The 56,455-nt window shown below is 45.2% G+C and carries 65 protein-coding genes and 5 pseudogenes; 56 read left to right on the top strand and 14 right to left on the bottom strand.

Annotated features, from left to right (window positions below; translation table 11 throughout):
• Positions 1–192: 192 nt before the first annotated feature.
• A complete protein-coding gene (locus tag R7070_RS13650) occupies positions 193–1,521 on the top strand; it encodes a hypothetical protein (protein ID WP_138221979.1) in 1,329 nt (442 codons plus the stop codon).
• A 100-nt stretch (positions 1,522–1,621) separates the two neighbouring features.
• Here R7070_RS13650 and R7070_RS13645 read toward each other — a convergent pair whose 3' ends face one another.
• Positions 1,622–2,296 carry a DUF1845 domain-containing protein gene (locus R7070_RS13645; RefSeq protein WP_014386731.1) on the bottom strand — a complete coding sequence of 225 codons (675 nt, stop codon included), beginning with the start codon at positions 2,294–2,296 and terminating at the stop codon, positions 1,622–1,624.
• Between the two features lie 296 nt (positions 2,297–2,592).
• On the opposite strand from R7070_RS13645, the gene R7070_RS13640 reads away from it, so the two are divergent.
• From R7070_RS13640 to R7070_RS13420, 45 genes are all read left to right on the top strand, one after another.
• Positions 2,593–2,916 carry a hypothetical protein gene (locus tag R7070_RS13640; RefSeq protein ID WP_014386732.1) on the top strand — a complete coding sequence of 108 codons (324 nt, stop codon included), beginning with the start codon at positions 2,593–2,595 and terminating at the stop codon, positions 2,914–2,916.
• A 165-nt stretch (positions 2,917–3,081) separates the two neighbouring features.
• Positions 3,082–3,303 (top strand): hypothetical protein, encoded by a 222-nt coding sequence (locus R7070_RS13635; protein ID WP_014386733.1) that lies wholly within the window; start codon positions 3,082–3,084, stop codon positions 3,301–3,303.
• 262 nt (positions 3,304–3,565) lie between these two features.
• Entirely contained in the window at positions 3,566–3,871 is a 306-nt protein-coding gene (locus tag R7070_RS13630) for a hypothetical protein (RefSeq protein ID WP_052481498.1), read from the top strand.
• A gap of 386 nt (positions 3,872–4,257) precedes the next feature.
• The gene (locus R7070_RS13625) at positions 4,258–4,434 is read left to right on the top strand and encodes a hypothetical protein (RefSeq protein ID WP_014386735.1); all 177 of its coding nucleotides are present in this window, start codon (positions 4,258–4,260) and stop codon (positions 4,432–4,434) included.
• Between the two features lie 213 nt (positions 4,435–4,647).
• Positions 4,648–5,619 (top strand): AAA family ATPase, encoded by a 972-nt coding sequence (locus R7070_RS13620; RefSeq protein WP_014386736.1) that lies wholly within the window; start codon positions 4,648–4,650, stop codon positions 5,617–5,619.
• A gap of 9 nt (positions 5,620–5,628) precedes the next feature.
• The gene (locus R7070_RS13615) at positions 5,629–6,510 is read left to right on the top strand and encodes a hypothetical protein (protein ID WP_014386737.1); all 882 of its coding nucleotides are present in this window, start codon (positions 5,629–5,631) and stop codon (positions 6,508–6,510) included.
• A gap of 65 nt (positions 6,511–6,575) precedes the next feature.
• Entirely contained in the window at positions 6,576–7,580 is a 1,005-nt protein-coding gene (gene bet / locus R7070_RS13610; RefSeq protein ID WP_014386738.1) for a phage recombination protein Bet, read from the top strand.
• A 60-nt stretch (positions 7,581–7,640) separates the two neighbouring features.
• On the top strand, positions 7,641–8,651 hold the full coding sequence (locus R7070_RS13605; RefSeq protein ID WP_053309197.1) for a YqaJ viral recombinase family protein: 1,011 nt from the start codon (positions 7,641–7,643) through the stop codon (positions 8,649–8,651).
• 85 nt (positions 8,652–8,736) lie between these two features.
• On the top strand, positions 8,737–8,880 hold the full coding sequence (locus R7070_RS13600; protein WP_164496844.1) for a hypothetical protein: 144 nt from the start codon (positions 8,737–8,739) through the stop codon (positions 8,878–8,880).
• A gap of 446 nt (positions 8,881–9,326) precedes the next feature.
• Positions 9,327–10,631, top strand: coding sequence for a DUF3150 domain-containing protein (locus R7070_RS13595; protein ID WP_014386741.1), 1,305 nt, complete (start codon positions 9,327–9,329; stop codon positions 10,629–10,631).
• 68 nt (positions 10,632–10,699) lie between these two features.
• On the top strand, positions 10,700–12,460 hold the full coding sequence (locus tag R7070_RS13590; RefSeq protein WP_014386742.1) for a VWA domain-containing protein: 1,761 nt from the start codon (positions 10,700–10,702) through the stop codon (positions 12,458–12,460).
• Between the two features lie 108 nt (positions 12,461–12,568).
• The gene (locus R7070_RS13585; RefSeq protein WP_014386743.1) at positions 12,569–13,063 is read left to right on the top strand and encodes a hypothetical protein; all 495 of its coding nucleotides are present in this window, start codon (positions 12,569–12,571) and stop codon (positions 13,061–13,063) included.
• A 280-nt stretch (positions 13,064–13,343) separates the two neighbouring features.
• Positions 13,344–14,504, top strand: a complete 1,161-nt coding sequence (locus R7070_RS13580) for a hypothetical protein (protein ID WP_159408530.1) — start codon at positions 13,344–13,346, stop codon at positions 14,502–14,504.
• Between the two features lie 71 nt (positions 14,505–14,575).
• Complete coding sequence (locus R7070_RS13575) at positions 14,576–14,758, top strand: hypothetical protein (protein ID WP_014386745.1); 183 nt, start codon at positions 14,576–14,578, stop codon at positions 14,756–14,758.
• A 253-nt stretch (positions 14,759–15,011) separates the two neighbouring features.
• Positions 15,012–15,491 (top strand): DUF3085 domain-containing protein, encoded by a 480-nt coding sequence (locus R7070_RS13570; protein WP_014386746.1) that lies wholly within the window; start codon positions 15,012–15,014, stop codon positions 15,489–15,491.
• Between the two features lie 58 nt (positions 15,492–15,549).
• Positions 15,550–16,047 (top strand): hypothetical protein, encoded by a 498-nt coding sequence (locus tag R7070_RS13565; protein ID WP_014386747.1) that lies wholly within the window; start codon positions 15,550–15,552, stop codon positions 16,045–16,047.
• Positions 16,048–16,111: 64 nt separating this feature from the next.
• A complete protein-coding gene (locus R7070_RS13560; protein ID WP_014386748.1) occupies positions 16,112–17,002 on the top strand; it encodes a restriction endonuclease subunit M in 891 nt (296 codons plus the stop codon).
• Positions 17,003–17,308: 306 nt separating this feature from the next.
• Complete coding sequence (yfaE, locus tag R7070_RS13555; protein WP_014386749.1) at positions 17,309–17,533, top strand: class I ribonucleotide reductase maintenance protein YfaE; 225 nt, start codon at positions 17,309–17,311, stop codon at positions 17,531–17,533.
• A gap of 61 nt (positions 17,534–17,594) precedes the next feature.
• Complete coding sequence (locus R7070_RS13550) at positions 17,595–18,212, top strand: hypothetical protein (RefSeq protein ID WP_014386750.1); 618 nt, start codon at positions 17,595–17,597, stop codon at positions 18,210–18,212.
• Complete coding sequence (locus tag R7070_RS13545) at positions 18,199–18,483, top strand: hypothetical protein (protein ID WP_014386751.1); 285 nt, start codon at positions 18,199–18,201, stop codon at positions 18,481–18,483. The genes R7070_RS13550 and R7070_RS13545 overlap by 14 nt, the downstream gene beginning before the upstream one ends.
• 31 nt (positions 18,484–18,514) lie before the next feature.
• Positions 18,515–18,706: a hypothetical protein gene (locus tag R7070_RS13540; protein ID WP_014386752.1), complete on the top strand. Its 192-nt coding sequence runs from the start codon at positions 18,515–18,517 to the stop codon at positions 18,704–18,706.
• An 83-nt stretch (positions 18,707–18,789) separates the two neighbouring features.
• On the top strand, positions 18,790–19,200 hold the full coding sequence (locus R7070_RS13535; RefSeq protein ID WP_014386753.1) for a hypothetical protein: 411 nt from the start codon (positions 18,790–18,792) through the stop codon (positions 19,198–19,200).
• Positions 19,201–19,255: 55 nt separating this feature from the next.
• The gene (locus R7070_RS13530; RefSeq protein WP_014386754.1) at positions 19,256–19,891 is read left to right on the top strand and encodes a hypothetical protein; all 636 of its coding nucleotides are present in this window, start codon (positions 19,256–19,258) and stop codon (positions 19,889–19,891) included.
• Between the two features lie 213 nt (positions 19,892–20,104).
• Entirely contained in the window at positions 20,105–20,491 is a 387-nt protein-coding gene (locus R7070_RS13525) for a hypothetical protein (protein ID WP_014386755.1), read from the top strand.
• A 30-nt stretch (positions 20,492–20,521) separates the two neighbouring features.
• On the top strand, positions 20,522–20,752 hold the full coding sequence (gene tusA, locus R7070_RS13520; RefSeq protein WP_014386756.1) for a sulfurtransferase TusA: 231 nt from the start codon (positions 20,522–20,524) through the stop codon (positions 20,750–20,752).
• A 465-nt stretch (positions 20,753–21,217) separates the two neighbouring features.
• Positions 21,218–21,397 (top strand): hypothetical protein, encoded by a 180-nt coding sequence (locus R7070_RS13515; RefSeq protein ID WP_014386758.1) that lies wholly within the window; start codon positions 21,218–21,220, stop codon positions 21,395–21,397.
• A gap of 122 nt (positions 21,398–21,519) precedes the next feature.
• Positions 21,520–21,690, top strand: a complete 171-nt coding sequence (locus R7070_RS13510; RefSeq protein WP_159408529.1) for a hypothetical protein — start codon at positions 21,520–21,522, stop codon at positions 21,688–21,690.
• Positions 21,691–21,750: 60 nt separating this feature from the next.
• Positions 21,751–22,668, top strand: a complete 918-nt coding sequence (locus R7070_RS13505) for a hypothetical protein (protein WP_014386760.1) — start codon at positions 21,751–21,753, stop codon at positions 22,666–22,668.
• Positions 22,669–22,894: 226 nt separating this feature from the next.
• On the top strand, positions 22,895–23,188 hold the full coding sequence (locus R7070_RS13500; protein ID WP_014386761.1) for a hypothetical protein: 294 nt from the start codon (positions 22,895–22,897) through the stop codon (positions 23,186–23,188).
• A gap of 76 nt (positions 23,189–23,264) precedes the next feature.
• A complete protein-coding gene (locus tag R7070_RS13495) occupies positions 23,265–23,465 on the top strand; it encodes a hypothetical protein (RefSeq protein WP_014386762.1) in 201 nt (66 codons plus the stop codon).
• An 11-nt stretch (positions 23,466–23,476) separates the two neighbouring features.
• Positions 23,477–23,890, top strand: a complete 414-nt coding sequence (locus R7070_RS13490) for a hypothetical protein (protein ID WP_014386763.1) — start codon at positions 23,477–23,479, stop codon at positions 23,888–23,890.
• Positions 23,891–23,968: 78 nt separating this feature from the next.
• Positions 23,969–24,430, top strand: coding sequence for a hypothetical protein (locus tag R7070_RS13485; protein ID WP_014386764.1), 462 nt, complete (start codon positions 23,969–23,971; stop codon positions 24,428–24,430).
• 189 nt (positions 24,431–24,619) lie between these two features.
• On the top strand, positions 24,620–25,051 hold the full coding sequence (locus R7070_RS13480; RefSeq protein ID WP_014386765.1) for a hypothetical protein: 432 nt from the start codon (positions 24,620–24,622) through the stop codon (positions 25,049–25,051).
• Between the two features lie 67 nt (positions 25,052–25,118).
• Entirely contained in the window at positions 25,119–25,367 is a 249-nt protein-coding gene (locus R7070_RS13475; RefSeq protein ID WP_014386766.1) for a hypothetical protein, read from the top strand.
• A 116-nt stretch (positions 25,368–25,483) separates the two neighbouring features.
• Positions 25,484–25,666, top strand: coding sequence for a hypothetical protein (locus tag R7070_RS13470; RefSeq protein ID WP_138221989.1), 183 nt, complete (start codon positions 25,484–25,486; stop codon positions 25,664–25,666).
• A gap of 285 nt (positions 25,667–25,951) precedes the next feature.
• On the top strand, positions 25,952–26,791 hold the full coding sequence (gene yfbR, locus R7070_RS13465) for a 5'-deoxynucleotidase (protein ID WP_014386768.1): 840 nt from the start codon (positions 25,952–25,954) through the stop codon (positions 26,789–26,791).
• Complete coding sequence (locus R7070_RS13460) at positions 26,788–27,021, top strand: hypothetical protein (protein WP_014386769.1); 234 nt, start codon at positions 26,788–26,790, stop codon at positions 27,019–27,021. Before yfbR ends, R7070_RS13460 begins: the two co-directional genes overlap by 4 nt.
• Positions 27,022–27,104: 83 nt before the next feature.
• The gene (locus R7070_RS13455; RefSeq protein ID WP_014386770.1) at positions 27,105–27,491 is read left to right on the top strand and encodes a hypothetical protein; all 387 of its coding nucleotides are present in this window, start codon (positions 27,105–27,107) and stop codon (positions 27,489–27,491) included.
• An 85-nt stretch (positions 27,492–27,576) separates the two neighbouring features.
• A complete protein-coding gene (locus R7070_RS13450) occupies positions 27,577–28,482 on the top strand; it encodes an NgrC (protein ID WP_138221991.1) in 906 nt (301 codons plus the stop codon).
• An 82-nt stretch (positions 28,483–28,564) separates the two neighbouring features.
• Positions 28,565–29,122 carry a hypothetical protein gene (locus R7070_RS13445; protein ID WP_014386772.1) on the top strand — a complete coding sequence of 186 codons (558 nt, stop codon included), beginning with the start codon at positions 28,565–28,567 and terminating at the stop codon, positions 29,120–29,122.
• Between the two features lie 219 nt (positions 29,123–29,341).
• Entirely contained in the window at positions 29,342–29,902 is a 561-nt protein-coding gene (locus R7070_RS13440; protein WP_014386773.1) for a hypothetical protein, read from the top strand.
• A 149-nt stretch (positions 29,903–30,051) separates the two neighbouring features.
• On the top strand, positions 30,052–31,830 hold the full coding sequence (locus R7070_RS13435; RefSeq protein ID WP_041154738.1) for a toprim domain-containing protein: 1,779 nt from the start codon (positions 30,052–30,054) through the stop codon (positions 31,828–31,830).
• A gap of 312 nt (positions 31,831–32,142) precedes the next feature.
• Positions 32,143–32,694, top strand: a complete 552-nt coding sequence (locus tag R7070_RS13430; protein WP_032073025.1) for a hypothetical protein — start codon at positions 32,143–32,145, stop codon at positions 32,692–32,694.
• Positions 32,695–32,771: 77 nt separating this feature from the next.
• On the top strand, positions 32,772–33,212 hold the full coding sequence (locus R7070_RS13425; RefSeq protein ID WP_014386777.1) for a hypothetical protein: 441 nt from the start codon (positions 32,772–32,774) through the stop codon (positions 33,210–33,212).
• A 372-nt stretch (positions 33,213–33,584) separates the two neighbouring features.
• Positions 33,585–35,039: an LPD1 domain-containing protein gene (locus R7070_RS13420; protein ID WP_014386778.1), complete on the top strand. Its 1,455-nt coding sequence runs from the start codon at positions 33,585–33,587 to the stop codon at positions 35,037–35,039.
• A 2-nt stretch (positions 35,040–35,041) separates the two neighbouring features.
• Here R7070_RS13420 and R7070_RS13415 read toward each other — a convergent pair whose 3' ends face one another.
• Positions 35,042–35,335: a helix-turn-helix domain-containing protein gene (locus tag R7070_RS13415; RefSeq protein ID WP_014386779.1), complete on the bottom strand. Its 294-nt coding sequence runs from the start codon at positions 35,333–35,335 to the stop codon at positions 35,042–35,044.
• Between the two features lie 1,630 nt (positions 35,336–36,965).
• Between R7070_RS13415 and R7070_RS13410 the strand changes: the two genes are divergently transcribed.
• From R7070_RS13410 to R7070_RS13400, 3 genes are read left to right on the top strand one after another with little or no spacing between them, the layout of a single operon-like run.
• The gene (locus R7070_RS13410; protein WP_014386789.1) at positions 36,966–37,514 is read left to right on the top strand and encodes a dual specificity protein phosphatase family protein; all 549 of its coding nucleotides are present in this window, start codon (positions 36,966–36,968) and stop codon (positions 37,512–37,514) included.
• A 57-nt stretch (positions 37,515–37,571) separates the two neighbouring features.
• A complete protein-coding gene (locus R7070_RS13405; protein WP_014386790.1) occupies positions 37,572–38,540 on the top strand; it encodes a tyrosine-type recombinase/integrase in 969 nt (322 codons plus the stop codon).
• Between the two features lies 1 nt (position 38,541).
• Positions 38,542–39,330, top strand: coding sequence for a hypothetical protein (locus R7070_RS13400; protein WP_014386791.1), 789 nt, complete (start codon positions 38,542–38,544; stop codon positions 39,328–39,330).
• On the opposite strand, the gene R7070_RS13395 is transcribed toward R7070_RS13400, so the two are convergent.
• The gene (locus R7070_RS13395) at positions 39,327–39,815 is read right to left on the bottom strand and encodes a hypothetical protein (RefSeq protein ID WP_032073030.1); all 489 of its coding nucleotides are present in this window, start codon (positions 39,813–39,815) and stop codon (positions 39,327–39,329) included. The genes R7070_RS13400 and R7070_RS13395 overlap by 4 nt on opposite strands.
• Before the next feature lie 2 nt (positions 39,816–39,817).
• Complete coding sequence (locus R7070_RS13390) at positions 39,818–40,762, bottom strand: DNA-binding protein (protein ID WP_014386794.1); 945 nt, start codon at positions 40,760–40,762, stop codon at positions 39,818–39,820.
• Between the two features lie 265 nt (positions 40,763–41,027).
• Between R7070_RS13390 and R7070_RS13385 the strand changes: the two genes are divergently transcribed.
• A complete protein-coding gene (locus R7070_RS13385) occupies positions 41,028–41,639 on the top strand; it encodes a DUF2913 family protein (protein ID WP_014386795.1) in 612 nt (203 codons plus the stop codon).
• Between the two features lie 48 nt (positions 41,640–41,687).
• Here the strand turns inward: R7070_RS13385 and R7070_RS13380 are convergent, their stop codons facing one another.
• Positions 41,688–42,473: a nuclease-related domain-containing protein gene (locus R7070_RS13380; RefSeq protein WP_101905929.1), complete on the bottom strand. Its 786-nt coding sequence runs from the start codon at positions 42,471–42,473 to the stop codon at positions 41,688–41,690.
• Between the two features lie 709 nt (positions 42,474–43,182).
• Here R7070_RS13380 and mobV point away from each other — a divergent pair.
• Positions 43,183–44,169 carry a MobV family relaxase gene (gene mobV / locus R7070_RS13375; RefSeq protein ID WP_000852935.1) on the top strand — a complete coding sequence of 329 codons (987 nt, stop codon included), beginning with the start codon at positions 43,183–43,185 and terminating at the stop codon, positions 44,167–44,169.
• 234 nt (positions 44,170–44,403) lie between these two features.
• On the opposite strand, the gene R7070_RS13370 is transcribed toward mobV, so the two are convergent.
• Positions 44,404–44,625, bottom strand: a complete 222-nt coding sequence (locus tag R7070_RS13370; protein WP_001251694.1) for a hypothetical protein — start codon at positions 44,623–44,625, stop codon at positions 44,404–44,406.
• On the bottom strand, positions 44,616–44,819 hold the full coding sequence (locus R7070_RS13365; RefSeq protein ID WP_000131876.1) for a hypothetical protein: 204 nt from the start codon (positions 44,817–44,819) through the stop codon (positions 44,616–44,618). The genes R7070_RS13370 and R7070_RS13365 overlap by 10 nt, the downstream gene beginning before the upstream one ends.
• Positions 44,820–45,155: 336 nt before the next feature.
• On the opposite strand from R7070_RS13365, the gene sul2 reads away from it, so the two are divergent.
• Together sul2 and R7070_RS13355 are read left to right on the top strand one after the other, a co-directional pair.
• A complete protein-coding gene (gene sul2 / locus R7070_RS13360) occupies positions 45,156–45,971 on the top strand; it encodes a sulfonamide-resistant dihydropteroate synthase Sul2 (protein ID WP_001043260.1) in 816 nt (271 codons plus the stop codon).
• A gap of 86 nt (positions 45,972–46,057) precedes the next feature.
• Positions 46,058–46,360, top strand: a complete 303-nt coding sequence (locus R7070_RS13355) for a phosphoglucosamine mutase (protein WP_000251875.1) — start codon at positions 46,058–46,060, stop codon at positions 46,358–46,360.
• 175 nt (positions 46,361–46,535) lie between these two features.
• Here the strand turns inward: R7070_RS13355 and R7070_RS13350 are convergent.
• The 4 genes and pseudogenes from R7070_RS13350 to R7070_RS13340 all read right to left on the bottom strand — a co-directional run.
• Positions 46,536–47,564: pseudogene (locus R7070_RS13350) on the bottom strand (IS91-like element ISVsa3 family transposase); the annotation flags it as partial.
• 13 nt (positions 47,565–47,577) lie between these two features.
• Positions 47,578–47,913: pseudogene (locus R7070_RS26800) on the bottom strand (toprim domain-containing protein); the annotation flags it as partial.
• An 82-nt stretch (positions 47,914–47,995) separates the two neighbouring features.
• Positions 47,996–48,508, bottom strand: coding sequence for a dihydrofolate reductase (locus tag R7070_RS13345; RefSeq protein ID WP_086371372.1), 513 nt, complete (start codon positions 48,506–48,508; stop codon positions 47,996–47,998).
• Positions 48,509–48,853: 345 nt separating this feature from the next.
• Positions 48,854–49,651: pseudogene (locus tag R7070_RS13340) on the bottom strand (IS91-like element ISVsa3 family transposase); the annotation flags it as partial.
• Between the two features lie 132 nt (positions 49,652–49,783).
• Here R7070_RS13340 and R7070_RS13335 point away from each other — a divergent pair.
• From R7070_RS13335 to R7070_RS13325, 3 genes and pseudogenes are all read left to right on the top strand, one after another.
• Positions 49,784–50,527, top strand: a pseudogene (locus R7070_RS13335) (DUF4158 domain-containing protein); the annotation flags it as partial.
• Positions 50,528–50,631: 104 nt separating this feature from the next.
• The gene (locus R7070_RS13330) at positions 50,632–51,840 is read left to right on the top strand and encodes an IS4 family transposase (protein ID WP_072666889.1); all 1,209 of its coding nucleotides are present in this window, start codon (positions 50,632–50,634) and stop codon (positions 51,838–51,840) included.
• Positions 51,841–51,850: 10 nt separating this feature from the next.
• Positions 51,851–53,614, top strand: a pseudogene (locus R7070_RS13325) (Tn3-like element ISKox2 family transposase); the annotation flags it as partial.
• Positions 53,615–53,666: 52 nt separating this feature from the next.
• Here R7070_RS13325 and R7070_RS13320 read toward each other — a convergent pair.
• The 3 genes from R7070_RS13320 to R7070_RS13300 all read right to left on the bottom strand — a co-directional run bounded on the left by R7070_RS13320 (position 53,667) and on the right by R7070_RS13300 (position 56,275).
• Positions 53,667–54,212, bottom strand: a complete 546-nt coding sequence (locus R7070_RS13320) for a recombinase family protein (RefSeq protein WP_109376060.1) — start codon at positions 54,210–54,212, stop codon at positions 53,667–53,669.
• Positions 54,213–54,503: 291 nt separating this feature from the next.
• The gene (locus R7070_RS13310) at positions 54,504–55,268 is read right to left on the bottom strand and encodes an IS6-like element IS6100 family transposase (protein ID WP_001389365.1); all 765 of its coding nucleotides are present in this window, start codon (positions 55,266–55,268) and stop codon (positions 54,504–54,506) included.
• 506 nt (positions 55,269–55,774) lie between these two features.
• A complete protein-coding gene (locus R7070_RS13300) occupies positions 55,775–56,275 on the bottom strand; it encodes a GNAT family N-acetyltransferase (protein WP_000376623.1) in 501 nt (166 codons plus the stop codon).
• Positions 56,276–56,455: the final 180 nt, after the last annotated feature.

Raw genomic sequence — 56,455 nt, 5'->3', positions numbered from 1 at the left:
TTTTGAGCGCCTTTTTTCTTGTTTGAAATATTCGCTGAACCTGTTAGATTAAATCCATGAGGTTTGAGCGTTTCCCTCGGCATCCACCAGTGCCAAAACGTGATACCGCAAACCAGTTAACCTGAAACTAATGGCTGTGTTTGCGCGAGGTGGACGTAGCAAAAATTTTAAGCCAAGTGAAGGGATTAACTTATGGATACTCCATACCCAATTTATCCGTCTCAAACGGATGCATTCAAAAATATCGCCAAGTCATTTGCATCTCTTATAGCAAAAGAGTCCAAAACCAAAGTTCTGAGCGCATTCAAACGTAATGACTGGCTGGCTCAGTCTTTAGGCTATAAAGGACACGCAGATTTACTTCAATCGACTCAGTTTCGAAAGCAGGCCGACCAAGGCGAACCTTTAAGGTGCTTTCTTCACGAGAGCATTCGAACTGCGATCAGTCAAACATTCTCGTCAAAGATGCCAGATATACCTCCTCAAATTATTGAAAGGGCAAGTTTAGAAATGAATGACGCCGAAGTGGTTTTGTCTAATACTCACCCAGAAGCAAAATTGCCTATGATGCTTGATGAAGGGAGTAAGTATTTTTCTGGGTCATTCGAGAAAATACGAGATGAAATAAACGCTGCGGCAACGCGAAAAAATTATGTGCCTGTTCTAAAGCTCGATTTTTCAGAATCACCATTCAATGTATACGCAGTACTTATGGAACATTCTGCCCTAAAAGCATTTAAGGTAGATCCTAATCGCCGCGATGTAGAATTGATTTATCTCAAGCCCAAAGGTGATACATCTAGTAGTAATTGGAAAATTAGAGCTTCACTAGATGTTTGGGGAGCGGAAACGATCCCTGCTGACGTGCTAAATGACTGGTGTGTTTTCCGTGACTGGTTATTGCAATTCAATCTCGTTGGCCGTACTCATATCTCTGAGAGATTGAAAGATCATAGATTTATTACTTTCCACACGCAGAGTCATCCTGAATACACACTTGAAAAGTTGTACGGAGATCTGAACAGTGAAGAAGATAAAAATCTGTTGTACGCATTGTTAAACCCTAACAAACGATTGATGAATGATGAATCGTCACGAATTGATAGTCGTGGTAATGGCTTCAACAGTACATTGAAATACTCATCGGAAATTTTAAAGATGATTTCGGGAGAAAAGGGTAGCAACAACCAGCGAGGCTGGACAATTGATGGTGTGTTTGAAAATGAAGCGATAGAACACTATGAGCCCATTCAATCAGGTTATGCTTTCCGATTAAAAGGTATGTCCACGGTAGTTACAGTGACATTGACGCCGAACGCAGAGACTGGCTGGGTCGATTACAAGCTGAGTCACTACATTAAAACTCCAGAACAAATGAGCAAATATGTTCCAAGTAGACAATCGGGTGACTATCTTGAGTATGCCTTGCAACGTGGAGTAACAACGATTACCGATTTTTATAAAATCGCAGTACGCAATGGTCACATTCCAGATGACTCGTGGCTAATAGCGAATAGTTAAAGTTAATGATGACATTTTTGACTTTCACATGTGAAAGTGAGAAACACAAAAAAGCCCTTCTGTTGTAGAAGGGCTCTCAATAGATAACCGACATAAAGCGTTAAGCTGCCTTTTCATCTTCCCCAGATTCAGCATTGTCGGCTTCGGATGCAATTTCTTCATCAGTAGTTTCTTGAGTTGGAGCAGCTGCTTCAACTTCATCTTTCTTGCCTTTGGAGTGCGCTGAGATGCGAGCTCTCTTCTCAATACCAATAATTCGGCCAGCAAGTTTGATTAAGCGTTGTTGCCATTGATAAGTGGCGTCTTTGCGCTGTTTGCTTGTGAGGATACTATTTAGCCATAGAGTATCGACTAACAACATCAAGTTATCTAACTTGCGCACTAGGTGAGCAAATTGAGCTACTTGTGGTGAGTTGATCTCGATATCGTACTGGTTTGGGCTTGTATATTCTGGAGCGCCTTCAATTCCGTTGTCTTCCATCAGCTTTTGTAGCTGATTAGTGGCGGTATCAAGATCAACGGATACTTTCTCGATGTGCTCCTGGATGATGCTTTCTACTTGGTCAATTTCATCTTGTTCACCAATGATTCGCAAAATAACATCAATCGAAAACAGTGAATCGGAAACGCGCTGAAAGCTGCGTTCGACTACACGTTGAGCTTGCAGACTGTTCACTTTCAGCACTCGTTTGAATACAGGGCGAGAAAGGTCCGCATTGTTGCGCTCTTTTTTGGTTGGTTGTTGTTCCAAAGAGGTTTCTGCTAAGTCTGTCATTTCTTTCTCCTTCAATTGAATACAGATACAGATAAACGCAGATACAGGATAAAAGGTCTATTGACGAATCCTTAGCTACAAATGTGCCCAGAACGGGCAGATAGAACGATTTATTACATTTTACGAGAAGTGCTATAGTAAAGACTCTTTAGTCGCTCTGCGGCTTTATGTGAGATAGCTGGTCTCCACAAACAATCAGCATTAATCATATGCCGTATGGCATTTCAAAACCCAATCGGGGGAACAATACCCCGACCAAGGGTGTTGCTCCCCTTAGTTTTATAAGGAGTAACACCATGCACATCATCACTTTCGTTTTTGTTATCGTAGCTAGTCTTGGCGCATTGTACGTAGGAGCAATGGTATTTGCGAAAGCATTTACTTTTCTTGCGTTGCAGTTCCAGAACTTAGGTTTGTTCTTTTGGAACAAAGCGAGTAACAAAGCGCGGTCTGTACAGGCCGTTATCAAAGAAAAAGCTGAACAAAAAGCGAAAGCTGTTCAGACTGCTGTTGTTCCTGAGCCTGCTCAAGAACAACCGACTCCGGCTAAACCTGTCGATGAATATGCTTATCTAGAAATTCCAACGTATATCCGTAAAGGAAAAACGCTGGTTTGGTAAGTAGATCTTTAAGGGTATAGCTCAACCAAAAGACTTGACTGATGAGATGTACAACACGTACATCTCATCTTTCATCTCTAAAAATAAAAACCCTGACGGGGGCAACTACCCCGTAGGGGTGAGTTTGTCTCTGTCGTTTAAAAACGTTCAAAAAGGAGACAAATCATGAACAAAATTACATTTACTTTCTGGAAAGCCATCTTGAATGTAGTGCTGGGCTTAGGTACTGGTGCTGTTATTACTGGTGGTATTGGTCTTATGACTGGTGGTGTACATCCCGCAGCTGTGCTCGGAGCTAATGTCGCTGCTGTTGTTATGGGATTAGTTTTCATGGCAGCTTACGTTGTTGGTTCTATCATTCTGGTAGCATTTAGTGACAGTGGATAAATAGGCTCAATTTTGAGCTTAATTTTCGTTAGGATCTGAATGACACTTTGAGGACAGAACAATGACAACAGGAAGCCTGTTATATTTTTCGCTCATCTTGGGGGGCCTGATAGCTATCATTGTTATTGGGTTGATAACCAAGAAGATTGTAGAAAAAAAGTTAAACAAAAAGCACGATAATCGTGATCAGTAATTTAACCCTGGCGGGGGACCTACCCCAGAAGGGATAGGGTATCTCTGCTTAACAAGCAAGGTAACTTATATGAATACTGTACACTTTTGTGGATATGATTGTGATGTAAGAAAGATCCAATATCCAAATCAACAATTAGCTCTAGAGCTGGTGGCCTCGGACACAAAGAATAATAGTCAGCAAGGTATTATTCCTGGAGAGCCAGTTTGTGTTGCAACGGTTTGTTTGCCTGATTTCAAGTTCAAGCCACACCAGTCAGCGATCTCAGAGATTACTCTGAGTTGGCTGGTATTCTGGATGTACTTGAAGAAGCAAAAATTGTTAAACGCACAGGTCAGCAATTACCCACGGGGTATGTATCTGTTCCTGTTGTGAATGTGTTGATTTAGCTTTATAGCCAAGATAAACAAGCTCCAATGGGGCTTGTTTTCAAAGCATGTAGTGGTACGTGTTTTGAAAACAAGCGTCATAGGAGTCATGTATGGTAAAAAACATGCCAGTATCAGGTATTGCTTTTAGCGGTACTCAGGTATTTGGCGTTTCAAATTCAAAGCCTCCATAACCTGGCTCTTTGTTACACAATGAAGGACACAGGCTAAGGAGGACAGTTCATGCCAAGTAAGATCCAATACAAATTACGTCCCTTTTTATACAGCAATAGTTCACTGTCTCTGAGTAGCGTGTGTTTCGTTTTCCATTATGTAAATGTTCATTCAAAGCAAATTGGGTCAGGAGAATTATTGCATTGGGGATAAGATAGTATGAGAGTTCACTTGTATGATGATTGCGCGGGTGTGTTGTATTTAGCCAGTGGCCGAACGATATCTATCAATCCACGACAATTTTGTAGTGTTATTGAAGCTCAAGAGGTTATTACTGACTGGGCTAAGCGTTTAGGTATTATTGGTCAAAATGACACTATATCCGCGTATTCATAATCAAATTCGGCCCAGTTTAGGGCCGAACTTACCAAGTCTTTTTAGGCATACGACAATTATGCCTAAAAAGATTTTTGCTCTCATCTGAGAGTGAAGATGCGATAGCTGGTCGCTAAAAACAAACAGCAATTAACGTTAATTGAAATAGCCCAACCGGGCACACTTAGCCCGGTACGGGTCTAGGTGTGCCCACAACCAATTAGGAGCGCACCTATGTCTCAACAATATGCAAACTTCAAAGTACGTGATGTTTTTGGTATGCCGGATATTCCGGAAAAGATTCTCGCTAAAGGCTATGCCGATAGCAGCAATCCTTTTATTCCACAAACTCACGCCGATTACGTTTTCCGAAAGGAGTTCTTGAGAGAATGCTTAGCATTTTTGAATGATCCCTGCGGTGATGCGTACTATGTCACCGGACCAACAGGTTCTGGTAAAACTTCTGGCATTACAGAAATTACAGGGCGTCTCAACTGGCCTGTGCAACAAATTACGGCTAATGGTCGTTTAGAGTTCACAGATTTAGTTGGACATCATGCCTTGATTTCACCAAAGCCTGGAGAAACTCCCGTCATGCAATTCATGTATGGCCCTTTAGCAATCGCTATGCGTGAAGGCCATGTCCTCCTCATTAACGAGGTTGATTTGGTTGACCCAGCAGAGCTTTCCGGTTTAAACGACATTCTTGAAGGTCGTCCACTGGTTATCGCTCAGAATGGTGGAGAAATCATCAAACCACATCCAATGTTCCGCGTTATTGTCACTGGTAACAGTACAGGCTCAGGTGATCCATCAGGATTATACCAAGGCGTAATGATGCAGAACTTGGCCGCAATGGATCGTTATCGTTTCTCTGTTGTGCCATATATGGCAGAGCAAGATGAACGCGGCGTTCTGGAGCGAGTAGTTCCTCGTCTTCCTGACAACATTCGTAATGGTATGGTTCGAATTGCTAATGAAATTCGTAAACTATTTATGGGTGAAAACGGGGATGATGGACAAATCAGCATCACAATGTCTACGCGGACACTTGTGCGCTGGGCAAAACTAACGTTGCAATTTCGTGGTGCGCCAAATGCCATTGAGTATGCCTTACAACAATCATTGCTAATCCGAGCCTCAAGTGAGGAGAAAGAAGCTGTCATTCGCATAGCGAAAGACGTTTTCGGTGAGCAGTGGCGATAGGGGGATCTCATGGATACGCAAAACATGATTTGCAAACGTTACATCCGTGAACGTGGAACGACTATCGACAAGGTAATGCTTGGTTACAAGCCAGTTCAATGGTCCATCGATCCTGATGGGCCAACTGAATACCAATTGGTAGAGTTCTTTGAGTTAAACGGGTGGAAAGAGACTATCTTGCTCGATGGGCAGATAATCAGAGCCACCAGCTTAGATACGATTCCTGTCACCGTGAAAGAGAAAGAAAATCAGCATGTTGATGATCTGCTTAAAGAGGGGTACTCCTTCCTCGATGAAGTGCAGGTAAACGCCACAACAAAAGCTGTGTCTTCTCTTGAAGCCGAAACAGAATCAAAAGATGGTTACTCACTGAGCTGGTTGTTGTCATCGCCTGTTGATGCTTCAAATCATGCTCTACTCCGAGGGTTTATTGTCGGGGTCTTTACTGATGGTGCATCAAAGCTTGGCTTCGATGTTGCCAGAGAGAAAGGATCTCAATCTCAATTACCTGATGTTTTAATGAGAACCAATAAAGGGTATGAGCTAACTGTAAAAAGCGGCGCTAGCGAAAACACCATCTGTCCAACGATGTTGGAAGGTGCTGGGACGCTAACTGCTTCGGATGGCTATGAGCCTTTACTGATGTTCATTTATTTACAACGCAGATTTGAGCAGGAGTTTTTTAAAGATGATGAAAAACGCTTGGTTAAAATCTGTGGAGAAGATGGTGATCTGTTTATTTATGACGGATTTGATTCTTTGGAAGGAATATTTTTTGAGTTCGGATGGAATTACAACGAAGTTAGAGAAGCGGCAGAACGTCTTGGTTTAGTCGCCGAACTATTTCGATTGGATAACATTGATTGCGAAACCGAAGATTCCTATTTTTAACCCCTAGAGGGGCACTGTGCCCTAAGGGGTCATGGTGTCCCTTCCATCTCAACGGAGAGAACACCATGTCTACAAAACCAGAAACGAAATCATTAGTTGAAAGAATGGCTCAGCGGTTTGGGGTTGATGCTAAGAAGTTTTTTGAAACTTTAAAGCTAACAGCCTTTAAGCAGCGAGACGGAAGCGCACCAACTGATGAGCAGATGATGGCATTACTCATCGTAGCGGAGCAGTACAATCTGAATCCGTTTACGCGAGAAATATACGCTTTCCCCGATAAAAGCGGCGGCATAGTACCTGTTGTTGGTGTTGATGGCTGGAGCCGGATTGCCAACGAGCACAAGCAATTTGATGGGGTGGAGTTTGAATACTCTGAAAATCTTATTGAAATGCCCGGAGCAAAGGTGAAATGTCCAGAATGGGTGGAGTGTATCGTTTACAGAAAGGACCGTACACGGTCTATACGTATTCGAGAATATCTTGATGAAGTCTATCGTCCACCAGTCGAAGCAACGGGTCAGTACGGTCCTTACACTGTTATTGGCCCTTGGCAGACTCACACGAAACGACAGTTACGACACAAAGGCTTTATCCAAGGTCTGCGTATCGGTTTGGGGTTTTCTGGAATTTACGATCAAGATGAAGCTGAACGCATAATTGAAGGTGAAGCGCATGTTGTATCGTCAGAACAAACCACAAAACAACCAGCTGTCATTGAAGCCTCAAGTCCATTGGCCTTGGAGCATAAAAAGAAAATGGACCCACTTTTAAAACAACTTGCAGATAGAGCTATTGCGCAAAATGCGTGGTCAGCAACTCACGAGTATGTTGAAAGTCGGTTCTCTGGTGCCGAGTTGGAGTATGCGGTTCAATATTTGCGTGATGCAGAGATTGATAGCATGGAACCAGCTGTAACCCAAAAAGCTTCTATCCAGGAAAAGGGAAATGTTGACGATGTTCAATCTGAGTTACCAGATGAGCCGATTCAGCATGATCCTGATCCTATAGAAGAAGGTTTGCACGAACCTGATCCTGAACTGGAAGAGGGTGGTGACGGCAACTACTTTTAACCCCTTGCGGGGGAGTTCCCCCGCGATGGGGACTCCTCCTGTTAAATACAGGAGAGAGCTATGAAAATCGTCAATCTATCTCAAAGGAGCGAACAATGGTTGGAATGGCGTAAAGGTGGTATTACTGCTACTGACGCCTGCATCCTACTAAATCGTTCTCCTTATAAAACGGAATGGCGACTCTGGGCTGAAAAAACAGGCTATGCTCGTGAAGTCGATCTAAGTCTAAACCCTCTGGTGCGCCAAGGGGTTGAAAACGAAGATAAAGCAAGACGTGCATTTGAGGAGAAGTACAATGATATTCTCTTACCTGTTTGTGTCGAGTCAGTTCAATATCCATTGTTTAGAGCATCGCTCGATGGTCTACGAGGCAATGGTGAACCTGCTGAACTGAAATGTCCTAGCGAAACGGTCTGGAACGATGTTTGTTCTGAACTAAAAAACAGCAAGGCTTATCAGTTATATTACCCTCAAGTTCAACATCAGTTGTTAGTTACTGGTGCAAAGCAAGGGTGGCTAGTTTTCTACCGAAATGGGCAACTCAAGGAGTTTGTTATCACCCGAGATGAGCCTATGATAAAAGAAATTGTGGCTAAGGGCACAATCTTCTGGAAAAGAGTCACTGAGCGTAAAGAGCCTGAGAAAGACCCCAAGCGAGATCTTTTTATACCGCAAGGTAAGGAAGTGAACGAGTGGATTTACGAAGCGGAGCAGTACCGACTTTATGACGCAGAAATTAAGCAGTTGGAAGATAGGTTGCAAGCGTTGAAAGATAAGCGGCAACCTCACCTTGATAAAATGAAATCTTTGATGGGTGAATATTTCCATGCGGATTATTGCGGTGTAATGATCACTAAGTACAAAGCCGCTGGTCGGGTAAATTACCAAAAGCTACTTGAAGAAAAAGGTTCGAATATTAAGCCTGAGGATCTTAACTCGTATAGAGAGGAGACCTCAGAGCGTTACCGAGTAACGGTTACAGGCTCTGTTAACCCGAGGTACATTCAAGATGAAGAGGTTTTAGCCCCTTTAAACGATGTGTCTCTAGAAGTAGAGTCAGCCTATTTTTAGGCATAAATAACAAGCCCTTTGGGGCTTGTTTCTAAAGCATATCGCGTCAGTGTGTTTTAGAAACAAGCAACAAAGGGCATCTACAATGAAAACACAGAACTTCAAGCTCATGTACCTACATGGTGGCCGCTGGCTAGAACGTATCTACAAAGATACGATTTATGCCAATGTACAAAGAGTGGCAAACTCTTTCCCAAAAAGTGTTACCTGGTACATTGAGCCTATGTGAAATGTAGACATGAAAGGGGGAATGTATTCCCCCCCTTTTCCATTGAAGATTGCTTTTTCGGTCTTCAACGGAAAAGGACGAATTCTACTCTCATCGAGAGTGAAGACGCGATAGCTGGTCGCTAAAAACAAACAGCATCAAACTCATTTCAATTTAACCCAACAGGGGAGCTTCTCCTGTTCGGAGTTAGCCTCCTGTCTATTGCACTAGGAGGCAACCATGAAAAACTACAAGCTATGTTATAAAAAGAAAGGTTCTCCGAACTGGATGACCCGAGTATTTAATGACACCTTGTACGACAATGTTCAACGTGTTGGAAATTCATTTCCATCCACCTTTACCTGGATGATTATTCCTGCGTAACTCACTTTAACTTTATAGCCCAACCGGGCACATCATGCCCGGTTCGGGACATGGTGTGCTTTCACTTTGCTGGAGAATAAACCATGTCAAAAGTTAAACATCTCGAAAATCTATGCGTTATTAATGCTGATTTTGATATCTGGAGTGGGCAAACTCGTTTGTCTGCATCTGACTTTAAATTGGGTGCTGGTGGTGAAATTCCACCAGAGAAAGTAGCTCAATTAGGGTCGAAAAAAATCTGTGATCCAGCGAAGCTGAAAGGCTTTCATCGCTTGAAAACAGAAACTCGACGTTTTTTGCTTAGCTATGGTATGCCATTCATGAATGGCTATGCTGTACCCGTAGCAAAAACTGATGAGATTTGCGCCAAGTTGGACAAGATTGACGTCGAAGTTCAACAGTTAAAACACGAGTTCGTTACTGGCTACAACAATGCCGTTGATGAATGGTGTCGAGAAAACCCTGAATACGAGACTGCTATTCGTGCTGGAGCTCTTCCTCGTGAAGAAGTAGAAAAACGAATTGGTTTTGAATATCAGGTGTTTATGGTTCAACCTACTCAAGATGAGCAAAGCGCACACAGACTTAATCGTAAGGTTGAGGAGTTGGGCGATGATCTCATTGCTGAGGTGGTAAATGATGCCAATGATTTTTACAACAAACGTTTAGCTGGGAAGATGCATGTAGCAACAGCTACAGGCGCAACGCTAAAAAACCTACGTGATAAAGTGGATGGACTGTCATTTTTGAACAGCGCATTCACTCCGCTCGTTAGCCTGCTCGATCAAACACTAGCAGGGTACGAAAAGCACGGAGCTGGAAAGCGTAATATTGAAGGTATGTTCGTCTTTCAAATTATGGCCGCTGTATTAATCATGTGTGATCGCAAACGTATTCAAGAATACGCTGGTGGTTCGCTTAGTGTTGATGATGTAGCCAAAACCTTGACCAGAGATGAACTCAGCTCATTAGAGTCTGGAGCTTCTGATCAAGAAGATGAAAGTGAAGGTGTTGAGAGTGATGAGGCACTGGAACAACCATACGTTCAAACGCAAAGCCAAGAAGTTAACCAAGAAGATGGTGAACAAGTTAATAACTTAGAACCTGAAACTATTTTGGATGACTTCGAAGCGTTTTTAGCCAACCGCACATCCAGTGCAAACCAAGATGACGAGGAAGATGATGCTTTGGAAGACAAAAGCGATGTCTCTTCTCAGACTCTGTGGGATGCAGACCTAAATTGTGATGACATTCCAGTGGAAGACTATAGCCAAGACCCAGCAGATTATGTTGGCAAGGACTTTGGTCAATCTCACTCTAATGATCATGTTGTAAGTCAACCTGAACAGCAACCAACTGAGCTTGATGATCAGGATTGTTATTTTTAACCCCCTCGGAAGGGACAACCACCTTTCCGAGGGTGGTTTGTTTCTTCTGTCCAAATTGGAGAAGAAATATGTCTAAAAAACGTACTGTTTATAATGCTTTACCCATCGTAGCTGCTGCTTATGGCGAGAAGTTTGGTGTTAAAGTTGCCTTGGGGTCAGATACCGCAAGCACTGATGGTCAAACTATCGTTATTCCAAATGTTCCAGATGACTATCCAAATATGGATGCTGTTTGGGGCTACTTGGCACATGAAGCTGCACACGTTCGGTTTACGGACTTCAATGTAGAAAGGCGACGCGCCTTGCACGCTCACCTAACAAACGTCATTGAAGATTGTCGTATTGAAAGAGCAATGCCTGGGGTCTATCCAGGAACAGCTTTGACACTGCACGAGATGGCTCGATACATGCTTCAAGCAGGCCATTATGAACCCGTGAGAGATGAAGACCACCCGGCATCCATCCTGTCTGCATACTGCTTGTATTGGTTGCAAACAGTTGGTGTAGGTCAAACTGCATTGCAAGAGCGTTTAGATGGCGCAAAAGCTGTGTTTGAAAGAGTTTTCCCTCAAGGTGTTGTTGTAAGGCTTAATGCCTTGCTACGTAAATGTGTGGACGCCAAATCAACTGCAAACGCTGCATCTCTTGCTGATGACATCATTAAGATGATCGAAGAAGAGAAAGATAGTGAAGAGCAGCAAAATCCGAAATCTCAACGTGAGCAATCACCTGAGCAGAAGGATAAAAGTAGTGACGACTCTCAAAGTCCAAATGGGCAGGAACAGTCGTCATCTAATGGCAATGATGAAAATAGCCAAGAACAACAGGGTGGCAGTAGTGGAGCGCAAAGTGAGCAAAATGAAAATAGCCCCGAAGTTCAAGGTAATAATAGTGAAGAGAACGCGAGCGGTAACAGTTCTCCTCCTAATGCTTCTCAATTGCTACAACAAGTACTAAGCGCTGGAAACAGTGATTTGCCTAAAAATGCGCAAGACGCTTTGAAGCAAGAGCTGAATCTGGTAGCCCAGCAAGAAGGTGATGATCGTTACCAAACAGTACGGTCAGCAATGGATATCCATGATCACAAAGAAGCAGGGCAGCGTCTCAATGGAGATGTGAAAAGTACAACTTCAAAAATCCGACAGCAGCTTTATGGATTGGTGCAAGCCAGCCAAAGAACTGCTCATAGGAACCAAAGAAGTGGAAAGCGTGTAGACACTCGTCAACTACATAAAGTTGTCATTGGAGATACTCGTATTTTCCAGAGACCAGAAGCTAAGAAGCGCCCTAATACAGCGGTTCACATTTTGGTCGATATGAGCTCCTCAATGGATAGCCCTGCCGGAAACGGTAAGCGCAGGGAAGATATTGCAAGGGAAGCCTCTTTAGCTATTGCATTAGCTTTAGAAAGCATTCCAGGGGTTAATCCAGCAGTAACGTTTTTCGGTAACAACTCCAATGTTCCTGTGTACAGCGTTGTAAAGCATGGTCAAAAAGTACAAAACCAAACTGGTAAATTTGTCTTCAATTCACGCGGTGGTACACCGATGGCTGAGGGCATTTGGTATAGCGCATTTGAGCTAACCAAAACCAGAGAGGAACGTAAAATGATGATTGTTGTGACAGATGGTGCGCCGAACAATGCACTGGCTTGTCACAAAGTTATCGGACTGTGCGAAGCCAGTGACATAGAAATGATTGGTATTGGTATTGAAACTACAGCCGTTAATCGACTGTTCAATACGAACATTGTCATCGAGGATGCTGCGGATCTACAAAAAACACTGTTTAAGTTAATGGAGCGATCGTTGACCGCTTTTGCTGCTTAATCAGTCCATGTATTGGCCCTATCCCGTCAGGGACGGGGCCTATTCATTTTAGGCGTCTAACTCCCTGATAGGGGGATAGCGTTGTATATTATTAGGGAGTATTTAATCATGATTATTGGGTATCAAATTGAAGATAAGCATGGTCGTAATTGGCATGACAACATTGACCGCGCTGACAACCCCTGCACGGTTCTAAGTGAGCAAAGTGCCATTAAAGAACTTAAAATACTGCAAAAAACCAGACCTGAACGCGACTTTAGAATGATTGCTGTATTAGAGGGTGACATTGAGTATCCATTTTTTGAATGGTCACTTACTGCGGCTAACGATCAGTATAAGACGCTTGGTGTTAGCATTTGTCATATTCCATTAGATGAGCATGAAGCACTAAATGAGCTATCCTATGCTCCAGACTGCAATATGATAATGGGTCGAAATACTGGCTGGCTCATCAAACTGTACGATGAACCTGAGAACAATCTTGGATATAACGGTATGGGGGAAGAATTTCACAATATCTTAGTTTCGGCAGTTAAAGCTGGGTATCGCATGATTGAAATTGATGCTGATGCTCAAGTTCATGACCAGTTCCCAATATTTTAATAACATTTAATACGCCCAGTCTCTTATCTGGGCTTTTTCTTCACACACATTTTGAACCTGGTGGGCCAACTACCAGAAATAGGCGTCGGGTTTCCCGGCGCTTTCCTTGAGCCTTTCACTTTCACATGTGAAAGTCGAGAGATTCAAGGAAAGTGCCTTGTGCGCTGATGTGCGATAGCTGGTCGCCAAAAATAAACAGCATTAATTCACTTTTTATCACAGCCCTCGGGCACATCTTGCTCGACGGCATAGGTGTGTCCAATTTTTATGGAGAACAACCATGACTATCGCTCACACCGATACTGACTTGAAAATACAATCAGCTTTCCTTTGCGTTTTGACAGAGGGTTTTGATTATCCTACTGCACAAGATGCCTATGAGGCATATCGTGTGGCCGCAAACGTAGCAATCAAAAATCCAGAGAAGAAAATTTCTGATATGGGAATTAGCCTTTCTGGCCGACTGTTACCATCTCATCTCAAGACCTGCGCAGAGCTTGTCGATAGTGTTGACTATCTGGTTAGCACTATCAGTCTAGGGGTGGAATATTTTCTGGATCTTGCACAAGGCAAACACAGCTTGTTAACGGACCCAGAAAGCCTCATTGAATTAGATGGGGATGTGTTCAGAATCCATGAAACTAAACTTAGTTTGATGTCCATTGAAACTCCGTTGGAGCGTCATATCCCCGTTACCGACCTAGAAACACAAAAAGTTTATGGTTGGACTATTGATGGGGTTCTCGATGTTATTAACCGAGAAAGAAGTCCTGATTGGAGTGATTACACTGAAACAGATTGGGTTGAAGGTTGGAAGGAGTGGGTGGTTCCGGAAGGATACTATCAAATCCAAGAAGAAGATCTGAGACCTGACTACTTCACTGATAACAGTTCTGAGTTGTCGGATGAAAAAGTGTTTACACGTACTAAATCTGTCCAAAAAGAACCAAATGGTACTTTGACGGCAGGTGATGTATACGACTCAATTCATGACGATATGAAGGCTGTAATCGACGGCCCGTATCTGATTAAAGCTAATGGTGCATTAGTGACAGATACGGAACTAGAGGAGGTTTGCTTGACACTCTATTTTGGCGAAAAATACAGCCAAAGTATCATGATCAACTTTGATGAAATCTATAACGGCGTATTCCATGATGATACGACAATAAGTTTTTATTCAGGTTCTTTAAGTGAGCGACTCACATTAACTGTTGAAAAAATGCAGGTTGGTGTGAAGGCGAGCGGAAACATTCTTTCAATAGGTGAAGTCCACTACAACGTCTTTGACGCAACAGGGGAGCATGGAGCTGAAAATGCACTTGAGGCAATGAAAGCTTTGGGTAAACCAATGTTGTCGGCAGAGCAACTGTATAGCTCTCTCAAAGAGTTATGCTCAGAGACAAAAGGGCAATTCCAGATTATGGAAGCCCGGATCTAATACATTAACCCTAACGGGGCAATCACGCCCTGGTAGGCGTTGGTTGCCTCTTCAATTTTATGGAGACAGCCATGAGCACAAAAAACGCACATAAAGCAAAATACCATTTCTATTTCACGACCGCTGTACTGAAACATGCAGAGGACAACCACATCAATATCGGAGATTGTTTTGGGTATGGTGAAGATAACTTTGTTGTAGATCTTTATCCATATTCAAACCTCATCTATAGATGTGATGTGTTGACGAAATAGAAAGAGCCCCAAATAAGTGGAAAGAAAGTGAACTATTTGATTTGGTTGATAATCTTTCAGATTGTTTTTGGGGAATTATAGAGCGAGAAGGGTATGACGAGATGGATGCATCAATGCCATGCTTGGATGAGTTTGAGCTAGATATCAAACGCGCTCTAAATGTATTTGTAGGAATAAATTAAATCCTAAACCCTAAGGGGCCATCAAAGCCTCTAGGGCATTGCTGGCCTCTCAATTTTTAATGGAGGCCATTATGGCAATCGTAAAATTTAACATGAAAGAAGTACAACTGCTGGTGGATGAGCTTAATAAGACGAAAAGTTATTCACCAACAATGGATGATCTCTTTAAGCCTGCTCTATACAAAACAGGCAAAGTTGTTGATTCCAATGGAAACGATGAGGAACACAAAGATTTTGGATGGCCGGACTCCAGCCAGATAGACAAGTCTTTAGTCGAACCGCAGTTGCTATTGGTAAAAGATCAAGGTTTGTATCTTCTGAACAACGCAGATGTAAAAGAAAGTCCTCGCTCAAGAGGTGCTGTTGTCTATGCTCACGGATGTAATCCTGACAAAGATGACGACTTTTACGAAACTGCTCGAATGATATTTGGTGGTGATGATGGCAGCGTATCCATTCCGGTAGGTTGGTTTGACTTAGCGTATAAAGCTAATAAGCGTTATTTCAAGTTAAACGTTGCGCCAACACAAATTTCACTTGTCCTTAAATAACCCTTTCGGGGCCACTTGCTCTGAATGGGCAGTGGTCTCTATTAACTGGAGAATCACAATGACTACACTCGCATCCTTAGAATCAACGCTTAATCATGACATGGCAATGCGCCGTTTCTTAGATACTTTAAACCGTAATGAAATGGAGCGCTTATCTGGTGAGATTCACGCAAAATTCTACTGGAATAAGCGTAATCCACAGTGGTATAGCAGTGACAATGCTCGCTTATTTGCACTGCTGAACCGTGCCAAACGCATCATTAAGAAGCGACTTAAAACAGGACGAGTTAAACCAGAACAAACAGAGCATGGTTCGATTATCGAACGTAGTCACTTTCCACTAGGAGATACACTAACCTTTTGGAATTGCTACCTGAACGACTCTTGGAGAATTGCTCATCAAGACTCGTCATATAGTGCGTTCTGGTATAACGAGCGTGAGCTCAAATTGTGTACCTACTGTGAAGGTGATGTGGTCTTTATGACAGCTCCCAATAAGGAGATATATCGTAAGGATTACGAAAACCTTGATGCATGGTACACCGACAACCTTTAACCCTATAGGGGCACCCATTGCCCCTATAGGGAGCATGGTGTGCCCACCACAAGGAGGACACACCATGTTTACTACATCTGTTTGCTCTTACCCGAATCGTGGTCATTATGGCGACAACAAGTATCGAGGTAATTGCACCGGACACATCATTAAAGACTTTATTGAGTCATATATGATGAAACCTAATGGCTTAGTTGTTGACCCTAGTATTGGGGGAGGAACCAGTACTGATGTGGCAAATGAACTCAAAGTTCGTTTTATTGGTACAGACTTGCATCAGGGGTTTAATTTGCTGCGAGATGATCTGTCTGCATTTCTTGGGGAGCCAGCCCACCTTATTTGGTGGCACCCCCCTTATGCAGACATGATCACTTTTTCTGGCAATATGTATGGTGAACCCAATAAATGGGATATGAGCCGTCTATCGTTGCCAGAGTTCGTGGAAGCTCTAGAATTAGCCATTATGAATATACATGATGCCTGTGAACCGGGAGGTCACTACGGTATTTTGATGGGAAACCTTCGACGTAAAGGCGAGTATTATAACTTGTCCAGTCTGGTTGAGCGTTTGGCTCCAGGTAAACTCGTTGATGAGATCATCAAGGTACAACACAACTGTGTCTCTGACCGGACCAACTACAGCAATAACAGTAAGCTGGTTCGTATCGCCCATGAAAAGTTACTGGTATTCAAAAAGCAAAATGCATCATCATCGCTTTCGCTTATCCCAGTAGCAGATAAACGTGCGGCCAATATGGTTGGAGTTACATGGAAAGCAGTGTTGCGTCGAGTGTTACAGGGTAAAACCTTATCGTTAGATGCCATTTACCAACAAATTGCACCTTACGCGAAACACCGACAAAACGAACACTGGCAAGCCAAGGTTCGTCAAGTGCTGCAAGATGAACGATATTTTGTTCGAGTGGATTCTGGGGTTTATACCCTAACAGAGTGAAAGCTAATGTTGACACCTAGAAAGGGCAGTTCCACATTAGAAAAATTCTCGAATTTATGTCGAAATACTCTAATACTCCGAGAAATCGGAGTACGTACCGTTTCAGGGTAATAAGCGCAGGGGGAAACGCCCCCTCGCTTTCCAAAGCAGTTTGAACTTACAAAGAGACTTTTTTGGAAAGTGCCTTTGGTGCTTGAGTACGTTAGCTGGACGTCGCAAATAAACAGCAAAATCACATCTATTAACCACCCTGGCGGGGCATGTTCTCCTGCTGGGAGTCATGCTCCTCAAATAAGGAGTATGACAATGCATGTCAACTTACCAGCCAGTACAAGTACGTTACTGGTTCAACTAGAAAGAAAAGGTATCGCTATTGAGTCGCAATGCAGAAATGGGTATTGCGGAGCATGTCGGTGCAAGCTGGTAAGAGGGAACATTTCTTACCGTGCTGAACCTATAGCATATCTTAATGATGGTGAAATTTTGCCTTGCTGTGCTACAGCAACGTCAGATGTAACTGTCGATATCTAACCCCAACCCTGAGGAGCTTTAACCTACGGGTTGGGCTCCTCTTTACAAAGAGGAAATATGTATGACCAATCAATACCATCACGATTTTTACCGCAATAGCACTTTCCCTGTTGTTGTTTATGAATTGTGTGACGAGTCATTAACCATCAAGCCTGTAACAATTGAGGAGTACGGTTTAGCCACTCCAGATTGTACAGAGGAAAGCATTCTTTACTATGCGGAAGGCAAACGTTGCCGTTCGTCTGTAGAACACTTCTTCTTAACTCGTAATGATGCAGAAGAAGCTCTAGAGCGTTTAAGAATGTCCTTAACCACCAAGCCAAAATTAGAAGAACTCGCATACGCCCAAGCAACTGCTCAGTACCTGTCAGAATTAGGAAGTGCTGACAATTGGTTCATGGCTTACGAGTACCTAATAGAATGCGTTGAGAAAGGTGAAGAGCCCGATTTAACTGCATGGCAACCATTTGAACATTGGGAATGGAAAGATATAGCAGATCGTATAGACGATGAGGCTCAATCTATTCTTTCTCTGTTGAAACAGGTGTTAAAACTTGCGAAAGAGGGGATCGTTTATTCGGCCATAAATGACACACTCACAATGGATATGAACCAGCTATGTATGCAAAGCATGGTAGAACTAGGTGCATGTCAGGAGGTGTCCAATGAAGCTGAATAAACGAATAGCTAGTCAAGATGAGCATGGTCGTATTGCCAATATCATTAAATGGTGTAAGCGACACAACCAAACGATCAATGGCTTCCCTTACGGGGATGATTTGGTTGGTTCGGATGGAATTCATCTTGAATTGTTGGTCCCTCAAGGTACTTCTCCTGAGAAGTGTACCGATGCTTTGGTTCAAGGTTACTCAGAGCGAGATGTCGTAACCCATGCGGTGATTGAATGTCCCGCAGATTGGTTTAACGCCAACCTTGAATCTAGGCATTAGATACTGGCTTATAAACTCAGGGAGGTGAGTTATGACCATGCCAAATTCGCAACTAGTTATGTTTGCTGGAAACAACGTGGAAACTGTAGAGGAAGTTCGCTCGATGCAGCTGGCCGTTAGATGTGATGCTTTAAAAGCAAATTCATCGTCGGAAAGAAAAGAGCTCGAATCATTGGAGCTTTGGCTGGAAGAGCAAATTAACTCTCAGATTGTTGGATTTTAACATATGAAACTTAACCCCAAAGGGGCATACCTATGCCCTTTTGGGAGTGGGTTGCCTCTCAATTAAATTTTTAGGAGCAACCCGTGAATACTGCAAGCGTATTAACCTACGATGCACAATTACAACTCCCCTTCATTTTTGATGATCTGCTATTAGAAAATGATGAAGAGCCGATTGAAAAGGTTACTCCCTTAACAATCGTAGCATCATGTTCTGATCGTACAGTCGAGCAAGAGTTTGAAACTGAAATCGAAACCTGGACTGATGGGCAGATTAAAGAGCTAAGAGAGGCATTTTTGCGGTATAGCTTAAATGTCCTTGCTGACGGACGCTCTGGTAAAAAAGCAAAAGATGAAGCTTATGAATGGTTGAACTCTGATGAAGTTCATCCATTTTCATTTGTTACCTGTTGTGTGTTATCTGGTTACGACCCTGATGAAGTGCGTAACCTTTGCCAATACACACTCAGACAGTTAGCTAAAAGAAATAAGTAGCCACCAGGAGGGGGATCACCTGCTGGTGGACTCCTCCAAGTTCGAGGAGATTACAATGACTACTTCACTGAAACAGAAAGCAATTGGATTGGCCGCTGCACAAGTCCTTAAATTCAATAATGAATATAAAGGAACATGGTATGACGGCTATTTGCTTTTGCTGGAATGTATGCAGCAAGATCGAGAACCTGAACATTGTGCCATCAGAGATGATGTTGAGTTTTGGTCATGGCATGAGGTAGTGCAATTCATTGATAAAGAGGCTGAAAACATTTGGAAGCCGATGGAAAATGAATTGGCTGACACCAAGCAACTGATTGTTCATGATGCTGCCTCGGGACTTGATAAGTTCTGTGGTATCGACGTTGAACGCTTCGGTGAGCTTGATAAGGCGTGTCAAACTATCGTTCTAAACAAAGCGGTAGTACTTGCTGTAGATAAGGTAAATCGAGATGAACCTGAGAGTGAGCAAACTAAATTCCATGTTCGTTCATATTCTGGACGGTTTATGTATGGTCGTACTTGTCTTGGGATAGATGTCCCCCCAGGAAAAGATCTTTCAGCAGTGGCAAGTTGCATGGGAAATTTATTCAAATTTCTAGGTACACCACGTCAAGATCAAATGGGCAAAGGTACAATCTATTATTGGCCGAATATCGAACAATGTGAATCACACGATGTAGCCTTGTAGGAAACTATAAGGTAGAAATAACAAGCGCAGGGGGAAATGCCCCCTCGCTTTCCAAAGCAGTTTGTACGTACATAGAGACTTTTTTGGAAAGTGCCTTTGGTGCTTGAGTACGTTAGCTGGACGTCGCAAATAAACAGCAATATATCAACCCTGACGGGAGAGCCTCCCGTCGGGAGCTCTCCGTCAATAACCAATAATTGCATGGAGAAGATCATGTCTAAAAACACTAACGATATTTTTACTAATCGCACCCCTTTGGAGTTCTGTGTTTATCCCAAACTAGACCGATGCGTTGGTCTACGTATAGGCTATCCACACTGTCGAGAAGGTGCCAATGGCGTTGTCTGTGAGGTTGAAGCAGAATATCCCACACTAAATACTCATTCGAGTGTAGCGTGGCCTCTGGTTGAAGAACTGAATAGCTACACCATCAAAAAACAGAAACAGATAATCGAGGATATTGATGAGGCTGTTGCTGAACTTTTAATGCACAAAGCCAATCTTCTAGAAAATATTCTAAAGCTAGAAGACGGTGAACTTGATTTAAACGAACAAGCGAAAATGCGCTACGAAGAAAACAGTAAGTCTTCTGTCGCGTGATTAGACTGCTATAGGCAAGGGTGATAACCAATGAATGTAGATCAGTTTATTGACGTGATGGGATTGCGATGCCCTGAGCCATTAATGGTGGTTCGTCGTGCAATTCGTCGTATGGGGCCAGGAGAAACACTCGAAGTGAAAGCTGATGACCCAGCTACCACGAGAGATATACCTGACTTTTGTCGCCACATGGATCATCAACTTGTGGAAAGCGAAGTAACCTCTCCCCCATACAAATACATAATCAAGAAACAAATATAAACCCCATAGGGGCGGAAACGTCCTATGGGATAGTTCCGCTCCTTTAATTTAGGAGAAAGGCATGTATATATCGTTACGAGGTCTAAATCACGAGCAATTAAAGTCCAAGATTATCGACCATCGAACAAAGCGCTCATACACTGTTGAAGAGGCTAATACCCCACTACCCAAACAGTCTATTGTCGAGGTAGGACGGCTTTCCTGTGTGTACACAGGTAAGAAATTGTCCCCAGCAGAAGTAAACGCTTATAACGGTTTTACTGAGGAATACAATCGCAGCACATGGCGGCCAGATCAGGATTTCCTCCTAGATCAGAGACATCGCTTATATCATGCAATTTGCCTCGACAACCTTAAACTTCAAGAATCTGCCTAAACCTATGAGGTAGTTCATTTCAAACACTAGCCCACGGGCGCACTTGTGCCCGTAGGGTACAGGTGTGCTCTTTATCTAAGGAGACACCTATGGCCGCTAAATTTATTGAGTTTGATTCACAAAAAGAAGCTATAAATCATCGAGCTAAAGCGGGGGGCTGGATTTTTTCAGCTTTCAGTGGAAAAGCGATATGGTTTAACACGACATTCACACCTCACAAGATTCTTTTATTGTCTTTCCTGCGTTTGAAGCTCTGGCCTACGAATTAGGCCGAAGCTGCTGGCAGCTGGCGGACAAGACTCCGGTACTAGTCGAAGTGGTGGATACCGAGCAGCCTTATATCGGCGGCGAAGACTTCCACTGGGCTCCGGCTTTAATCGAACGATCAGGAATGCTCAAGCTCGCACCAGCAGGTGAAGCCTTGGGTATGCCTATCAATGTAATGAACAATTCGGTCTATTTCGCTGCGGCGGATGGTCCGGACACAAGTTGCGGTCATCAACCAGCAAAATCAATTCCAATCCAAATGGCTGGAGATGAAATTCGCGTTATGGCCGCTTAACACTACCAATAGCTGAGGTGATTCCCAGAAGGGGTTCCTCAGCCTTACCAGGAGAAATCTATGTGTAAATTATCTATTTATCGTGCTGAACACGGTTCGTATACGGAAGCTCTAAAATGTGCAGCTGTTTACCACTCAACAGGGGATGAGCTTGAACCTGAATTTGTAGATGGTCCAGCTGGTAGAGTGACATATTTAAGTGATATGTATTCTGTCATACAAACAGTTTGCAACGCAGCTGGCCGAGACGATTTGGTCTTCGGTACAGTCATAAACAATATCTTTTGGGAGTTGGATGAGTTAATTGACCACTTTGAAAAGGTAAACCAGTGGCCTTGTGAGAATTACCCTGAGAAGGTTGAAAAGCTTGCTCAAGATGCTCACAAAGGATGTGGACTGATTTATGAACTCTTCGCAAACCGGTATATAGATGCGATTGATAACCTTGTTCTCGACTTACCTAAAGGAGTTAAAGAACAGGTTATCAAGCTTGCTGAAAATTACGGTTACGAAGTCATTACAGCGGAGCAGCAAACTGAAAGCCATGAAGAGCATTGGAATGATGACGTTCATTATTGCTCCCACGGCATAGATGCAAATTGCTGTCCGGCTGGTTGTGGCGATATTGATGATGGGCCATATGACGAAATGCAAGAACCCAGTGGCTATAACGAAGCCGGGGTGATTCATTCACGTATAGAAGGCATCGTCGGAAATATTAAGCAGGGAGAAACTATATCTCCATTAGATTGGTGCATGTTGAAAAAGTATGTCCATGATAATCCAGATGCGTGTTCTTGGTACGATGATTGTTTTGTTGAGCCATTAAATGGTTCACGAGAAACAGTTCGAAGTGCAGGAGAGCTTGTTAAGTATCTTCAAAGACAAATTCTGGATGCTTGCTTCGATTTTCGTTTAAACAAGCGAGTTGAAGCAGCGAAAAGTGAAAATGGTATTTTAATTCATTGTTCTTTATGAATTAACTTACTCTAAGGTGGATGCGGAGCTTGATAGCTCTGCATCCTTACCTCTTGGTGTCATTCTTGACATTTTCTAAAGGCGTTTGTTAGAGACGTTTTTGGAAAGTGCCTTGTGCGCTGATGTGCGATAGCTGGTCGCCAAAAACAAACAGCATTACTAATAACCCTACCGGGGATAGCTCTCCGGCAGGAGGCTATCTCCAAAAACTTATGGAGATATAGATATGTCAAAATTCGATCAAATTGCAACCGTACACAAACTGACAGTTGTTAAACAAGCTGATGAGCATGACTCAGAATTCGATGTTTACTTGTGTGAAGACCAGTTCGGTAACGAATGGGCTTTATCAAAAGAAGGAGAACCTGAGTATGCCGAGTGGGGTGTTTATAATTACATCGTTCGCAACAATGTTTGTATGATCACCACGCCAGTATCAACGCCTTGTATGTCTTGGGAGCTTGCAGATCTTCCCAAAGACTATAAAGGTGAACTACAAGTCGGCATGTCAATTGTCTGATACCTATTAACACAAACCCACAGGGGGAACTGACGCCCTGTGCGGCACAGCTCCCTCTCTAACTCTGGAGAGAGAAATGACTAAATTAAACCGATATGCACTACGAAGCGCGGTAGAGAAGATCGACGGATACTATCTGCCCCGCCCACACGAGCGCAACAAGACTGATGCTTTTGAGCGAGCTAAGCACGATTGCTTAGCAGCCTTACGCCAACAGATTCAAAAGATTGAGTCTATAACGTTTGAACAGTTCACCAGTAAAGATTCGCGCAAGTAGGGAGTAGTGTCATGACAGAAGTGAATAAAACAGAGCGTACTCCAGAGCAAATTGAACTGATCTGGAAGCACACTCATAAAGATATGAAAGGCGTCTCAAATGGTGTGAAAACCATCGTCTACCCAGCTCCTTATAGCTGTCTCGGAACGGTCGAAGACCTGCCTGAGGATGCGTACCAGGACAAGCTACGCTATGCCCGGTACAAGGAATGCTGTGAGAAACGAGATGAGAAGCTGCGGCCAATCATGGTGGAGCATGGTGTCATCGAGCACTTCGATAGCACAATGCAATGGCGTGACGAGCTCGACGACGTAGCGGTGTTTGCTGGATTTACTCTACAGGGTGAAGCTCTGGAAGCTCTGCTGACGGACGTCAAAGCTGCTGACATTACATATCCCAAAACAGCCGGGCTCAAGTACCTTTGATCTGGCATGTAAATTAACCCCAGGGGGAACAAGCGCCCTCTGGGTACTTGTTTTCCCACAACTAAAAGGTGAAGGAAAATGAAAGCATTAACCAGCCAAGAACTAAATATGGCTTTGGCCGCGTTACGTTGGATGCAGGAGACGATGGAGCAATCGAACCCAAAGGAATTGTCTGATTTCTTTGCAAGACTTCCTCATTTTACTGACGAAAAGCCGTTGAGCGGAGAAGAGATCGACACGCTATGCGAAAAGATGTACTCGCTTGACAAACCAGCCTTGCAAACTGATATAACCGATCTGGTCGATGGGTTAGGTGATAAAGTCTCGGCCTCGGTTGAGATAGGCAATATCGGTGGTGAGCTTTTGCTAAGTGCTAAAGGCTACTCAGATTGCAACTCTGAGGATAACGTTGGATTTCCATTGTTGATAGAAAACAACGCTGGAAATCTCCAATTGCGGGTTTGGGCTGATATAAATAAAGAAGATCCGACGCATGTGATCTCCTTACAAGGAGCAAAGAATGAGATGCGTCAGGAGTAATGCTCAATGAGCGGTAAGTGTGGGAATATCCCCGCACTTTCCCAAGCATCCTAGAGCAGGATTCTTCGGAAAGTGCCTTTGGCGCTTATGTGCGATAGCTGGTCGCCAAAAACAAACAGTACTTATTGTAACCCGCGTGGGGATAGTCCCTGCCGGGGGCTATCTCCATTCAACATGGAGATGACAATTATGAAAATTGAATCTGTAGTTCGTCTTCCAATGGAAGATTCAGGTTTAGGTCACAATATCGTCCGGTTAAATAACCGAAACGTAGACTCAAAGAGAAAAGATCCTAATCGTTTCTTTCGACGTGAGCCAGTAGTGATCTATAACCCCGATAACGGCACAAAAGTAATTCGATATGTAATGGGCAACCCAGGAACAATGTCGATTACCAAAAATGCTGTTGGTCTTGATTACGATGCCGTTGATGCTCTTGGAGTGAAATTTAAAGAAGAGGTATCACTGGAAATGCGGAGAGCTCGCTGGTGGGAAATTTACCAGTGGTTCTGGTTCCACCCTGACTTCTCTATTCGCTTATCAATCCGTCTTGGAGTGGTAGGCGCATTACTCGGCATTCTTGGTTTTTTCACTGGGATCACTCCCATCATTTTAGGCTAACGCCTATCCAAAAGCTCAGAAGCTCCAGAAGGGTGCTTCTGAGCCCACTCTAGAAGGAAATAAGCTTATGTATCAATACGATCATAAAAAACGAAATATTATTGTATCGGTTTTGACTGTTGTGGGTAGTTTGTGTGTTTTGGTGCCGCTTTTGGTCGCCATTTCGTTTGACTGGCCCCCGTTACTTACCGATATGGCCGCATGGTTTGAGAATGCAAAACAATATGCAGTAGCGCAGTTCTGGGGGCTCGTATTTGGAGTGCCTTGTTTATACATTGCATATCGCATTTATAATTGGCTGCCGATCATTCCTTAATATTTCAATATCAAACCCACGGGGGTGTATGTCCCTGTGGGGGCGTGCGCCCTCCATACTTTTTACGGAGGATACTATGCAACATCAACTTGACATGCTTGCGTCAGTTTGTGCTGATGAAACACCCGTTATTCATTCGCGCTGCAAATATTGCCAAATTTGGCGGTTCAGCAGCAAAAGTAGTGATCACTAAGCACGGTGGAGAGCTGTATGTGATCAAACACTGGCTGATGTCTGATGTGATTAGTGGCTTAGTAAACAAAAACCCCGGCATTTTTGCTGGGGTTTTTTACTTATGAGAACCAAACGCCCTAAAAGGGCAAATAGACGTTTCGTGAACCATTTGGATTGGCGATAGACTAAAAAAAATGTCGGCTTTGCTGACGTTGAAAGGTAGCTGGCCTACAAGCAGCAACTACATTCTGAATGGAATACATTCCATCAGAAATCTGATTAAATATTTCGGTGTCAGGCCGAAAATACACCTCAAGAACAGTCCACAAGGACTCTCACAACTTAACCCACATGGGTACACGGGACCTATGTGGTAACTGTGTACCCTTCAAACTTCATTGGAGGATACTATGTCAAATTCAAACTATGGATTCCTAGCACTTGCTTTGCGTCAACGATTGATAAAACGCTGGTCACTGATGCATTCAGTACAGCCTGAATCAGTCTTGGAGCATAGTGCTACCGTTACGTTGCTTGCTCTTCTCGCTGGTCATGTCGCAAACCAAAAGGGGAACAAGGTCGATCTTGCCAAAATGCTTTCCCACGCAGCACTACATGATGTAGCCGAAGTTCTCTGTCAGGATGTTGTGACGCCAGTAAAAAAGGCTAATGACACTTTGGCGAGGGAGTTCGAGCGACTTGAAAAAGCTGCTGAGGAGCAGTTAATTCACACGCTACCTTTGGAGCTTCAAGGTGCAGTCGCGGAAGCATTTGCCCCAGGTGGCTATGAACAGCAACTGGTGAAAGCCTGCGATACCTACGCTGCATATATCAAGTGCAAACTTGAAGTGGCAGCTGGCAATGCGCTGGAGTTCCAAGATGCTCTCGACAAGATGATTGGCGTTGTATCTCAGTTGAAATCTGATTTCCCTGAGATCGAAGCAATAGATCAATGGTTCGGTGCTGGACTTAACTTGTCAGTAGATAAATTGCTGTCATGTAGCGATGACGAAGGTTGCTACATCAAATTTGTTACTGATCAGCGTCCGGGAGAGCCAGATATTCTTGCTGGAAATGAACAATCAGATCTTATTCTGACAGATCTCGAAGGCAAAGAGCTCAAACGAATCAAGCCAACTGCACCTTGGACTCATGAAACACTTTCCATGTTAACCATCTCTTCGGAATGGGCCCGTATGGGAGTTGAGGCATACCTTGGAAAGCAGTGGGTTGGGAGTACCGAAGTATGAATAATAATGACTTCAAACTAGTACAAAGAAATACAGATGAATGGGACAAAATGTGGAACGAATTGGCCCAACATCCATTAAATAATGGCGACGCGGTTTGTGAAGAGTCAGTTACTGGAGAGTGCTGGCAATACATGGGTACGCAAGGTGGTAAGCACAATTTTCGCCACCGCTGTCACCCTAAAACAGGTTGCCGCCAATACCTAGATATCGACGCTGTGACCGTATAAGTAAACCAATCTTTAAACCCTAACGGGGCATCAAAGCCCCTTTGGGGCCTTGGTGTCCCTCAATGACATATTTGGAGGATTCCATGTCAATTTGTGATGAAGCAATGTCTAAGGCCACTAACAAAGGCTATTTAATAACCGCAGAAGGCTGCACTCCAGTCGATATTCCAAAAGAAGACGGATTACAAACTATGTATAAGCTAATCGGCTGTAGCATGGTCCAGAGCTTTGATTGGGAGCTATCGAATGGAAAAACAGTCAGTCTTTATCTTGATGAAGAAGGACTGTTCAGTAGCGGTATCAAGCTCGGTTGTATATTACATGGTGCAGATTCACCTGTTGTAGGCAACATCATCGTGCTGGGTACTCCAGATTACAGCGATGGTGAAGGTTATGACACTTCTGCACCGGAAGACTTTGAAGAGCATCAGTTGATCGCTCGGAAAGGTCTTTTGGACATCTGTGCTTAACTATTAAATCCGAAATCATTAAAACCCTAAGGGGGCACCAATCCCTTAGGGGGAGGTGTCTCCTCAAAAAAACAAGGAGATAGCTATGATTAAAACTCATTTCAATAACCAACTGAAAAAACTTGGCTACCCAGAAGGTCTGACAATCGAGTACAGCCTTAGTTACTGTCAAGGTGATGGTATGAGTTTCTATGGAAACCTCGATGAGGATGATGTAGAGAAGCTTATGCTGCGAATTTATGACCCAAATACAGCAGGTGAAAACGCCGTACTTCGCGTAAAAAACCTTTTGGTTCGTAAAGAAGCATTATCTATGTTGGAAATATTAAGGGAAGCAGATATAGGATGTTGCAGAATGTCGATTGAGCGAAACTCTCATGGGCATCGGTACAGCCACTATAACTGCATGGATCTTTGTCATGAAGTCGATTTTGAAAGTTTCTCTGAGGAGCATTTTGAAGCGATTCGTGCCGCTGGTCTGGTAACAGGTGAAGTGACTGATGAGCACATCACTAGATGGCAAAGCATTTGGAACGACTTTGTGAGTCGTCTCGAACATGACATCAAATCTACATCCCAACAGCTTGAAGCCGAAGGCTATGCGCTGGTGGAAGGTACGCCATACGAAGAAGTTGTTTCCTGGGAGTTTAATACAGCTGACTACACAGTCCAGCTTAAAGAGCATCCCGAGCATGACTTTGATATTGGATGCTGGGACGAAGAGTTAGCATTACAAACAATACAGGATATTGTTGATGGTAAGCAGCGCTATCTGAGGTTGGAAGCTAAGATCCTCGACCGAGAGACGGAAGAGGAACTAGCATCTGAATCTATAGGTGGCCTGGTTATAGATGTTAATGACAGAAGTTATGGAAGTTACCGCCGCGAATTGGTCAGTAATGCCATAGCAGAAGTTCGTAAAATACAGCTCAAAAATGCTATATCAGAACATCATCAAATGCAGGAATCGTTAGTTCGTAAAGCGGCCTAACATTTTTACTTAACCCTAGAGGGGGGCTTGCTCCCCTTGTGGGGCAACCCCCTTCGATTTAAATAATTGAAGGAGAAACACTATGGGATTTTTTAGCTGGAAAACGTGTGATTCAAAAGAAAGCATCTCGAATGTATATTCTGGACGTCAAGTTCGCACTGTTTACTTACTACAACCTCATGGTCAGAAACCATTACAGGAAAATGCTTACGAGGGCTATGGCATATTTGGTGGAGTCAACGCCCATGTCTGGCTGGCAAAAGCAAACTTAGATAAGAACATTGCATCTGGAATGGATGACGAAACTTTGCGGATCATAGGGGTTTATCTGAGCTGTGGCTTTGATTTTTACCGAGATAAGAACAAGCAAGTTTATGCTTGTTCAGACAAGGTGATGGTGATAGAAGCTCTTGGCTTGTTTGACTTCCCGATTGTAAAGATAAATGGTTATGATGAAATGTTCACCGTCGATGGAGTATCTGGCACAATGGAACAGCATGAATGGAATGGACGTTTAACAAAGCAAACTCCGCCTTCAATTGCTTATCCTCTGAAATTTTCGTTTAACGAAAATGCGCGATATGAAGCCTATTCGGCATCAGAGTCGTGTGACAAGCAAGGATATTTCTACGATGATTAACAGTGAGGGGCGAAAGCCCCCACTTTCCCTTAGGTGTTATAGAGCACCTAACGGAAAGTGACGAATTCTACTCTCATTGAGAGTGAAGACGCGATAGCTGGTCGCTAAAAACAAACAGCATTCAATTTAAGTGAAAGTTCTCTTTCACCCTTCATAACCCAGTCGGGTACACCAACCCGACATGGGCCAGGTGTACCTGCAAACTGTAGGAGTACACCTATGTCTAACATTGCAATTCTGCAACATCTGCAACAACGTATGCTTGAAATTTCGAATGCGGAAAAACTACCTCTCCATTTCAAATCTAATTTGGAGATTGATGGTAAAGAGCTCGAACGTTTCAAAAGCAACCCAAGCGGTAAATTCGTTTGGTTACTGCGTCCTTCTGGAACTCAAATCGTTCCGGTCGGACTTGGCGTTAATCCCGTTCATATAACGTATTGGATCTGGTCAGAACAAGGACCAGAAACCAAAGCGTTTGTCGTGGATATCAACGCTGGCACCATAGAGAAGATTACTCATGAACAAGCAGAGAGCCTCATTATGATGCCTCCTTGCAAAATCTCTACTCTAATGAGTAAAGAAGAAGTAATCGAGAAAGTAGCTTACGTTCTCCGCGAAGGCGTAAACAGTAAGATTTGGGGAGCTTTTAATCCTCCATCTCTTGATGATTACGCTAAGTGGAATTGGATCGACTGGCTAACTTACTTCAAATCATCAGGTAATCACCTGATGCAATCCTTCTTGGGTAAGGCCATACGCAGAGTTAATGGTCAATAGCCCAAAATCAAACCCCAGCCGGGGAGAGCATCTCCGGTAGGGGAGCCTCCTTGGCTATTTTTTCCCGGTGTCGGGGTTTCCCTAAAGCCCCTGATACGGGGGGACTTAGGGAAGCCTCGATGTCGGGGTTTCAGCTAAGGAGAAACACTATGGATAACTCATATTTCTATAAAGCAGACGAAGTTCGTAGCCTCGCTAAGGGTCAATGGCTTTTCATTTTGGCGCATTTAATGCCTGAACTGGAACCAGCACTCAAAAAAGCGGGAAAGTCCCATGTTACATGTCCGTTTCATGGTGGAAAAAAAGACTTCCGTATGTTCAAAGATGCTCACGAAACAGGTGGTGCTATTTGTTCTTGCGGTTCTTGGCATGATGGCTTTGAGCTATTAAACCAAGCAAGAGGGTGGGATTTTGCTGAATGCCTACAGCAAGTTGGTGACTTGTTGATGGCTCCAAAGCATTTCAAGCGTCAGCAAAGCTCCAATAATACAAGTTCACCGCGCCGAGCACAGCAATCTGCTCCGGCAAAAGTGAATAACACCAAATACGATCCAAATCGTCGCCCTAAGTATCAGGGCACTTTAATTGCTCACGGTCAAGCTCCTTACCAGGACGACCCGATAAATGAACCAAGCTATTTTGCTTACATTCGTTTATCAACGGGCAATGAACGTAAGATTTGGGGCGTTGATCTAGAAAGAGCAATCGGAGAATGCGGTGCTGTATATGGTGATGAAGTCACTCTCACAAATTTGGGACGTGAAGCTGTTACCGTAATGCAGCCTGTATTTGAAGAAGGCACTGGAGAGATCATTGGTGAGAAACCAGTTCAAACACATCGCAATACGTGGTTGGTTGAAGTGAAAACTAAGAGTGTTCGTACTGCTAAACCAGAGTCTGTAGCGCAGGCAAAGGTTTCAAACAGCAGCTATGTCTCTCACTCTGCTCCTGGTTCTTATAACGAAGAGTCATGGGCTGATTCAAATGTTCCGACAGAACAACATGAGGATAATCATTCTTCATGTAGCCCTGTTGAGCATCACCAAGAAGCCGTAGTTGAACAAGAACATTCAGAAAGCAAGGTTGTTCCGCTCTTTGCTGAGCAGTCAAAGCCTTGGTTGATGGAACTTCAAGAGGAAATGCAAAAGAGAGCTCAACGCGAACGTGTTTACAATGCTCGCCTTTGTGAAAAAATTGAGAAGATCTGGAATGAATGTTTGCCCTTTAACTGTGCAGCAGCTGAGCCGTTACGTGCCTATTTCGTCAATCGCAAACTTTTGTTTGCACATGATGTAGTAGAACAGACAGACAGCCTGCGATTCCACCCAAGTATGTCCTATTACGATGAAGATGGTAATGAGGTTGGAAAATTTCCAGCCGCAGTACAAGCCATCCGAGACGCGAAAGGAAACTTGGTTACTTTACATCGTACATATCTGACCAAAAGTGGTAAGAAGGCCAAAGTAGAATGCGCTAAAAAGATGATGCCTGTTCCTGATGGATTGAGTGTCACTGGCGGTGCAGTTCGCTTAGGTATGCCAACAGAAGGAGTATTAGGTTTGGCAGAAGGCTTGGAAACAGCATTGTCTGGGTTCCGTGCTACTCACATCCCTACATGGTCCACAGTGAATGCTACTCTTTTGGAAAACTTTGAAGTTCCAGACGAGTTAGACATCCACACTGTCGTTATCTTTGCAGATAAGGATAAGTCGCTAACAGGGGAACGCTCCGCAAATGTGCTGAAATCTAAGCTTGAAAAGCAAGGATATACAGTTCATGTGCTGTTACCTAAGCTGCCCATTCCACCTCGTGCAAAAGGTATAGATTGGAACGATGTCCTGGTAACTCAAGGACAGATGGGATTCCCGCCGATTAGTACACTCCGCGAGTTTATTGCGCGTAGGGCAGGTGCTTATGGGCGTGTATAACCTAGCAGAAGTAAACACTGAGCCAGGTAACGAAGCTACTTGTCCCTTCTCACCTCCTTTGGGGTGGGAAGGTGATGAGAGCGCCTATCTAGAATTGATGCGTCAACGTTACAAAGACAGAAACTTCAACCAATTAATAATTGGAACTGTCTGGTGTTCAAAAAAAATGGACATACATTACTCTGGGCCGTTTGCAGAACAGGCAGCTCAGATTGTTAATAAACTCCGGTAGCATTTTAGCTACCGGACCATCTAATTACTGAGGGGAACCAAACCTGATGGGTCTGTTCGTCTCACCAAAGGAGAATAACTATGGATATGCCGCAACATCTTCGAAACCCAATGGTAGTTGAAGATGCAATGAAAAAAGCTGAGCCGCTTGCAAAGCAAATGGGGCTTAGTTCTATACCTGACGACATGCTTGAGTTGATCTGTCCGAACTTAACTTTCGCAGGACAATTCACGCCAGGGCTTTACGCAAGATTTCAGAGTGTGAAGCAACTACTGAAATCACTATCGGAACAACACAAACCTAAGCATGGCCATATTGTGAATTTAACGACACAATATGCGAGTTACGAAGAAGCAGTCTTGCTTTTACGTGAAGGTGAAATCAGAGGTGAGAATTTGATAGCTTCTGTGGGTGGAAAAAACCTAGATGATTTCGATATGCGAGATTATGGCATAGCGATGCATGTTGGCTGCGGTGGACCATTTAACCCCATTACTGATAAGCATATTCAAACACTATTCGAGTTCGATATGTTTGAGACTACTTATAACTTTTGGGGAGCTTATTGTGGTAATGGAATGATTGAAGTTACTGTTCCAATGAAGCGATGGTTTTTAACTTTGAATGAATAAATATTAATTTTTCAGTTTAACCCTGGAGGGAGATGTGCCCTCTAGGGGCTCTCTCCTTAAAAACTAAGGAGATAACAATGATTAAGTATATTTTTAACACTTCATTAAGGCAGGAAGTGATTATTGATACCGATAGCAATATTGATGGATATCAATACCACTATATTAATGTTGTTGAACACATTGCTTCTGGTGGAGAGGTTCAAAGGTTTTATCAGGCTGTCGTTGTAACAAAAACTAGTAGTCTTACTTACCACGATAGTTTTGCTACAGACTGGTTTTTGATTAAAAACAATAAACTTTATGTTTGTACTGATGAAAATGGGGAATGTCTTGTTGAATATAGCTCTGAGCATGAAGGCGAAACATTGCCCCTGACTCCTTTTTCCCGAATTGAAATATGTGTAAATAAGAAGGACTCGGCAATTGGATACGCCGTAGCTGAGTTCGCAAAAAGTGTTATAGACAGGGTATTCAATGTCAATGTTGCAAGTATCCCTGTCGTTAACCTGGGATAGTTCAAAAGCGCAGGGGGAAACCCCTCGCTTTCCTAAGCATCCTAAACAGGTTTCTTAGGAAAGTGCCTTGAGCGCTGATGTGCGATAGCTGGTCGCCATAAATAAACAGCATTAATTCACTTTTTATAACCCACGAGGGTACATCACCCTCTTGGGGTTGGTGTACCCATTTGAAAGGAGTACACCATATGAACCAAGCACTTCAATTGAACCCAACTCAAGTACGCGAACAAGCATCGGTAAGAAGGCTGGATTTTTAAGGCTTTGTTCATGCATTATAAATCTGCCGAGATTGGGCATTTCCGCGTTAGTTAACTAAGTGTTCTCTGGTGTATAAGTGTAATTCTATAGTAGAACCAAGAGTCTTATTATATGGGCAAGTTAGACGACACCGGAGAGTATTTACCTTTTGCAAAGAAGCATTTGGTATTAGGGAAAGATAACGGCGACACAAACATTAGCCTTAAATCAATTTGGCCGGAACCTAATTGGCAAGAATTGTGTGATGATGGTCTGTCAGTTGAAGTATGCGCATATTTATCGGTTTACTATTCTGGTTGGAGGAATAACCCCCGTCCAGCTCAGCCATCTGTCAGTCAAGAGCAATGGACAAACGCATACGAAAAATCACTACTTGTTTTGCAAGAGTTGTTTGAAAACGTAGCTGACAATGATGATGTAAAGTTGCTACCGGAACGATTTCGGAGTCGGATGGGTATCCCTAAGAAAACTGGTAGGCAACATATTAGAGATGTTTACCCATTGTACGCTGTTGGTAGAGGTGAAAATAGAACCTACAAAACTCCGTTTGCCTTGACGCTACGACAATCATCTTTAATTCATTTGCTGCCAAAATTAGGGTGGCCTTATACAATCAAGCCATACAATGTTGACCTATTTCCGGTGGCCTTCGAGGGGGGATTCTACCGACTGTGCTCGATACAAGGAAAACGGTTTGTATATAAAGAAACAGAAGAGTTCCCTAACAAATTCAAAAGTGAAACGGATGCTATAAATGCATTACGTTGTCACATGAATTTAGATGTATCGCCCTATATCCCCAGAAAGAAAATCGAAACGATAAGAAACATACAGCTCAGCTATGATGTTACACCAGAACAATTCATAAACACGTTCAATTTTAGAGGAGTTCAGTTTGGGAGCTCTATGCCAGACAAAGAACGTCAACTGTTTGTAAACAATAGCTTTTATGCATTCAAGGTATTAGCTCATATATTAGAGATACCAGACGGATGGATAGGGCTTGGAGGACAACTTGGCATAGCTTTCGGCGCAAGGGGGCAGGGGAAAGCAAGCGCCCATTATGAGCCAGACCTAAATATCATCAATTTGACTCGGCGGAGTGGACCTGGTGCAATTTCTCACGAGTGGTTCCACGGAGTTGATGCTCTTCTGGCAAGGTCTAGAGGATATGAGGGTAAATTGATCAGTGAGTTTATTACTGGCGTAGACATGGAAAACGCACCTGATAAGTTCAGGAAAAACATTCTCCTTATGAGGAATATCATTACTAAGCAACTTTGCTCTGGTACTAAGTATTTCAATCAATCACAGAAACTGGCAGGCCAGAAGGGAGCGCGAAAATACTGGATAGAAAGAAGCGAGATGTTAGCCAGGGCTTTTGAAGCTTTTGTCCAGGACTCACTTATAAGCAAAGGAATAAGTTGTGATTGGCTTGTTATGGACACTTTACTTTCAGATGTGCCTAAAGAACATCATGACAAGCATCCTTACCCGCAAGGCGATGAACGCAAGAATTTAAACTACTCGATGTTTAATCTAATGAAAGGGATTTGGAGTAATTAGGTTTAGCTTCTTGATAAAAAGTAGTCGAGTAGAGCACCTTTTCTAATCTCCTTTTTTTTAAACTGATCAAGCATATAGAAAAAATCAACATGATCGATACCATACAAGTCAAGGAGAGCTAATGCATCAAATAGGTCAATCCCAGTATGACCATTTTCGAACTTGGAAATGAAAGATTGGTTAACACCGATATGGTTGGCCGCGTCAGCCTGAGATAAGTTGCTTTTTTTCCGAAGCTCCTTAAACAGGTCACAGACAAATAAATATTCACTTCCTCCTTTCTGATAGAAATTCACAAAACACCTTGAAAATTATCTAGTCCACGAGTTACGCATGAACATGCGCGTCAACGAAGCGACAAAATTGGATTTCTCTTGATCATTCATCCGGGAAAAGTTGGCAAGATACATTTCCCGTTGAGTTACGATTGTCATTAGATTTGCCTCTAGCGGAGATGATGAGTCAATCAATAACTGAATGCGTTCAGGGATCTCCTCGGCAGTGCTAATGTCAAAATTTGTATTGTTTAACAAGAACATGCTGTTTCACCCATAAGAACCCCGTGGGATTATACACCCAAAGGTCAATTATTCCGAGTGGAATAATTCGCAAGACTTTAGCCGAAAACCAACCGGATTGGCTGGTGGTGAAATATGCAACCTGAGGGAGGACTTTTTTGTCGCCACAAGCCAATGTTTTCGCACAATATAGTTTGTACACAGCTAGGACAGTAGATCAGGCACTTACAGCAATCGGTACAATAAAGTTTTGTTACTATCGCGTATTGTCTGCTTGCTGCTGCGTCTGGACCTAGCTCTGCCCTACAAAACTCATGGTCTCTAAGGTTCTGATTTAGCGAAGGTTAGAAATTAGTGTACAAACTTTATTATTCCAAACCTGCCTTTATGTACAAACTTTCTGGTCACTGTACAAACTTTATTGTTCCAGAACAGCCAATAACTGGTGTAATATTAACCTTAAATTCTCTACTTACGAAAATGTACCTTTTCCAAAGTAGAGCTTGTAAAATTTAAAGGTCGAATAGTTTGCGACTCACTTTTCGCGCACGAGGGGCATAAAGTCACGTATAAGCACCTTTTTGAGTGGATAAAAGGAACGATAGCCGTCCTATTCTAAAACCATGATATACCGGGTGGTTTAGCAGTGGCGTTATCCATTTTGGCGAACTCTATTCTACATAGAGTTGTATGTTGGCAAACTTTATTTTACCTACACACTTTTATTTTCATATTTCGGCACAACAAGGTACGGAGGCGGAAAATCGTGGATTTAACTGAAATGGCACTAGTAGCAGCAGTACTTTCAACTCTTGGTTTTGCAGTTACCCTTATACGGCATGTCTTGTTTAAAAGGGAGTTCTATAAACTAAAAGAGGACATGAAAAAACATACTCTTGAGCACGGTGTTAACGAGCAGCTATGGATTTTATTTGTTACGCGGTCACGGAAGATGCTTAGGTTCTGGAGGTAACATATGCTAAATAAAACAAAGTTTGAAAAAGTTCTAAGTAGAGTGATCAACAAAAACAGCGCTCGTTGCTCAAAGTGCAAGCGAATGTTTACTCAGCCATGTCATACCTTTGGTGGTCTCGATGCAGAGGGCAAAGTTCATAATGTAGCTCTATGCTGTAGAGACTATATTGTAGACATGCGCCATTATGGTGTTTATACAACCCTTCCAGTTAATACAGCAGAAGGTGAACGCCAGGCCAAAGAACTATTAGATTCCCACCCCAAAGACGCAAGCAGGTATTGACTGTTCTAGTGAAACAGCGAGCAAAACCAAGATTGCACCAAACGAACAAAGAGTAAAAGTAATTAAAAAACAGCCAGATACAAAGCTGTTCTAACAAAACAAAGACAAAATTCCCTTTATTGTCCCAAAAGAACACTCGAAGAGAAGCCAATGTGTAACGGAAAAGTTATTTTTGTTAGCCAGAGAGAGGCTGAGACTATTCACCCAGAGCCCGGAGTAGCAATGATTTCTATCACCGATCCGGGAAAACCTTTAGCTGAACTAGGTTCCTGGGAGCTGATATACAGAGATTCTTTTTTTGATGGAGGCTATAGTGAAGACGCTATCCACATCCATAAAGATGAGTTTCGAATGCGCTATTGTTCTTATATTGATTCAGAACAGGCAGAGAAACTAAAAAATTTCATATCTCAACTAATCTCTTCTGGAGTGAATAAAATCTACGTTCACTGCTATTTTGGTCGTTCACGCAGTGGAGCTGTTGCTAAATACCTGGTGGATCAGTTCGGTTTTGAAAGCAATAAACCAATTGAGAGCCCAAATATGACTGTATATAAATTGCTATGTAATCCAGTACGGTTTGAACCCTTGATCCAGCAATATGAACAAGCTGCTAAAGCTCCTAAAGAAGAAAAGCAACCAACAATATCCCAGAAGTTCGTAGATTTATTGATGGTAGCTTTAGGGCTTAAAAAATAATCAGTGAATGTGGCCCCTACTCTCGATACAACGTGCATGAAAAGAAGAGAAACCAACATGGAATATCACGCTAACAACATAATAACTGCGGAACAACAAGGAGAGCTGATCACCGCAGAACAGATTAAGAGCAGTATAAAAACTAACGCGGCATCAGCCTATTTACTTAGTCTCCGCTCAAAGCTTAGCCGTCAAAAAATGGGTTACTTCCTGAATAATGTAGCCAAAATGACGGGCAACCAAAGCATGTTTCATTGTGACTGGGGGACAATGAGACGCCACCATGTCCAGGGTATTATTGACTTGCTTATTGATGCAGGAAGAGCTCCAGACACCATTAACACCTATCTTGCTGGGTTAAAAGGCGTCGCTCTTGAAGCATGGACAATGAAGCAGATTGATATGGAAAGTTATCACCATATCAAGCAAATAAAGAATGTGCGTGGCGAAAGAATTCCCAAAGGGAGAGCGCTAGAACGTCATGAAGTTGCCCAGCTTTTCAAAGTGTGTGATGAAGACTCACGATGTAAAGGAGTTAGAGATAGTGCAATTTTTGGGGTGCTTTTAGGCTGCGGTTTAAGGAGAGGTGAAATAGTGGCCCTAGATCTAGGCCATATAAATTGGCGAGAACAAGCAATTACAGTTATGGGTAAAGGTAATAAAGAACGATTGGCCTTTATGCCCGACGGAACGCTTAGAAGATTAAAATTGTGGGTTAATGATGTTCGAGGTGAACAGCCTGGGCCTCTTTTTCCAAGAATTCGACGACATGATGATGTACAAGACAGTCGAATGACAGATCAGGCAATCTACGAAATCTTGAGAACTCGACGAATGGAAGCTGGGTTAGAGCATTGCTCTCCTCATGATTTGCGTCGGACTTACGCGAACGACTTATTGGAAACTGGCGTTGATATCATGACCTTAAAGGATATGATGGGACATGCTAGCGTTACTACCACTCAAAGGTATATTCGCATCAAAGATGAGCAAATGCGAAATGCAAGTAAGAGGTTGGTAATTTAACATGCTCGTATCATTTCTGACATGGTTTTTAGTTGGTTTGCAGCCCATTGTGCTGGTGGTCATTATTCAAAACCTTATTGGAAAGTTGTTAACCCCTATTGCGCTTCGCAATAAAGCCAGCCGGGGGGTGTACTTAGCTACAGCAGCTATTGGAGTGCCTATTCATGAACTCAGTCATGCTATTGCGGCGTTCCTTTTTCGGCACCGAATAACCAAAATAAAGTTTTTTGAATACACAGCTGGGCATGGCCGCTTGGGATACGTCGAGCATCAATGGAACGTGTTGTCACCGTTGCAAAATGTCGGGCTTTTCTTTATTGGTATTGCTCCTTTGATAGGAGCTGGTGCAGTCATATACTTAACTACAAAGCTAATGCTTCCAGGCTTATTGGATACGCTGGCTTGGCGCATAGTAGAAATTCCTATGGGAATAACGGGCGATCCAGTCAAAGATGCTTTCTATGCTGTGCAGTACGGCATTTCTGGTGCTGGTATTGCGATTCTTTCCGTGAGCTCGGAGCCTCAGTTCTGGCTCTGGATGCTGATCAGCAGCGTTGTGGCGTTTCACTCGACACCAAGCAAAGCTGATATGCAGAGCGCATGGAAGGGAGCGATAGCCGTAGGAGTGTTATTAACGGGGATTGTCTTCATTTTCGAGGCTTATTATCCACTAACCGAAATGGTGGTTGGTTATTGGCTTTACAGTGTATCTATTATGTCTGCCACAATTGTATTTTCTATGCCTTGGTGGGTAATATTGCTGATGATCGCTATGGTTTCAAAACGCTAGCTCTCTGTTTTTTTAGCTGTTCTCTCAAGCAAAGCGCTTTGGCGGAGTATTGCCAACACATCAGCAACCGTCATTTTCCATCCCATAGCAAGACGTCGAATGATAAACGAACCTAATTCAGTACGTTCTTGCGGATTAAACAAACACTGTTTAACCTGCCCTGCTTCTGATAAGGATAGTGAAATCCCTTCGGGTCCATTATGTTGTAATTTGAAACCTTTGTTACGCTTAGAACCGTGATAAGCCCCCTCAGATAAACGAGCAAGGCCGAACAGTACCTGAGTAAAGCTGGTAAGCTCATACCTTGTCAACTGGACGGAAATTTTTTCCTGCCAGTTTGCATCAGTGCCAAGAAGTGGCGCAATCTCGATTGTGACCGAAGGATATTCATCCTTTTGGGTCTCTGTATACTGGAACTGAACTACAACACGCTGGTGTTTGTTATAGATTTTAAAAGCTTCACCAAACAATTTAGTTTCGCTCATAACTAATCTTTCACCTCAAGTTGCGACAATTTTTTCTTTGTACTGATATGAGCTTTGCGTTCGGAATTCAAATCAGATTCAAGTTTGCTTTTTGCTTTTGAAGTGGCCGCGTGAGCTGCTTTTTCGGTATCGAGAGCTTCGCTAATTGTCTCCAGTCGCCCCAACCCTTTCTCTGATTGCATAAGCCGCTCTTGAAGATGGTTAACTCTATCCTGAGTTGTTTGATGCGATTCTTTCTCTGCTTTTAAAGATTCACGGAGTGCTTCATTTTGAGCACTTATAGTCGCGTTTTGTGTTTCTGCTTGGGTGAGTTTTTCGCGGATATCTTTTAACTCAGAGCGTAGTTGTTCACGGTTAGATTGAGCCTCTTCTACCAGCTTACTGCTGTCCTCAAGACGCATCTCCGCTTTGGCTAAGTCTGTGGTTAATCGGTCAATCTGAGTTCGATGTTCAACAATCACCCTACTCTTTTCTTCTAGTTGATCACGCAGTGTCTGTTCAGTAGTAGTCCAAGATGATTTGGCCGCTGCATGTTGTTCGCTATGTTCCTGTGCCAACTGTTCTTTCTTTTGAACTTCAAATTGAAGGCGCTCTATTTTGCTTTCAGCATCAGCTAAGGCAGAAAGAGCCTCTGCTTCGGAACTTTTAGCAGCACGTAGCGTTTCTTCAAAGCGAGATTCAATAGCAGTTTGAAACCTGCCCATCTCTTTCATAAATGAGTCAGCAAATGCATCACTGAATCCCATTGATTCCATTAAATGAGCCTGGGATGCTTCGAGCTCTTCACGCCACTGCCTAACAAAGCCTAGAGCCGTTCCTTTGGAACCTCTGCCAAGTTCTGCGATCACTCGATTGCCGCTTATCTTTTCTCCGGAAGCATGTAGACGGTCACAGACACCTTTTACGTCTGAATAAGTCAATGCAGGACTTTGTTGCCGCTTTTCCATAATCATTTCTCTTCAAAAAAATCAAGTATACCGTCAATAGTATGCCAAATACGGTACAGTTACAAACAAGTGTACCTTTAATACGTTAGAATTGAATGGCGGTACAGTTTGATTGTTTTGCATCTAGATAAATAATCATAACAGACTGATATTTAAGGATGTTATTATGGTTTAAATCGAGAATGAACAGGTTGTAAGGTGTACCGATTACTGTACTTTCGGTACACCAGTTCTAAACCAACTCTTTAAGTGCGAGGTGTGATAAATGAGAAGAAAAAGAGGTGATTATCCACAATTGGTAAATGACTTAGTAATCAATACATTGTTACACCTTTATATGGAATGTAGCGATACACGTCGGTTTGTGCCTCTCCACCAGCGAAATGCGATTGTTATGCGTTATCTGAAATCCTTACTCAAAAAAGCAGCATACAAGGAGACAAGAAAAGATATTAAAGCTCTTATTTACGCTGGGCAGAAAGGTGACAAGTTGGAAGAGCAATTGTGGAGGCTCAAATCTCTTGTTAATAATTATGGCAATGATGTTGAAAAGTTTTACGGATTCCTCAACTTAATTGAGAGTACGTTAGCTATTTACAGTGAGTTATTTAAAGAAAATACTGCTGTCGTTTCGAATAGAGTTTATTTGTTAGCTGATCACATTGATAATGGCTTTGACGATAATGGGAGGCAAGTAGCCCCAATTGCTCTATCTGTGAACTCTTCAAAATGGAAGCAAATACCAGCGTTGGCCGAAGAACATGGTCATTTCTATATTGAGATTCTTGATAGTGATGAGAGTAAAGCAAACCTTTATGTTCACCCTGCCGCAATGAAAAGAGCCGTTCACAAAGAACATGAAAAGGAGTGTGACTGATGGCAGTGTAGGATGCAAACCGCTACTACACTGCCCTGAGTGCTAAGTTCAAGCACGATGTTTAGCTTTGAGGTTTTTCACATGCTTAAAGTTAGTTTTAAGCCCCTTTTCTAAACGTGCAGACTCTAGACTCTCATAAACACTATTAATGTCGATAAAAGAGCTTTCCTTGGATTGTTCATAAATATAATCTGCGGCCTTCCAACCGGATGTGAATAGTAGCTTTGGTGTGTTTTTACTCCTCCATTCGCACTCACCTACCATAACTACAATCGAGTAGAACGCTTCCTGGGGAATGCTAGGCAAAAGAGATTGAATTGCTTTCACATGCTTATAGTTTTGTCTGAACGGATTTTGAAACTTGTAGCTACGTTTAAATATCTTTTGAGTCCAAAATTGATCTGATTCCTTGCCATAAATCCAGCCTTTATAATGTTTTGTTTCAACGACAAATATTCCAGCTGGGGAAATAACAACATGGTCCACCTGAGTAGTATCTCCATCGGAAACTTCAAGAGTAACATCATCAAGTACTATGCAATTATTACCACATTTTTTATTTAATATTTTTGATAAAGCCCACTCGCCTATTTTCCCTTTGATATGGCGTGAAAATACTTTGGCAACAAATAATAGTGTTACAGCCAAAATCAACATCCACGTTGTCGGTTGATTTAGAAGCTCTCCAAAAGCGCCTATAAATAGATTGGGGTTTTGCGCCCATCCCCTCGATATAAACCTCAGTTGATGTAAGTTATTGAAAAACTTTGCGCCCCCTAATTTTAAGTAAAGATCAAAAAATTTAAAACGTTTTGATAATTGTTTAACACTCAAATTACTGTTTAAGAAACAGGCTTAAGGTTAATTTCGAGGGGATGGGCAACAAACCCCATTTAGTATTTTTCCCCTTCTCCTCTAAGGGACTGCCGTCCCGCCGGCGCTTCGCTTGGCACCCTGCTGACGGTCGCTGCGCTCCCTTGGAGTTAATGCCTCGCCAGAGGCGAGAGGGTTTGTTTCCGCTGCGCTAGGCCCAAAGGGGCTTTGCCCCTCTGGACTCCCCACACTCGCCGCCGTGAGGCTCGGGGGCTGGGGCCTGCGGTCGCTGCGCTCCCTTCGTTCCCAACCCCAGAGCCAGAGGCTGGGTCGTTCCGGCAGCGTCAAGGGCGGGAGCGGAAGCCGCAGCCCTGGAGCGAAGCGGAAGGGATCGGGTGAGCACCCGGCGAAGCGAACCCTTGACGTGATGGAGTGACCCCCACGCTCAGGCAAGGGGGCAGGTAGAGCAGAGCGAAGCGGCGCGGCCACCTGCACCCCTGCCACGTGGCGAACGCGGGGTTTGGGGCAGCGCCCCAAGGTGTTCGCAACGACCGAAGGGAGGCGCAGGGCGAAGCCCGTAGAGCAAGGCCGCAGGCCGCTGCAACCGCGTAGCGGTCACGTACTTTACGGAGTAAAGTCTAGTGAGTATACACTTCAAAGAAGTGGCCCGCCGGAGGCACATTCGTACCTCGACGGGCTGGCAGCAATCTGACAGTGCGGAGGGGGACGGATGGCGTTTGCGATCATGAGGGCGAAGAAGCTCAACAGCATGGGCACGGTGGCGGCTGCGTTGCAGCACTGCTACCGCGACCGCGAGACGCCGAACGCCGATCAGGAGCGCACACCGGACAACGATCACCTGGCGGCCAGATCGACCGATGAGGCGATGGGCAAGCTCAGGGAGCGGTTGCCGGAGAAGCGGCGCAAGGATGCGGTGCTGGCGGTCGAATACGTGATGAGCGCCTCGCCGGAGTGGTGGCAGACCGCAAGCGCCGACCAGCAGCGGGAGTTCTTCAAGCGATCGACCGAGTGGCTGGCCGACAAGTACGGCGCTGAGAACGTGGTCACGGCCACGATCCACCGGGATGAGCTGACCCCGCACCTGTCGGCGTTCGTGGTGCCTCGGACGGCTGACGGGCGCCTGAGTGCCAAGGAGTTCATTGGCAACCGGACGAAGATGAGCCAGGACCAGACCAGCTACGCCGAACGGGTGGCCGATCTGGGGCTTGAACGGGGCATCGAGGGCAGCAGGGCCACACACCAGCGAGTTAAAACCCACTATGGGGCGATCCAGCAGGCAGGCCGAGACGTGCCACACCTGACGCCTGACGAGCTGAAACCCCAGAAGGTCAAGGGGGTGTCACTGGCCGAGAAGGTGTTCGGAGCCGTGGAGACGGTCGAAGGGGTGGCGCAAAGGTTGAACGCCAAAATAATGGGGTCTGTGCAGCCGATGGCCGAGAAAGCCGCTGTAAGCGCCCAGAACGAGCGAAGAGCCAAGGAGCTAAGGGAAACCCTAGCCCAGCAGCAAAAACGCTTACAGGCCCTTCAGGAGCCGTTTAAGGGGCTATCCAAGGATCAGGTAGCGGGACTGATCCGGCAGGCGGTGAAATTGCGGCAGGAGAACGAGCAGGAGAAGCAGGAGCGCGCCCAGCAGATCAAAGAGCGATTCAAGGCCAAGCGGGAACGGGAGCGCAGCGACCGCAGCAGGGGCCGTTAACCCTTTTCAACCAACTTTAACCAACCTTGAACAACCTTAAACCATTGTTTAACCAACATTAAACCACTTTCAACCAACCCTAAACCACTTTCAACCAACCCTAAGCAACCGGGGTGTAAGGGCTGGCAGTAATCGCGCGGATTTACAGGCACGTCGGATATGTTTACAAAAACTCCGTTTTTGACACATATCCCGTGCCAAAGGGTGCCCCTTTGAAACCCTCCAGCGCCCCGCTCAATCGCGGGGCAGGGTGACGCGGTGGGGTAGGTCGGGACTGGGGCCGTCCTCGTCCAGGAACGCCACTTCGGCGCGTTCCAGGGTGCAGCCATCGAGGTTCAATTCTTCCATGTCCTTGAGGGTGAAAACCCCCGCCTCCTCGCGGCTCTTGGTGTACCCGTAGCCCTTGGGTTTCCAGTACTCCAGACCTGTCTTGATGTAATACATGCTCATGGCCATACCTCGTCCTTGAGTTTCGATATAACGGAATCCAGCGCCGTTCTGGTGGTGCCGTCCAGCGTGTCTATACCCCTGTCGTAAGCCTCCAAAACAGCGGCCATTTCAGCGGCTGTGATGCTGATAGTGGCCGTGGTGTCCCTTACGATATGGGAGTAATCAGGCTTGCCGAAAAGGGCTTTGAGTGGATCTGTCATGGCTGATCTCCAAACATATCAAGCGTGTCTGTATCCCACTCTATTGTAAACAAGACATTTTTATCTTTTATATTCAATGGCTTATTTTCCTGCTAATTGGTAATACCATGAAAAATACCATGCTCAGAAAAGGCTTAACAATATTTTGAAAAATTGCCTACTGAGCGCTGCCGCACAGCTCCATAGGCCGCTTTCCTGGCTTTGCTTCCAGATGTATGCTATTCTGCTCCTGCAGCTAATGGATCACCGCAAACAGGTTACTCGCCTGGGGATTCCCTTTCGACCCGAGCATCCGTATGAGACTCATGCTCGATTATTATTATTATAGAAGCCCCCATGAATAAATCGCTCATCATTTTCGGCATCGTCAACATAACCTCGGACAGTTTCTCCGATGGAGGCCGGTATCTGGCGCCAGACGCAGCCATTGCGCAGGCGCGTAAGCTGATGGCCGAGGGGGCAGATGTGATCGACCTCGGTCCGGCATCCAGCAATCCCGACGCCGCGCCTGTTTCGTCCGACACAGAAATCGCGCGTATCGCGCCGGTGCTGGACGCGCTCAAGGCAGATGGCATTCCCGTCTCGCTCGACAGTTATCAACCCGCGACGCAAGCCTATGCCTTGTCGCGTGGTGTGGCCTATCTCAATGATATTCGCGGTTTTCCAGACGCTGCGTTCTATCCGCAATTGGCGAAATCATCTGCCAAACTCGTCGTTATGCATTCGGTGCAAGACGGGCAGGCAGATCGGCGCGAGGCACCCGCTGGCGACATCATGGATCACATTGCGGCGTTCTTTGACGCGCGCATCGCGGCGCTGACGGGTGCCGGTATCAAACGCAACCGCCTTGTCCTTGATCCCGGCATGGGGTTTTTTCTGGGGGCTGCTCCCGAAACCTCGCTCTCGGTGCTGGCGCGGTTCGATGAATTGCGGCTGCGCTTCGATTTGCCGGTGCTTCTGTCTGTTTCGCGCAAATCCTTTCTGCGCGCGCTCACAGGCCGTGGTCCGGGGGATGTCGGGGCCGCGACACTCGCTGCAGAGCTTGCCGCCGCCGCAGGTGGAGCTGACTTCATCCGCACACACGAGCCGCGCCCCTTGCGCGACGGGCTGGCGGTATTGGCGGCGCTGAAAGAAACCGCAAGAATTCGTTAACTGCACATTCGGGATATTTCTCTATATTCGCGGTTCAGCAGGCATGTCCCCTTTGAGGGCGACCCGACGACAGGATAATCGACCTTATGGTGCGCAAATATTTCGGCACAGACGGTATTCGTGGCAAAGCCAACGAAGGCGCGATGACGGCGGAAACCGCCTTGCGCGTCGGCATGGCGGCTGGCCGTGTCTTTCGTCGCGGTGACCACCGCCATCGTGTCGTGATCGGCAAGGATACGCGCCTGTCGGGCTATATGCTTGAACCCGCGCTCACAGCCGGTTTCACCTCGATGGGCATGGACGTATTCCTTTTTGGCCCGCTGCCGACAACGTATAGGAAGAATAAACGCCCTTTTCACCCAAGTCCAACAGCTTTGGACCGCAGTTGACTCTTTCGACACCCCTGCGATGCAACCCAATCCGGCTGACGGGGAGCCAGCAACGCTGAAAATTTACCCTCCTCTTTCCCACTAGCGGCTCCTTTTCCGACAACCAGCACGGCGGATCCCTGCCGCGGCGCTGTGAACGCAGCATTTTGATTGGTATCGTTGGCCTTCAGGCTCGTCAGTCAAACAGACCCAGGAGCAGCTCAGCCGGTGGCGCCCGGCTTTCGGGTAACGCCCTGGTCCCGCTGGTTTCGGCTTTGTGCTTCAGGTGATCAAGGATCTGCTTGATCACTATAGGGTCTTCAATGCAGGCGATGACTTTCATGGCGCCGCCGCAGCCGCTGCAGGTCTCGATGTCGATATTGAAAACACGCTTGAGCCGTTGCGCCCATGTCATCGACGCTCGCCGTTGTGCTGGTGTTGCCGGTTCATCAGCCACCCTGACCTTGTTGCCCCTGCCCCGTTTTGCCGGCGTGACCAACGCCCGGTGCCGACTGTTGGGTGCGAACACCCCGTGGAAGCGGGTTAGGTTGACTCTGGGCTTCGGTACCAGGGCGGCCAGCCTTGCAATGAAATCCAATGGTTCGAAAATGACGTGCGTGGTGCCGTCCCGGTACGGCGTCTTGAGCTGGTAGCGCACGTTGCCGCCTCGTGTTAACGACAGCCGCTTCTCGGATACCGCCGGGCGGCTGATGTACCGGCACAGCCGTTCGAGCTTCTTGCGTTCATCGGCCCTGGCCGCCACGCCGGCGTGCAGGCTGGACCCGGCTACCTTGCCAATCCCGTCACCGAACGGATCACCACTGGTCGGCAGAGTTTGCAAAGTGAACACCTTTCGCCCCGCCTGTGAACCGACAGCGATACGGTAAGTGATCGAGTGCCCCAGCAGGGGTGTCATCGGGTCGTCATCCACCGCATCCGAGGCCAGATAGCTGTTTTCGACATCCCGTTCCAGCAGGCCTTGCCGTTCCAGATAGCGACCCACCCGGTGGGCGATGGTGTGCGTCAGCTGGGTGAGCTCTGGGCTGGTCGGCGCCTTGACCCAGCGGAAACGCGCTGAGCCGTGGGATTGCTCGACATACACACCGTCGAGAAACAGCATGTGGAAGTGAACATTCAGATTGAGCGCCGATCCAAAACGCTGGATCAGGGTGACCGCGCCCGTCTTGGCCACTTGGTGGGTATGGCCCGCTTTCTTGACCAGGTGCCAATACCCATCTTTGTATCAACTCCCCTTCCTGCCCGGCATCCCCGCAATTGATGACTTCAGAACAAGATGCTACCAATTTTTCAATAACAGCAAATTGCCTTTTTACTCCATCGTTATCAATTAGTTTAATGCCAAATTTTTTAGGTACAATTGGCAGATCTTCCAATTTCCAGTATTTCCAATTTTCTTTGTAATCATGGGGTTCATTCAATGTACACAGATGGCCAAAAGTCCAGGTTACCCAATAGCCATTTCCTTCATAAAAGCCGTTGTTGCGTTGTTTTGCACCAATTACTTCGGCAATATCTTTTGCCACAGAAGGTTTTTCAGCTATACATAAAATCATAAGGAGGCAAAGTTAGTAAGGTCGTTGAAGTTTTGAAACCGTTACATACAAAACATTTCAACAAAAACAGTAAGTTTTAGAGTTATTTACGTGTATATTTTTTTATTTCAAAAGCAAAAGCGTGTTTTTCATCAATACCCTGTTTCAGTACAGTTTCACTATTCCACTCAGATTCAGAAAATTTAGGAAAAAAAGTATCTGCGTCAAACACTCCATCTACTTGTGTGATATACATTTCTTGAAGGATGTTTCGCTGCATAACTTCTGCATAAATTTGTCCCCCACCAATGATGAAAACAGTTCTTTCGGTTTCATTTTTATAGAACTCTAAACATTCAGTAAGTGAAAAAAAGACATGAGCTCCTGGTGCTTGATAGCCGATTTGGTGAGTTAAAACGGCATTTTCACGATTTGGCAAGGGTCTAAATTTCTCAGGAATAGATTCATAATTTTTACGTCCGGTTATTACTACATGACCTGTTGAAGTTTCTTTAAAGAATTTCATATCAGCCGGCAATTTCCATAACAAATCGTTGTCTTTACCAATGCCAAAATTTTTATCCATGGCAACAATTAATGATAGTTTCATAATGATCGGTATTGAATAATTAATTTTTTATTTGAGGCATTAAGCACATGCAATAATTTCTCAATTGGTTTTTTCACCTTTTCTTTCAAATGTAACTCATCTGCAGTTTGAATCATACGTATAGGAAGAATAAACGCCCTTTTCACCCAAGTCCAACAGCTTTGGACCGCAGTTGACTCTTTCGACACCCCTGCGATGCAACCCAATCCGGCTGACGGGGAGCCAGCAACGCTGAAAATTTACCCTCCTCTTTCCCACTAGCGGCTCCTTTTCCGACAACCAGCACGGCGGATCCCTGCCGCGGCGCTGTGAACGCAGCATTTTGATTGGTATCGTTGGCCTTCAGGCTCGTCAGTCAAACAGACCCAGGAGCAGCTCAGCCGGTGGCGCCCGGCTTTCGGGTAACGCCCTGGTCCCGCTGGTTTCGGCTTTGTGCTTCAGGTGATCAAGGATCTGCTTGATCACTATAGGGTCTTCAATGCAGGCGATGACTTTCATGGCGCCGCCGCAGCCGCTGCAGGTCTCGATGTCGATATTGAAAACACGCTTGAGCCGTTGCGCCCATGTCATCGACGCTCGCCGTTGTGCTGGTGTTGCCGGTTCATCAGCCACCCTGACCTTGTTGCCCCTGCCCCGTTTTGCCGGCGTGACCAACGCCCGGTGCCGACTGTTGGGTGCGAACACCCCGTGGAAGCGGGTTAGGTTGACTCTGGGCTTCGGTACCAGGGCGGCCAGCCTTGCAATGAAATCCAATGGTTCGAAAATGACGTGCGTGGTGCCGTCCCGGTACGGCGTCTTGAGCTGGTAGCGCACGTTGCCGCCTCGTGTTAACGACAGCCGCTTCTCGGATACCGCCGGGCGGCTGATGTACCGGCACAGCCGTTCGAGCTTCTTGCGTTCATCGGCCCTGGCCGCCACGCCGGCGTGCAGGCTGGACCCGGCTACCTTGCCAATCCCGTCACCGAACGGATCACCACTGGTCGGCAGAGTTTGCAAAGTGAACACCTTTCGCCCCGCCTGTGAACCGACAGCGATACGGTAAGTGATCGAGTGCCCCAGCAGGGGTGTCATCGGGTCGTCATCCACCGCATCCGAGGCCAGATAGCTGTTTTCGACATCCCGTTCCAGCAGGCCTTGCCGTTCCAGATAGGGGTTCTAGGGATTTTCCCCTCTAAAGTAACATAAATCGCCATACTCACCATATTTAAAGGCATACAAAGGTGGGTTACTTCTCCAAAGTATGGCAAATTATGAGGTTAACAACCCCTTAAACTTAATTTAATTAAAAACGAACTATCAATTCTTACCAAAGCTGAGCAGCTTGATCTATATTCTCCGCCGCTATTATCACTTGAACAACAACGATTGTATTTTACGCCAAACGAGATCGAGTTAACAGAGTTGAAAAGTATTCGCCTAAGGAACCACCGATGCTATTTCATTGCGTTATTAGGGTATTTTAAGTCTAAGCCTGTGATTCTTTCACCTAGCTTTAACCTCATCTTTGACGATATGCAGTTTATTTCAACGCAAGTTCAAGGAGGCAAAGGGATCAGGCCTTTCAGCATTAATAAGATGCAGCGTGACCGTATATATCAAAGAATACTGAGGTTATTAAACTATCAGAAATGGGACGAAAGTCTGCACTTTGCGCCGCTGTACGAACATCTTGTTATGGTCGGCAAAGCTTGGCTTGAGCCTCGTTATCTATTCGATGCAGCCGCTGAATATCTAGCAACGCATAGAATTGCCATCCCTAAATATACTGTCTTACAAAAGCTTATCAGTCGTGTTATCCAACAGGTCAAGAAGGCGTTAAATAATAAGCTTCGTATTCATGTTTCATCTGAACTACACGGATTTCTAAATACTATTATCGATGACAAAGATGGGCTCTCCTTAAGCCAGCTTCGAGCCGGTGCAAAAAGCGTTATGGTGACAGAGCTAAAAAAAGAACTGACGGTGTATCATCAGTTACAGCCTTATACAAGACAGATTGATAATGCTGTTAAGGGCTTAGCCCTGAGGAATCCCCTAATGATTTTGATAAAAATCATAAATTTAAGGTAGATGCACATCTTGTCATGTGATCAAATGGTTCTGCGAAAAATCAATAACCAGACAACAAGATGTGCGAACTCGATATTTTACACGACTCTCTTTACCAATTCTGCCCTGAATTGCACTTAAAACGACTCAACAGTTTAACGCTGGCTTGCCACGCATTACTTGAATGTAAAACGCTCACTCTTACCGAACTTGGTCGTAACCTGCCAACGAAAGCCAGAACAAAACATAACATCAAACGAATCGACAGATTGTTAGGTAATCGTCACTTGCACAAAGAGCGACTCGCTGTATACCGTTGGCATGCCAGCTTTATCTGTTCAGGTAATTCGATGCCCATTGTTCTTGTTGACTGGTCTGATATTCGTGAGCAAAAACGGCTTATGGTATTGCGGGCTTCGGTGGCACTACATGGTCGTTCTATTACTCTTTATGAGAAAGCGTTTCCGCTTTCAGAGCAATGTTCAAAGGCGGCTCATGACCAATTCTTAGCCGACCTCGCAAGCATTCTACCGAGTAACACTACACCGCTTATTGTCAGTGATGCAGGCTTTAAAGTGCCATGGTATAAATCCGTTGAAAAGCTAGGTTGGTACTGGTTAAGTCGAGTGAGAGGGAAAGTGCAATATGCAGATTTAGGTGCGGAAAACTGGCAACCTATCAGCAACTTACATGGCACCTCTTCAAGTCGAACAAAAACTTTAGGCTATAAGAGGTTGACTAAGAGCAACCCAATCTCATGTCAAATTGCACTGTATAAATCACGTCCTAAAGGCCGAAAAAATCAGCGTTCGACACGGACCAATTGTCATCATCCATCACCTAAAATCTACTCCGCTTCGACAAAAGAACCATGGGTTTTAGCGACTAACTTGCCCGTTGAAACTCGAACACCCAAGCAACTTGTTAAGATCTACTCAAAGCGTATGCAGATAGAAGAAACCTTCCGAGACTTAAAAAGCCAAGCATACGGTCTAGGACTCCGACATAGCAGAACTAGCAGCCCAGAGCGCTTTGATATCATGCTACTGATCGCCCTAATGCTTCAACTGACATTTTGGCTTGTTGGCGTACATTCACAGAAACAAGGTTGGGATAAACACTTCCAAGCAAACACTGTCAGGAATCGAAATGTACTCTCAACAGTGCGCTTAGGCATGGAAGTGTTGCGGCATTCTGGCTACACAATAACGAGGGAAGACTTGCTCGTAGCTGCAATCCTGCTTGCTCAAAATCTATTCAAACATGGTTGCGCTTTGGGGAAATTATGAGGGGATCCCTCAGTGCCAAGCAGGTAAAGGCTCAGAAGCATTAGTGACCCAGCTCAAAACCACAAAAACAGAACTATTAGCAGGTAATACATTGCAAACAATGGATAGTACACTTATCCAACAAAAACATCGTCCATGGTTAATTAACAAGGATGTTGTTCATCCACAGCGATACGAATGGTTGCTTTACCGTCAACTGGCTTCTCGGCTTAATGGTCGAATTTACTTATCAAACGTCACTAAATATCGTGCGCTAGAAGACGACTTAATTGCATCGTCAATACAGCCTGATCTATTGGCATCATCAACATTGGAAAAGCTAAAGCAGCCGATTCAGAAGCTACTGCAAGTAAAACAAATACGCTTAACAACATCCCTAGAAGATGTTGCTCGTCACATTGATAATGGTGATAACCGCAATGTGATCATGAAGAGCCGAAGTGGCACACGATGGCGACTGCCAGTTAAAGGCTCCCAATCACTTGTCAACAACCCTTTCTTTAAACAAATGATCCCCGTCAGTATTGCTGATGTGTTGCGTTATGTTGAACAAGAAACCAACTTTATGCAATGCTTCGCACACGTGCTGCCAATACAAAAACAAGTAGGCGCCAATCAGGATGATTTATTGGCTATTCTAATTGCGAATGCGACACATCGCGGCGTATATGGGATGGCACAAATATCTGATCGCAGTTATGAGCATCTAAGCACTATACAAGCTAATTATATTAGGCCTGAAACCTTGCAAGAGGCTAGTGATATCATCAATAACGCAGTAGCGGCACTCCCTATTTTCCGCCACTATCACATCCAAGAAGACGTCCTGCACGCCAGTACCGATGGGCAAAAATTTGAAACTCACCTTGAGACTTTTAAAACTCGCTACTCCTCGAAATACTTCGGCACCAACAAAGGTATTACGGCCATGACGTTAGTTGCCAATCATAGTGCGTTAAATGCCCGTATCATAGGATCTAATGAGCATGAGTCCCATTATATTTACGACTTACTACAATCTAATACTAGTGATCTTAAGCCAGATGTCCTCTCAACCGACACCCATGGTGTTAATCATGTTAATTATGCCTTATTGGATTTATGCGGTTATAGTTTTGCGCCTAGGTATGCTCAGTTCACCAGTGTGATCAATGACCTATTTAACGTAACTGAAAGCGACGACGGAAACACGCATCTGGCGCTGAAAAAGCCGATAAAAATGAATGTGATTGAAGAAGGCTGGCAGGATATTCAGCGTATTGTGTTATCCCTTCAAGAAAAACGCACAACACAGGCATTGCTAGTACGCAAATTATCTGGTTATCCATCTAGACACCCTATATTACAAGCATTAACGGAATATAATAGGCTCATCAAAGCCCAATATTTACTTGATTATATTGATGATGCAAGTCTGCGCCAATATGTTCAACGAGCACTGAACCGAGGCGAAGCCTGGCATTTCCTCAGGCGAGCTATTGCATCGGTCAATCGTGACCAGTTCCGTGGAAAAAACGAATCAGAAATAGTCGTCTGGAACGAGTGTGCCCGTTTGACGGCAAATGCTATTATCTACTTTAACTCGATGATCCTAAGTCATCTATTACTGCACTTTGAAGAAGTTGGTGACGAGGAAAAAGCAGCAATAACTCGACAAGTATCACCCGTTGCATGGCAGAACATTAATCTGAGCGGCACTTATCAGTTCGCTAGTAACCGCAAACTACCTGATTTACAGGAAATAACTAGGCCTATTGTTGAAAATGAAGTCTAAAATGAAAGGTAACCCAGCTCCACAAGCCATTAACTGCGAGGGTTGTGGCGATTTATGTTACTTTAGAGGGGAAAATCCCTAGAACCCCAAAGTGTTTTGCAACTTCAGCTTTCGTTATCTCTACATCCGACAGCATGGCCCTTGCCTTCCTGGCGTCTTCATCTGACATGGCCAAGGGTCGCCCACCGCGTCGCCCTCTTGCCCTTGCTGCCTCCAACCCGGCCCGTGTGCGCTCTTGCAGTCGTGCGCGTTCGTATTCAGCCAAGGCCGCAAACACATGGAACACTAGAGCCCCGTTCGCCGTTGTGGTGTCTATGTCTGATTGGGTTAGGGAGCGGAACCCGATCCCCTGGCGCTTCAACGAGCTGACTATCTCGATCAGGTCTTTGATGCTCCTTCCCAGTCGGTCTAAGTGCCACACAATCAACGTATCCCCTTCCCTCAAGGTATCTAGGCACCGTTCAAGCTCTGGGCGTTCTGTGCTGGCCCCTGATAGCTTCTCAACGTAAACGCGCTGACACCCGGCCTTGTCCAGGGCGTCCAGTTGCAGCGCCGTTTCTTGCTTGTCCCTTGATACCCTGGCGTAACCTATCAGCATGTAACCTCCAAAAAACGCGCCTTTTCTTTCCTTGATATTTTGACGGGTTATTTTACGTGAAAAGCGGCAGGATCGGGGAGGTGGCTGTCATTTTCAGAAGACGACTGCACCAGTTGATTGGGCGTAATGGCTGTTGTGCAGCCAGCTCCTGACAGTTCAATATCAGAAGTGATCTGCACCAATCTCGACTATGCTCAATACTCGTGTGCACCAAAGCGAGGTGAGCATGGCGACGGAGGCTCTGTTGCAAAGATTGGCGGCAGTCAGAGGTAGGCTGTCGCTCTGCGCCGATCAGGCGGCTGCTGCGAAATGGTGGTTGAGCATGCCCATGGCCTCCGTCAGCGCCGAGGGCCCAATGCCAAAAGCTCTCTCCACAAGGCGCACCTCGCCCCTGATGCCGGGCTGCAGGCACCAGGGGCGAGCCTGTCCTTTGCGCAGGGCTCGCATGACTTCGAATCCCTTGATCGTGGCATAGGCCGTGGGGATCGATTTGAAACCGCGCACCGGCTTGATCAGTATCTTGAGCTTTCCGTGATCGGCCTCGATCACGTTATTGAGATACTTCACCTGCCGGTGGGCCGTCTCCCGGTCCAGCTTTCCTTCGCGCTTCAATTCGGTGATCGCTGCACCATAGCTCGGCGCTTTGTCGGTATTGAGCGTGGCAGGCTTTTCCCAGTGCTTCAGGCCTCGCAGGGCCTTGCCCAGGAACCGCTTCGCTGCCTTGGCGCTGCGGGTCGGCGACAGGTAGAAATCGATCGTGTCGCCCCGCTTGTCGACTGCCCGGTACAGGTAGGTCCACTTGCCCCGCACCTTGACGTAGGTTTCATCCAGGCGCCAGCTCGGATCAAAGCCACGCCGCCAGAACCAGCGCAGCCGCTTCTCCATCTCCGGGGCGTAGCACTGGACCCAGCGATAGATCGTCGTATGGTCGACCGAAATGCCGCGTTCCGCCAGCATTTCCTCAAGGTCGCGATAGCTGATCGGATAGCGACAATACCAGCGCACCGCCCACAGGATCACATCACCCTGGAAATGGCGCCACTTGAAATCCGTCATCGTTCCGTCCGTCCAATCTCCGCCAAGCATGCTCAAGCTTCACGATTTTTGCAACAGAGCCCACACGAGTATTGAGCATAGTCGAGATTGGTGCAGATCACTTCTGATATTGAACTGTCAGGAGCTGGCTGCACAACAGCCATTACGCCCAATCAACTGGTGCAGTCGTCTTCTGAAAATGACATTTGGTATCTCTCATAAACGGATGTTTTTGAGAGAACTATCTTCGGCCTTCACACGCACGAAAGGCGGCGAAGCTCCGCCGTTAATCCGTCCGCCGGAGATCTCGCCCAGGCAGGCTGAAGGCCGAGCAAGCCTGACAGGCCCGAAAAGCCCGGCACGGGCGTCGGCGGCGATGACGGCGGCGGCATTATCCAGGGTTGATGATGGAAGTGGAGGATATCGACAACCTCTCGCGCAACCAAGACATCGCGGTCGGACTGCAAGTGATCTTGAAGCCACGGGCCCGTCCCACCCCGACATGGACCTCGATGCCCGAACGGACGTTAGATTTCGAGTTCTAGGCGTTCTGCGATGAAGGTTGGATCCCAGCCGGGATTGAAAGTGTCGACGTGGGTGAATCCGAGCCGCTCGTATAGGCCACGCAGGTTCGGGTGGCAGTCGAGCCGCAGCTTGGCGCACCCCTGCGTTCGCGCGGCATGGCGGCAAGCCTCGATCAGCGCGGAGCTGACACCCCGGCCCGCATGTGTCCGTCGCACCGCGAGCTTGTGCAGATATGCGGCCTCCCCCTTGAGGGCGTCGGGCCAGAACTCGGGATCCTCGGCCGACAAGGTGCAACAGCCGACGATGCCGTCGCTGCAACTCGCGACTAGGAGCTCGGATCTCAGGACGAAGGTCTCCGCGAATGTCCGGTCGATCCGCGCGACGTCCCAGGCGGGCGTTCCCTTGGCGGACATCCACGCCGCAGCGTCGTGCATCAGCCGCACAACCTCGTCGATATCACCCGAGCAGGCGACCCGAACGTTCGGAGGCTCCTCGCTGTCCATTCGCTCCCCTGGCGCGGTATGAACCGCCGCCTCATAGTGCAGTTTGATCCTGACGAGCCCAGCATGTCTGCGCCCACCTTCGCGGAACCTGACCAGGGTCCGCTAGCGGGCGGCCGGAAGGTGAATGCTAGGCATGATCTAACCCTCGGTCTCTGGCGTCGCGACTGCGAAATTTCGCGA

The organism is Vibrio sp. 1557 (assembly GCF_033340175.1).
Taxonomy (GTDB): Bacteria; Pseudomonadota; Gammaproteobacteria; order Enterobacterales; family Vibrionaceae; genus Vibrio; species Vibrio alginolyticus.
This window is presented reverse-complemented; position numbering and strand designations above follow the sequence as displayed.

Bases quoted from the DNA above. Each gene is read 5' to 3' on its own strand.
- R7070_RS13650 (WP_138221979.1), top strand. From the start codon at position 193: ATGGATACTCCATACCCAATTTATCCGTCTCAAACGGATGCATTCAAA.
- R7070_RS13645 (WP_014386731.1), bottom strand. From the start codon at position 2,296: ATGACAGACTTAGCAGAAACCTCTTTGGAACAACAACCAACCAAAAAA.
- R7070_RS13640 (WP_014386732.1), top strand. From the start codon at position 2,593: ATGCACATCATCACTTTCGTTTTTGTTATCGTAGCTAGTCTTGGCGCA.
- R7070_RS13635 (WP_014386733.1), top strand. From the start codon at position 3,082: ATGAACAAAATTACATTTACTTTCTGGAAAGCCATCTTGAATGTAGTG.
- R7070_RS13630 (WP_052481498.1), top strand. From the start codon at position 3,566: ATGAATACTGTACACTTTTGTGGATATGATTGTGATGTAAGAAAGATC.
- R7070_RS13625 (WP_014386735.1), top strand. From the start codon at position 4,258: ATGAGAGTTCACTTGTATGATGATTGCGCGGGTGTGTTGTATTTAGCC.
- R7070_RS13620 (WP_014386736.1), top strand. From the start codon at position 4,648: ATGTCTCAACAATATGCAAACTTCAAAGTACGTGATGTTTTTGGTATG.
- R7070_RS13615 (WP_014386737.1), top strand. From the start codon at position 5,629: ATGGATACGCAAAACATGATTTGCAAACGTTACATCCGTGAACGTGGA.
- bet (WP_014386738.1), top strand. From the start codon at position 6,576: ATGTCTACAAAACCAGAAACGAAATCATTAGTTGAAAGAATGGCTCAG.
- R7070_RS13605 (WP_053309197.1), top strand. From the start codon at position 7,641: ATGAAAATCGTCAATCTATCTCAAAGGAGCGAACAATGGTTGGAATGG.
- R7070_RS13600 (WP_164496844.1), top strand. From the start codon at position 8,737: ATGAAAACACAGAACTTCAAGCTCATGTACCTACATGGTGGCCGCTGG.
- R7070_RS13595 (WP_014386741.1), top strand. From the start codon at position 9,327: ATGTCAAAAGTTAAACATCTCGAAAATCTATGCGTTATTAATGCTGAT.
- R7070_RS13590 (WP_014386742.1), top strand. From the start codon at position 10,700: ATGTCTAAAAAACGTACTGTTTATAATGCTTTACCCATCGTAGCTGCT.
- R7070_RS13585 (WP_014386743.1), top strand. From the start codon at position 12,569: ATGATTATTGGGTATCAAATTGAAGATAAGCATGGTCGTAATTGGCAT.
- R7070_RS13580 (WP_159408530.1), top strand. From the start codon at position 13,344: ATGACTATCGCTCACACCGATACTGACTTGAAAATACAATCAGCTTTC.
- R7070_RS13575 (WP_014386745.1), top strand. From the start codon at position 14,576: ATGAGCACAAAAAACGCACATAAAGCAAAATACCATTTCTATTTCACG.
- R7070_RS13570 (WP_014386746.1), top strand. From the start codon at position 15,012: ATGGCAATCGTAAAATTTAACATGAAAGAAGTACAACTGCTGGTGGAT.
- R7070_RS13565 (WP_014386747.1), top strand. From the start codon at position 15,550: ATGACTACACTCGCATCCTTAGAATCAACGCTTAATCATGACATGGCA.
- R7070_RS13560 (WP_014386748.1), top strand. From the start codon at position 16,112: ATGTTTACTACATCTGTTTGCTCTTACCCGAATCGTGGTCATTATGGC.
- yfaE (WP_014386749.1), top strand. From the start codon at position 17,309: ATGCATGTCAACTTACCAGCCAGTACAAGTACGTTACTGGTTCAACTA.
- R7070_RS13550 (WP_014386750.1), top strand. From the start codon at position 17,595: ATGACCAATCAATACCATCACGATTTTTACCGCAATAGCACTTTCCCT.
- R7070_RS13545 (WP_014386751.1), top strand. From the start codon at position 18,199: ATGAAGCTGAATAAACGAATAGCTAGTCAAGATGAGCATGGTCGTATT.
- R7070_RS13540 (WP_014386752.1), top strand. From the start codon at position 18,515: ATGACCATGCCAAATTCGCAACTAGTTATGTTTGCTGGAAACAACGTG.
- R7070_RS13530 (WP_014386754.1), top strand. From the start codon at position 19,256: ATGACTACTTCACTGAAACAGAAAGCAATTGGATTGGCCGCTGCACAA.
- R7070_RS13525 (WP_014386755.1), top strand. From the start codon at position 20,105: ATGTCTAAAAACACTAACGATATTTTTACTAATCGCACCCCTTTGGAG.
- tusA (WP_014386756.1), top strand. From the start codon at position 20,522: ATGAATGTAGATCAGTTTATTGACGTGATGGGATTGCGATGCCCTGAG.
- R7070_RS13515 (WP_014386758.1), top strand. From the start codon at position 21,218: ATGGCCGCTAAATTTATTGAGTTTGATTCACAAAAAGAAGCTATAAAT.
- R7070_RS13510 (WP_159408529.1), top strand. From the start codon at position 21,520: ATGCTCAAGCTCGCACCAGCAGGTGAAGCCTTGGGTATGCCTATCAAT.
- R7070_RS13505 (WP_014386760.1), top strand. From the start codon at position 21,751: ATGTGTAAATTATCTATTTATCGTGCTGAACACGGTTCGTATACGGAA.
- R7070_RS13500 (WP_014386761.1), top strand. From the start codon at position 22,895: ATGTCAAAATTCGATCAAATTGCAACCGTACACAAACTGACAGTTGTT.
- R7070_RS13495 (WP_014386762.1), top strand. From the start codon at position 23,265: ATGACTAAATTAAACCGATATGCACTACGAAGCGCGGTAGAGAAGATC.
- R7070_RS13490 (WP_014386763.1), top strand. From the start codon at position 23,477: ATGACAGAAGTGAATAAAACAGAGCGTACTCCAGAGCAAATTGAACTG.
- R7070_RS13485 (WP_014386764.1), top strand. From the start codon at position 23,969: ATGAAAGCATTAACCAGCCAAGAACTAAATATGGCTTTGGCCGCGTTA.
- R7070_RS13480 (WP_014386765.1), top strand. From the start codon at position 24,620: ATGAAAATTGAATCTGTAGTTCGTCTTCCAATGGAAGATTCAGGTTTA.
- R7070_RS13475 (WP_014386766.1), top strand. From the start codon at position 25,119: ATGTATCAATACGATCATAAAAAACGAAATATTATTGTATCGGTTTTG.
- R7070_RS13470 (WP_138221989.1), top strand. From the start codon at position 25,484: ATGAAACACCCGTTATTCATTCGCGCTGCAAATATTGCCAAATTTGGC.
- yfbR (WP_014386768.1), top strand. From the start codon at position 25,952: ATGTCAAATTCAAACTATGGATTCCTAGCACTTGCTTTGCGTCAACGA.
- R7070_RS13460 (WP_014386769.1), top strand. From the start codon at position 26,788: ATGAATAATAATGACTTCAAACTAGTACAAAGAAATACAGATGAATGG.
- R7070_RS13455 (WP_014386770.1), top strand. From the start codon at position 27,105: ATGTCAATTTGTGATGAAGCAATGTCTAAGGCCACTAACAAAGGCTAT.
- R7070_RS13450 (WP_138221991.1), top strand. From the start codon at position 27,577: ATGATTAAAACTCATTTCAATAACCAACTGAAAAAACTTGGCTACCCA.
- R7070_RS13445 (WP_014386772.1), top strand. From the start codon at position 28,565: ATGGGATTTTTTAGCTGGAAAACGTGTGATTCAAAAGAAAGCATCTCG.
- R7070_RS13440 (WP_014386773.1), top strand. From the start codon at position 29,342: ATGTCTAACATTGCAATTCTGCAACATCTGCAACAACGTATGCTTGAA.
- R7070_RS13435 (WP_041154738.1), top strand. From the start codon at position 30,052: ATGGATAACTCATATTTCTATAAAGCAGACGAAGTTCGTAGCCTCGCT.
- R7070_RS13430 (WP_032073025.1), top strand. From the start codon at position 32,143: ATGGATATGCCGCAACATCTTCGAAACCCAATGGTAGTTGAAGATGCA.
- R7070_RS13425 (WP_014386777.1), top strand. From the start codon at position 32,772: ATGATTAAGTATATTTTTAACACTTCATTAAGGCAGGAAGTGATTATT.
- R7070_RS13420 (WP_014386778.1), top strand. From the start codon at position 33,585: ATGGGCAAGTTAGACGACACCGGAGAGTATTTACCTTTTGCAAAGAAG.
- R7070_RS13410 (WP_014386789.1), top strand. From the start codon at position 36,966: ATGTGTAACGGAAAAGTTATTTTTGTTAGCCAGAGAGAGGCTGAGACT.
- R7070_RS13405 (WP_014386790.1), top strand. From the start codon at position 37,572: ATGGAATATCACGCTAACAACATAATAACTGCGGAACAACAAGGAGAG.
- R7070_RS13400 (WP_014386791.1), top strand. From the start codon at position 38,542: ATGCTCGTATCATTTCTGACATGGTTTTTAGTTGGTTTGCAGCCCATT.
- R7070_RS13395 (WP_032073030.1), bottom strand. From the start codon at position 39,815: ATGAGCGAAACTAAATTGTTTGGTGAAGCTTTTAAAATCTATAACAAA.
- R7070_RS13390 (WP_014386794.1), bottom strand. From the start codon at position 40,762: ATGGAAAAGCGGCAACAAAGTCCTGCATTGACTTATTCAGACGTAAAA.
- R7070_RS13385 (WP_014386795.1), top strand. From the start codon at position 41,028: ATGAGAAGAAAAAGAGGTGATTATCCACAATTGGTAAATGACTTAGTA.
- mobV (WP_000852935.1), top strand. From the start codon at position 43,183: ATGGCGTTTGCGATCATGAGGGCGAAGAAGCTCAACAGCATGGGCACG.
- R7070_RS13370 (WP_001251694.1), bottom strand. From the start codon at position 44,625: ATGGCCATGAGCATGTATTACATCAAGACAGGTCTGGAGTACTGGAAA.
- R7070_RS13365 (WP_000131876.1), bottom strand. From the start codon at position 44,819: ATGACAGATCCACTCAAAGCCCTTTTCGGCAAGCCTGATTACTCCCAT.
- sul2 (WP_001043260.1), top strand. From the start codon at position 45,156: ATGAATAAATCGCTCATCATTTTCGGCATCGTCAACATAACCTCGGAC.
- R7070_RS13355 (WP_000251875.1), top strand. From the start codon at position 46,058: ATGGTGCGCAAATATTTCGGCACAGACGGTATTCGTGGCAAAGCCAAC.
- R7070_RS13330 (WP_072666889.1), top strand. From the start codon at position 50,632: ATGTGCGAACTCGATATTTTACACGACTCTCTTTACCAATTCTGCCCT.
- R7070_RS13320 (WP_109376060.1), bottom strand. From the start codon at position 54,212: ATGCTGATAGGTTACGCCAGGGTATCAAGGGACAAGCAAGAAACGGCG.
- R7070_RS13310 (WP_001389365.1), bottom strand. From the start codon at position 55,268: ATGACGGATTTCAAGTGGCGCCATTTCCAGGGTGATGTGATCCTGTGG.
- R7070_RS13300 (WP_000376623.1), bottom strand. From the start codon at position 56,275: ATGGACAGCGAGGAGCCTCCGAACGTTCGGGTCGCCTGCTCGGGTGAT.